This window comes from Bacteroides caecigallinarum, from assembly GCF_021531075.1.
Classification (GTDB): domain Bacteria; phylum Bacteroidota; class Bacteroidia; order Bacteroidales; family Bacteroidaceae; genus Phocaeicola; species Phocaeicola caecigallinarum_B.
This window is the reverse complement of the sequence record NZ_JADYTJ010000009.1, coordinates 1-57,671: the sequence shown is the minus strand read 5'-3', so window position 1 is coordinate 57,671 and position 57,671 is coordinate 1. Positions and strand designations below refer to the sequence as shown.

Sequence of the window (57,671 nt, the reverse complement as noted above, 5' to 3'; positions counted from 1 at the left end):
TTCATATCAACCTTTACGGTGTGTATGAAACTTGTTACAGGTACGAATACTTCTTTTGCAATAGTATCATTCTCCGTACTTTCGTCTTTATAGAATCCCAGATTGTACCTATGCGTAAGAAATGCATGATATCCGGTGTTTTTATTCCAGATATCTTCCAGATTTGTTTGTATTTCATATGAATTTAATACTCTTCCACCATCAGCCATTTCTACCGGGTGGGTTATAAATCTGTCATCAGAAATACCACCATTTTCTGTTACCTTATAATTGTTGTTCAGAAAGCTGAAATGCATTTCATAATTGTCGCCATGATAGTAAGCAAACAGATTACCGTTGAAAAGTGCAGTCGATTGGTTCAGGTATTTACCTCTGCCGTAAGTATAGTCAATATCAAATCCGAAGCCTAATCTTTTATTTACATTTACGGCAAAGTAAGCTTTAAACCTTTCTTCGGCACGCCTTCCTGAACCATGCTTATAATAAGTAAGGTTTGTAAAAGGTGATTTGGTATTGGTATATTTGACTTTGCCTGGAGTTAAATAAGTGAAGTCATAAGGATCAGTAAAAAACTCCTGTGTTGTTTCCGCCCTTTCGAAAAACACGTGCGAAATTCTAGGTGAGCCAAGGTTTCCAAGATATGTATAATGTCCTGTTGGTCCACCATTGTCGTTTGTGTTTTGAAATCCGAACTGAAGGGTATCTACAGGTATTGTGGTTTTATTTCCAAAGCGTTCGTCTATAACCCATGAACTTAGTCCCACAGGTATGGTACTTGCATCATTTACCGCTGTGGTGTCTATAGGATTTCCGTTTCTGTCGAAACGATCACTGCTAACTCCAGATGCAGAAGTTCCGTATTGACTTTGCATCATGTTTTGTGCGAATGTATTGGCACAAAATAGTATTAATATTGATATAATTAGTATCTTTCTCATAACGTGGCAAAGATAGTGTAAAACGATAGAAGTACAAAGCGAAAACATAGTTTTCGGCTTTTAATTCCTATGTGCAGCCTATCTTGTCCAAAGATACAATACAAAAACAAAAAAGGAGGATAATCTATAAGAGATTGATCCTCCTTTGTATAAAATAGAATGCTGTAACTTGTTGATTAAGCTTCTTTTATTATTTCCATTCCTATACGGATTGCTTCTTCATTCATAGGAATTAGGTGATGATGTCTTTCAGGCAAGGTCTTTCTTAATGCCTTAACTACGCTTTCTGTAGATACCACAGGCATTAGTTTCAGCAGTCCTCCCAGAACAATCATATTGAATGTTTTTGCCATGTTGCGTTCGTTGGCCTCATCCATAGCATCTATACGATACACCTTAATGTCTTTTCTTGTAGGAGGGTTTATTATTCCATAACCGTCGTATATCAGGATTCCACCCGGTTTTACTTTATCCTCAAATTTTGCCAAGGATGGCTGGTTCAATATGATGGCACAGTCATATTTGCTCAATATTGGCGAGGATATTCTTTCGTCGCTAACAATTACAGTTACGTTAGCAGTTCCACCTCTTTGTTCAGGTCCGTATGCCGGCATCCAGGTCACTTCCTTGTTTTCCATCAATCCTGAGTAAGCAAGGATTTTACCCATTGACAATACTCCTTGTCCTCCGAATCCGGCTATAATTATTTCATGTTTCATTTTTTTCGAATAATTAATGTTGATTGAACTTTTATAAAGTAGTGTCCTTCAAGTCGCCAAGCTGATAGAATGGGAACATGTTTTCTTCCATCCATTTGTTAGCTTTCTCTGGCGACATTTTCCATCCGGAGTTGCAGGTTGATACTATTTCCACCAGATTCGAGCCTTTACCCTGCATAGAGTTTTCAAAGGCCTTTCGTATTGCTTTTTTAGCCTTACGTATTGCTGCTACAGTGTGTACAGACTGTCTTGTAACATAACAAGTTCCTTCAAGAGTTGCAGCTATTTCTGTCATCTTAAGCGGATATCCATGTATTTCTGGAATACGTCCGTAAGGGCAAGTGGCAGTTTTCATTCCCAGCAAAGTAGTAGGAGCCATCTGTCCTCCTGTCATACCGTAAATGGCATTGTTTATAAAGATGATTGTAATGTTTTCGCCTCTGTTCAGTGCATGGATTGTTTCGGCTGTACCAATACAAGCCAAGTCTCCGTCGCCCTGATATGTAAAAACGAGTCTGTCCGGCCATAATCTTTTTATGGCAGTGGCCAATGCAGGTGCACGGCCGTGTGCAGCTTCCTGACAGTCTATGTCAAGATAGTTGTACATAAATACGGCACATCCCACAGGACTGACGCCGACAGCTTTTTCGCTCATTCCCATTTCTTCTATTACTTCGGCAATAAGCTTGTGTACTACTCCGTGACTGCATCCCGGGCAGTAGTGCATTGGATTATCATTTAATAGTTTCGGCTTCTGGTAAACCAGATTTTCCGGCTTCATTATTTCTTCTTTTGTCATATTATTATCCTCCGGTTATTGTCATAGTAAGAAACGGAACACGAATTCCATCATTTTCAGAAATAGTGAAGCTCCGCATACATAGAAAAATATGGTTTTGTCTTCGCCTATAGTGAAATATAATATTACGGATACCAGTGCTCCAATCATGAACAAAATGTTCAGTATGGTTCTTATTCTGTCGATGTTCATTATAGTTTCTTACATGGTTATTTAATGAGTTTTTCTTTCAGCGCATCCACTACTTCGTCAGGATCCGGAACTATACCTCCCAGTCTTCCAAAGTGATGTACCGGTATATTGCATTCTACGGCCAGTTTCACATCTTCTATCATCTGTCCGCTGTTTAGTTCTACTACCAATATACCTTTTACCTGTTTGGCTCTTTTTGCAATTTCCGGAGTTGGGAACGGCCATAATGTAATAGGGCGGAACAGTCCTACTTTTATGCCTTCTTCGCGTGCATGTTCCATTGCTTTCTGTGCTATTCGTGCACATGAGCCGAATGCTACAATAAGATATTCAGCATCTTCGCATTCTATTTCTTCATATCTTCTTTCATTGGCTTCTATCTCTGCATATTTGTTTTGCAGATGTAAGTTTCTCTGTTCCATTACAGCAGGGTCAAGTTCCAATGATGTGATTACGTTAGGTTTACGTCCTTTACATCCTGTTGATGCCCAAGGACATTGCTCTATAATTTCTTCGTCAGTACGTCTTGGTCTAGGTTCAGGCAGTACCACTTTTTCCATCATCTGTCCGATTACTCCGTCTGCAAGAATCATAGCCGGATTGCGGTATTTGAATGCTAGTTCGAAACCAAGTTTTACGAAGTCTGCCATTTCCTGAACTGATGCAGGGGCAAGTGCTATAAGGTGATAATCGCCATGTCCTCCACCTTTCGTTGTCTGGAAATAATCGGCCTGACTTGGCTGTATTGTTCCAAGTCCCGGTCCACCGCGCATTACGTTTACAATAAGACAAGGCAATTCTGCACCAGCAATATATGAAATACCTTCCTGTTTAAGGCTGACACCAGGACTTGATGATGATGTCATTACCATTTTTCCTGTTCCCGCACCTCCATATACCATATTTATTGCGGCAACTTCACTCTCAGCCTGCAGTACCACCATTCCGGTAGTTTCCCAGGGTTTTTGTTCTGCCAGTGTTTCAAGCACTTCTGACTGTGGAGTGATAGGGTAACCGAAGTATCCGTCTACACCAATGCGGATTGCAGCATGTGCTATGGCTTCGTTACCTTTCATTAGAACTACTTCTTCTGCCATATTTTTCTTGTTTTAGCGTTTGTCAATTATTGAGTTATTCACACTTGGCTCTATATACAGTCAGACATCCGTCAGGACATACTATAGCGCATGAAGAACAACCGTTGCAAGTGTCTTCTACCACCTGCTGTACATAATTATATCCTTTCTGATTTACTTTTGGAGTAAGAGCCAATACTTTAAGAGGACAAGCCACCACACAAAGGTTGCATCCTTTGCATCGCTCGGTGTTTACTACCACCACTCCTTTCATTTTAGCCATATATATACGTATTTAGTTTTATTGATTAAACATATCTTTATTATAGAAGTTCAGTATATCCATCATCATTTCTCTGGCATCTTTTGCCGGACTGTCAGGATTGATATCTATTGCTGTTTGATAGTTGTTTAGTGCTCCCTGCCAGTCTCCAAGTTTTCTGCATGCGTTTCCGAGAAGATAATATGCTATATCCGAATGTTCTTTATTTTCTGCTATAACTCTGTTTAAGGCTGTTTTGGCTTCTTCTATTTTGCCATCCTTAATCATCGTTTTTATGTTTTCCAATATAGTGTTCATCAAAATACAAAATGTTTTAGACGCATGCAAAGATACATTTTATTTAATATCATACTCCATTTTTTTTGAATAAATAGTCATCATTTGTCCTTTTTTAGTGTGTTTTGTTGTAATTTTATGTATTTCTTTTGTAAGTATTTTTATTTGTTATACCTTTGCAAGGTTGGAACAAAAAGAATGAAAAACAGAAATATAACTAACTTTAAGAGTTTAAAATGAACAAAATTATTTCAAAAGAACATTTTTCGGAGAAAGTTTTCAAACTTGTTATTGAAGCTCCTCTGATAGCAAAATCTCGTAAAGCAGGTCATTTTGTCATCGTGCGTGTAGGCGAAAAGGGCGAGCGTATGCCTCTTACCATAGCCGAAGCAGATCCGGTGAAAGGAACCATTACTTTGGTTGTTCAGAAAGTAGGTCTGTCATCAACACGTTTATGTGAGTTAAACGAAGGCGATTATATCACAGATGTTGTGGGTCCTTTGGGAAAAGCTACGCACATAGAAAATTTCGGAACAGTGGTTTGTGCCGGAGGTGGTGTTGGGGTAGCTCCTATGCTTCCTATTGTACAGGCTCTTAAGGCTGCAGGAAACAAAGTTATAACAGTGCTTGCAGGACGTTCTAAGGAACTGATTATTCTTGAAAACGAGATGCGTGCAAGTTCTGACGAGGTAATTATTATGACTGATGATGGTTCGTACGGAAAGAAAGGTTTGGTGACAGAGGGTATCGAAGAAGTTATCAAACGTGAGAAAGTGGACAAGTGTTTTGCCATTGGTCCTGCCATCATGATGAAGTTCGTTTGTCTGCTTACAAAGAAATACGAAATTCCAACAGACGTTTCTCTTAACACTATTATGGTGGATGGTACAGGTATGTGTGGTGCATGCCGTATTACTGTAGGTGGCAAGACTAAGTTCGTCTGTGTGGATGGTCCTGAGTTTGACGGACATCAGGTAGACTTTGATGAAATGCTCAAACGTATGGGCGCATTCAAGGAAATAGAAGTAGAAGAAATACACAAACTGGATTCTAAACCAGATACATGCGAAGCCGTAAAACCGGCTGACGACCGTTCTGCACAGTGGCGTGAAGAATTGCGCAAGAGCATGAAGCCTAAGGAACGTACCCTTATCCCACGTGTACACATGAACGAATTGGATCCTGAATATCGTTCACACAGCCGTAAGGAAGAAGTTAACCTTGGCTTGAATGAAGAGCAGGCTGTTACAGAGGCTAAGCGTTGTCTTGACTGTGCAAATCCTTCATGTATGGAAGGCTGTCCTGTAGGAATCAATATACCTACTTTCATAAAGAATATTGAACGCGGTGAGTTCCTCGAAGCGGCACGCGTATTGAAAAAGACAAGTGCTCTTCCTGCAGTTTGCGGACGTGTATGTCCACAGGAAAAACAGTGCGAGTCTAAGTGTATACACCTTAAGATGGGACACGAAGCTGTGGCTATCGGTTATCTGGAACGTTTTGCAGCCGATTACGAACGTGAAAGCGGACAAATCTCTGTTCCTGAAATAGCTGAAAAGAAAGGTATTAAAGTTGCAGTCGTAGGTTCAGGTCCTGCAGGTCTTTCATTTGCCGGCGACATGGCAAAAATGGGTTACGATGTAACAGTGTTCGAGGCGTTGCACGAAATAGGTGGTGTATTGAAATATGGTATTCCAGAATTCCGTTTGCCTAACAAGATTGTTGACGTAGAAATAGACAACTTGTCAAAGATGGGTGTAGAATTCGTTAAGGACTGTATCATCGGAAAGACTGTAAGTGTGGAAGATCTTGAAAAAGAAGGTTTCAAAGGGGTATTTGTGGCTTCAGGTGCCGGTCTGCCTAACTTTATGAATATCCCGGGTGAGAACTCAATCAACATTATGTCTTCTAACGAATACCTCACTCGTGTAAATCTGATGGATGCTGCAAGTGAAGATTCAGATACTCCTGTAACATTCGGTAAGCGAGTTGCCGTAATCGGTGGTGGTAACACGGCAATGGACTCAGTGCGTACTGCACGTCGTCTTGGCGCAGAAAAGGCTATGATTATCTATCGCCGTTCGGAAGCTGAAATGCCTGCACGTCTGGAAGAAGTTAAGCATGCCAAGGAAGAAGGTGTTGAATTCCTGACATTGCATAATCCTATTGAATACATTGCTGACGAAAAAGGTCGTGTGAAACAGGTTGTTCTTCAGAAGATGGAACTTGGTGAACCCGATGCTTCAGGACGTCGCAGTCCTGTAGCGATACCGGGAGCAATCGAAACAATAGACATCGACATGGCTATCGTAAGCGTTGGTGTATCTCCAAATCCTATCGTTCCTAACTCTATTCCTGGTTTGGAACTCGGACGTAAGGGTACAATTGCAGTAAACGATGATATGCAGTCTTCTATTCCTACAATATATGCAGGTGGTGATATCGTTCGCGGTGGTGCTACTGTAATCCTTGCTATGGGCGACGGTCGTCGTGCTGCTGCAGCAATGGACAAACAGTTGAGCGGAAAATAAAAGTGTATTTTAATACCGTTTAAACAGTATTTAAATAGCGTTTAAAATATTACAAATGAACAGTCTTGACTATTCCGTAATGGTTGAGGCTGTTCTTTTTTTATTTTTATTATTATGGTTGATTGATTAAAGTGTTACTTTTGCATCCGTAATTTATTCAGAAACGATGAGTATGATAATAAGAAAGGCCGTTCCGGCAGATATTGATAGGCTGATGCGGATATTTGCCATAGCAAGGGAATTTATGAAATCTTCCGGTAATCCAAATCAGTGGATTAACGGTTATCCGCAAGAGGAACTTATAAGAAACGAAATTGCAGCCGGTCATTGTTTTGTTTGTGTAAACAGCGAAGATGGACATGTAGTTGCAACATTTTGTTTTATCGAAGGTCCGGACCCTACATACTCCTATATAGAAGATGGGGAATGGCCTGACGACGAACCTTATTATGTTATACATCGTCTTGCATCCGATGGCAGTGTGAAAGGAATTACCGGATTCTGTATTGACTGGTGTCAGCAAATATCTCCTTGTCTTCGTGCGGATACGCATCATGACAATAAGGTGATGCAACATCTTCTTGAAAAGAATGGTTTTGTAAAGTGTGGGATAATTTATGTGTCAAATGGTACCCCTCGAATAGCATATCAAAGAAGTAAATAAGTTTCTATGAAAAAGAATAAATTCCAGATAGAAGTACCAGGTGGGGCAGACAAAGTTCTGCTTCATACATGTTGTGCTCCATGTTCGTCTGCAATTATAGAATGCTTGATGCAGCATGGTGTTCGTCCTACCATATATTATTGTAACCCTAATATCTATCCTCTTGAAGAATATAATATCCGTAAGGATGAGTGTACCCGCTATGCCCAGTCTTTGGGATTGGACATAATAGATGCCGATTATGACCATCCTCAGTGGTTGGAATGCATAAAGGGTATGGAGAATGAACCGGAGAGGGGAGGACGTTGTTTACGCTGTTTCAAGATGCGTTTGCGCGATACGGCACGTTATGCTCATGAACATGGATTTACGGTTATTACTACTACTCTGGCTTCATCGCGCTGGAAAAGTCTGGAGCAGATAAACGAGGCAGGGCGTTATGCTGTAGAGCCATTTCCGGATGTCGTTTGGTGGGAGCAGAACTGGCGTAAAGGTGGTTTGAGCGAACGGCGCATAGCTATAATCAAGGAGTATAATTTTTACAATCAGCAGTATTGCGGGTGCGAGTTCAGTATGCGTAAACCCTCGGATGACTGATTATACTGAAAACGCCTACTCTTAATTACCGTCACTCGTTCGTGTTACACGCGTTACACGAACGTGTAACGAAAGTCACACGAAGGTGTAACTATAGTGACACGTACGTGTGACGCTAATTTGTACGACTCATTTCTTTTCTTTCTCTTCTTCTTTCATCTCTTTTTTCTCAATAGGCTTAGAATTCTCCTTATAAGCCGAGAATCCTTTTACAATCACCCTTTCCTTCTTGGTCTCTTCGTCATCTTCCGAAATTGCGGAACCCAGCTTGTCAATACTTTCCTTTATGGCATTACGTGTGTCGAAAAAACTGTCAAGAATAAGTTTCAGATGTTCTTCCGGTTCAAGTCCCTCTTCTGTGAAAAACGTATGGCAGTGTGAGTGTATACCAATCTCTTTGTCGCCTTCATTCTCTGCCATGAAAACAGTGGTAATGAAAGAACTGATGTTTACGGCATTGATTACTTCTTTAAGATACGGCAACACAGGATTGTCGGCGTTTATTGTTCCCCACCACGGATACCATATCATTACGAAAGGGACTTCGTCCTGGAGTGACAAGTAGAAATCATCGCCTTGATACATGAAACCTATATTACCATCTTCATTCTTTTCAGGGTTGCATCCCATTTTCTTTAGTGTAGACACTATAAGTTCTTCTGTAGAAATCTTTTTAGGAGGTACCGCAGGAAATTCGTTTTTGATACTGCATATAATCTTTTTTTCCCTTCGCCATGAAAGGTAAACTATTATTGCCGGCCATAATGCAAGTGCCAGGACTGCAATCATGATTGTGATGTCTGAAATGTTGTTCATAATTTAAGGCTTTAAAATGTTTGCTATGCATTAAAGATAATAAAAAAGATATAATATGTAAAGGAAGTATGAAAAATAACCGGACTTGTAAACGTTATTTTATCTTTATAATGAAAATAAACGGAGATTTTTAGTTAAGTTTGCATCCAGAATATACATTTATCGTTAATGAAAGAATTTGTAATATCCGAAGCACAGACCGAGAAGGCTGTATTGGTGGGTTTGATTACCCAAAATCAGAATGAAAGAAAGACTAACGAATATCTTGATGAATTGGCTTTTCTGGCAGAAACTGCCGGAGCTGAGGTGGTGAAGCGTTTCACTCAAAAACTGGATACTCCAAACTCCGTAACCTATGTGGGTAAGGGAAAACTGCAGGAAATAAAGGACTATTTACTGCAGATGAATGAAGATGAGGAGACAGAGATTGGTATGGTGATATTCGATGACGAACTTTCTGCCAAACAGCTCAGAAATATAGAGAACGAACTGAAGGTGAAAATTCTTGACCGTACTTCGCTTATTCTTGACATTTTTGCCATGAGGGCACAGACTGCCAATGCAAAGACTCAGGTGGAACTGGCACAATATAAATATATGCTTCCACGATTGCAGCGCCTCTGGACTCACCTTGAACGTCAGGGTGGTGGCTCCGGTGCCGGAGGTGGTAAAGGTTCGGTGGGACTTCGTGGTCCGGGTGAAACACAGCTGGAAATGGACCGCCGTATAATTCTGAACCGTATGTCGCTGCTTAAACAAAGATTGGCTGAAATAGACACTCAGAAATCAACCCAGAGAAAGAATCGCGGACGCATGATACGTGTGGCACTGGTAGGATATACCAACGTAGGAAAATCCACTATAATGAACCTTCTTGCGAAGAGTGAAGTGTTTGCTGAAAACAAACTGTTTGCTACGCTTGACACTACTGTGAGAAAAGTTATCATTGAAAATCTTCCGTTCCTGCTTTCCGATACTGTAGGTTTCATACGTAAGTTGCCTACTGACCTGGTAGAGTCCTTCAAATCTACTTTGGACGAAGTGCGTGAGGCAGACCTTCTGGTACACGTAGTAGATATTTCACATCCCGATTTCGAGGAACAGATACAGGTGGTGGAGAAAACCATATCAGATATAGGTGCCGGTGGAAAGCAGAGCATGATAGTTTTCAATAAGATTGATGCCTATAGCTATGTGGAAAAGGCTGAAGACGACCTCACGCCGAAGACAAAGGAAAATATTACCCTGGAAGAGTTGATGCATACATGGATGGCTAAGATGGACGATAATTGTATCTTTATCTCTGCCAAAGATAAGTCTAACCTGGAGGATTTCAGGAATATGCTTTATAAGAAAGTACGCGAGCTGCATGTTCAGAAATATCCTTATAATGACTTCCTATATCAGACGTACGATTTAGGTGACGATGCTTAAGTTACAAGTTTACGAGGCCTCCATCCGCATGGTTGCCTTGTCAACTCGTCAACGTGTCAACTCGTCAACTGCAATAAGAAGCATACTAATAACTTAAAACTCAATAACTCTAAAACTCAAAAGAATATGGCAACACCAGAATTTAAGTATCAGCCAATGTTCGAACACGGACATGACAATACAGAGTATTATCTGCTTACTAAAGACTATGTATCAGTAAGCGAGTTTGAAGGCAAACCAATCCTTAAAATCGAAAAGGAAGGTTTGACTGCTATGGCTAATGCGGCTTTCCGCGATGTATCTTTTATGCTTCGTCGTTCGCACAACGAACAGGTTGCAAAGATACTTACTGACCCGGAAGCCAGCGACAACGATAAATACGTAGCTTTGACTTTCCTGCGTAATGCTGAAGTTGCTGCTAAGGGTGTTCTTCCTTTCTGCCAGGATACAGGTACTGCAATTATCCACGGTGAAAAAGGACAGCAGGTATGGACAGGATATTGTGATGAAGAAGCTCTTTCTCTTGGTGTTTATAAAACATATACTGAAGAAAATCTCCGTTATTCACAGAACGCTCCTCTTACAATGTACGAAGAGGTGAATACACGTTGCAACCTTCCTGCACAGATTGACATCGAAGCTACTCAGGGTATGGAATATGAATTCCTTTGCGTAACTAAGGGTGGTGGCTCTGCCAACAAGACTTACCTCTATCAGGAAACTAAGGCTATCCTTAACCCTGCTACTCTTGTTCCTTTCCTTGTAGAAAAGATGAAGACTCTGGGTACAGCAGCTTGTCCTCCATATCATATTGCTTTCGTAATCGGTGGTACTTCTGCTGAAAAGAACTTACTGACAGTGAAACTTGCTTCTACTCGTTTCTATGATAATCTGCCTACTACTGGTAATGAATACGGACGTGCTTTCCGCGATGTAGAACTTGAAAAACAGGTTTTGGAAGAAGCACACCGTATCGGTCTTGGTGCACAGTTCGGAGGTAAATACTATGCACACGATGTACGTATTATCCGTCTGCCACGCCACGGAGCATCTTGTCCTGTAGGTCTAGGTGTTTCTTGCTCGGCTGACCGTAATATCCGTTGTAAGATTAACAAAGACGGTATCTGGATTGAAAAACTTGATTCAAACCCAGGCGAACTGATACCGGAAGAATTGCGTCAGGCAGGCGAAGGAAATGCAGTGAAGATTGACCTCAACCGTCCTATGAATGAAATCCTTGCTGAACTTGACAAGTATCCAGTGGCTACTCGTCTTTCTTTGAACGGTACTATCATCGTAGGTCGCGATATCGCACACGCTAAACTGAAAGAACGTCTTGACCGTGGTGAAGATCTTCCACAGTATATCAAGGATCATCCTATCTATTACGCTGGTCCTGCCAAGACTCCTGCCGGTATGGCTTGTGGTTCTATGGGACCTACAACTGCCGGACGTATGGACCCATACGTTGATTTGTTCCAGAGCCACGGCGGTAGCATGATTATGCTTGCAAAAGGTAACCGTAGCCAGGCTGTTACAGATGCATGTAAGAAGCACGGTGGTTTCTATCTTGGTTCTATCGGTGGTCCTGCAGCTATCCTTGCTCAGAACAATATCAAGAGTATTGAATGTGTGGAATATCCTGAGCTTGGAATGGAAGCTATCTGGAAGATTGAAGTAGAAGATTTCCCAGCATTTATCCTTGTTGATAACAAAGGAAACGATTTCTTCAAGCAGATTAAGCCTCGCTGTGCAGGTAACTGCAAATAATATTAAGTTGACGAGTTAACGGATTGACGAGTTGACAAGATTTCGCCGGATTGTAAATCCGGCGTTTCTTTTTATCAATAAGCTGGGAATAAGTTTTTTGAGTTGGTATAAATAAACTCATTAACAAATAAACTCACAAACTGTATGAATATCATTCGATTTATAAAGAACTGGACACTCCCTATAGCTATGGCTCTTGGAGTGATTCTATATTTTGTTTATGTGAATATCCCGTTTCTGGAGCCTACAAAACCATACGTGGAGCATGCTGTAGCTGTAGTTCAGCCTATGCTTATTTTCATGATGCTTTTTCTCACTTTCTGCAAGCTTGACATAAGCGAGCTGAAACCATGTAAGTGGCATATTGTATTACTCCTAATCCAGAGCCTTTCGTTTGTTCTCCTTGCCGGAGTCCTGTATGTATTTCCGGAACTGCATTCCAGAATATTGTTAGAGGGAGCTATGCTTTGTCTTATCTGTCCTACTGCTACTGCTGCTGCCGTAGTGACTGGAAAATTGGGAGGTAGTGCAGCGCATCTCACTTCGTATACCATTCTTATAAACTTGGTAACAGCCTTTCTTGTTCCACTTGTAGTCCCTGTTATACATCCGCAGGATGGGGTAGGATTTATAGCTTCGTTTTTAATGATTTTGGGTAAGGTGTTCCCATTGCTGCTGTGTCCGTTCATTCTGGCAGTTTTGTTACGCTATCTATCGCCAAAGCTTCATGCCTTTATAGGAAAATATCACGGATTGTCGTTCTACCTATGGGCGGTTGCACTTACTTTGGCAATAGCCGTTACAGTAAAAAGTATTGTTCACAGCGATGTTTCAATATGGTATCAGATAGGTTTGGCTATAGTGTCGTGTGTAGCTTGCTTCCTTCAGTTTTATATAGGGAAGAAAGTGGGACGTAGATACGATGATACTATAAGTGCAGGCCAGGCACTGGGACAGAAAAATACAGTGCTGGCTATTTGGATGGGCTATACGTTCTTTACTCCTGTTACGGCTGTAGCTGCAGGTTTCTACAGTGTATGGCATAATGTTTTCAATTCGTATCAGCTTTATTTGAAACGCAAGGAGGAAGAAATGTCTAATATCTAATATTCTTTTAGTCTGAACAGAAAAAAATAACGGCTGCATCGGGAATTCACTGATGCAGCCGTTTGTGGTTAATTGTGTGTTTATCAGCTTATGCTTTACTGTCCATTATACCCATTTGTGGAATTTCCTGAGGTACATAGTCACCCTGGAAGAATCGGCTTGCGCGGAGCAAGTGTCTCCATACACTAACCAACTCCTGAGTTTCCTGCAGAATATTCAGATACACCATTGATGCCTTAAGACTTCTGTTGTCTGCTTCCTGCATGTGATTCATCTGATTTTTGCGCAGAGCAGAAATCTTGTTTTTCAGTTCATCGCCTTTCTTAAGAATGTCGTCTGCCTCAGAATAATTGTTATTGATGATGGCGTTACGCGTACGGTCCATAAGTTCGCACAACTCTTCTCTGATAGGAAGGAATTCAGCTACATCGTCTTTTCTTACAGGGTTAAAGTTATTGTCTACGTGTTCCTTACAAGGCTCGCAAATACGCTTCAAGCAGTATAGCATTTCTTCGCAACTGTTTGTTCCAAGGTGGAACCAAGTGTTCTTTTCTATTGCTATAGTGATAGGAATACGTCTCAGACCAAGAATCTCTTTACGGCGACGTTTTTTCAGAAGCTTGCGCTGTTCGTCTGTTTCGTTTAAAGATTTCTTCAGCATTCTCAAATCTTCGTTTATGAAACCGTCAGTCATTTTTACGTATGCATCTTTACTGAATTCAATGTAGTTGGTAAGTGTTTCCTTAACATGTTCGCGGAGTAATGCAAGAGTTTCGTTTTTGTCCTTGCTAGCCATCATACGTTTGAACAGGTCGTCTTGTTTTTCAGCTTTTTCTTTCTTGCTGTACATAATATTACTGCGAACAAGAAGGAATACAGCCAACGCAATAAACGCCACCATGCCGACGATATTCGTATAGAACATTATTACTGTTACAAGGGCACAAGCTGTAAAGGCTACGAATGCAGTGATAAACCATCCACCGATAACAGAAAGCATACCGGTGATGCGGTAGACTGCACTTTCACGTCCCCATGCGCGGTCGGACAGTGATGTACCCATAGCGACTATAAATGTGACGTATGTAGTAGAAAGAGGAAGTTTCATTGTAGTACCCATAATGATGAGCAGACCTGAAAGAACCAGGTTTACGGCTGCACGTATAAGGTCGAATGCCGCACCGTTTTCAAGTATGACTTCGTCTTTATTGAATCGGCTGTTTATCCAGTTTCTTACGTTGGCAGGGATAACTCTTACCAAAAAATCGTTAATGCTTGTAGCACGGCGTACTATTGTACGTGCAAGACCTGACGAGCCGAACATTTCGTCACCCTCTTCCTGGCGTGCCAAATCTACTGAAGTCTTGATTACGTTTTTAGCCTTTTTTGATGTTGCCAAAGCATATACCATTACAATACCCGAGGCTATAAGGAAGATAAGTGGAGTCTTGGCAGACGACATAAGTGATTCCATCATAAATCCGTCTACACCCACGCCATTTGAGTTGGCTACATAGTCTGTATATGCAGAATAACCGGCCAAAGGAACACCGATAAAGTTTACAAGGTCATTACCTGCAAATGCGAGAGCCAACGAGAATGTACCGAGGAGAACGATTATTTTCAAGACATTCACCTTGCACCAGTGCAGGATTTGCATGAATAAAGTGAAGAATACGAAACATCCTGTCACTAATATTGTAGTGTTTGAGTCAACCCAAGCCATTACTTCTGGAGTAATGAAAGGAGCAGTCTTGAGTCCTTTTATAAGAATAAAGTATGAAAGAGATGTTACAGCTATACCACCGAATATACCGATAGTCCAGGAAAGATGCTTTTTATAGTTAAAGCTGAATATAAGACGGGAAATATATTGTACTATTGTACCGGCAATGAATGCTATTGCAACAGAAAGGAATATACCTAATATTACAGACAATGCCTTTTCTGTATTTAGCAAATCGCCAAGTGTAAGTCCGCTTTCATCGGAAACAAGTTTTAAAAGTGCAAGAACCAAGGTACCTCCCAATAATTCGAATACCATTGATACTGTAGTAGAAGTAGGAAGCCCCAGAGTGTTGAATACATCCAGTAGCACTACGTCTGTTACCATAACGGCAAGTAGGATGCACATTATTTCGTAGAATGAGAAATTGTTTGGTTGGAATATGCCGTGGCGGGCTATATCCATCATACCATTACTTAGCACTGCTCCTGCAAATACGCCTATTGCAGCTACGATAATGATTGTCTTGAATTTTGCTACTTTAGCTCCAACAGCGGAGTTCATGAAGTTCACAGCATCGTTACTGACTCCAACCATCAGGTCGAATACGGCCAGCATGAAGAGGAATATTACAATTCCCAAATAAATAGTTTCCATAAAAAATAATTAAGCTTTGATTTTTCGATGCAAAGGTCGTAATTTAATTCTAAATACATATTGCAAAAATGTTACAAACCTGTTACAAACCTGTTACTAAATAGTGAATATTGCATATGTTCCCAATAATTATACTTCTGGAGATATCTTATATTCTATTAGGAAACATCTTTCACATGAATCGGTATATTTATTTATACGCCTTGACGTTTTTAAGTAAAACGCTTTGTCGTTTTGACCAAAACGTCAAGGCATTTTGGTAAAGTGTTTTTATTCGCTGTGAATTTATATATCGTACACTGCCGGAATATTTATTACTATAGTATAATTTACTGGAGAAAAACTAACAGGATAGGTTCTAAGAATAGCTTTTCGCCACAATATACGCACTTTAAAGTCTTTATTTTTATTAATACGCTTATAAATCAAGATTTTTTGTGTAAGTTTGTAGTCGAATTTAAAAATTACAATAGCAATGTCAGAGTCAAAGAAAATTAAGACCGCACTTATTTCGGTTTATCACAAGGACGGTTTGGATGCGATTATTGCCAAACTTCATGAAGAAGGTGTACAGTTCCTTAGTACAGGTGGAACACGTCAGTTTATAGAATCATTAGGCTATCCATGTTTGGCCGTAGAAGATATCACTACTTATCCATCAATCTTGGGTGGAAGAGTAAAAACTCTTCATCCAAAAATTTTTGGAGGTATTCTTTGCCGCAGAGAACTTGAAGGCGACCGCAAGCAGGTAGAACAGTATGAAATTCCTGAAATAGATTTGGTAATTGTAGACCTCTATCCGTTTGAAGCTACTGTTGCATCTGGAGCAAGCGAACAGGATATAATCGAAAAAATAGATATAGGTGGTATCTCGCTTATACGTGCCGCTGCTAAGAACTTTAATGATGTAGTTATTGTGGCTAGCAAAGAGCAGTATCCTACATTGCAGAACATATTGAACGAAAGAGGTGCTGTTACTACTCGTGATGAAAGAAAGGCTCTTGCACGCGAAGCGTTCGGAGTTTCTTCGCATTATGATACTGCAATACACGCTTATTTTGCAGAAAATACTAAATAATATATCATATTAATTTTATAGCAGAAGGGTTAGCACGTCGTGTCTATGAGGTGCTAATCCTTATGCCATATTAATAAACAACAACCTAAAAGATGGGTTTATTCTCTTTTACACAAGAAATAGCGATGGACCTTGGCACAGCCAATACCATCATTATAAGTAATAATAAAATAGTTGTGGACGAGCCTTCTGTTGTGGCTCTGGACAGACGTACGGAGAAGATGATTGCGGTGGGAGAACGCGCTAAGTTGATGTATGAAAAGGAAAATCCTAACATCCGTACTGTACGTCCGCTTCGTGATGGTGTGATTGCAGACTTTAATGCCTGCGAACAGATGATGCGTGGACTTATCAAGAAGGTAAATCCAGGAAAAAGACTTTTTACGCCTTCGCTTAGAATGGTTATTGGTGTGCCTTCAGGCTCTACAGAAGTAGAACTTCGTGCTGTTCGCGATAGTGCTGAACATGCTGGCGGACGTGACGTGTATCTGCTTTTCGAACCTATGGCTGCTGCTATTGGTATTGGTTTGGATGTTGAGGCTCCTGAAGGTAATATGATTGTGGATATAGGTGGTGGTTCTACTGAAATTGCAGTTATCTCTCTGGGTGGTATCGTGTCGAATAACTCAATACGTATTGCCGGTGATGACTTGACTGCAGATATACAGGAATATATGAGCCGTCAGCATAATGTGAAAGTCAGTGAACGTATGGCCGAACGTATAAAAATACATGTAGGTTCAGCTCTTACGGATCTTGGCGATGAAGCTCCTGAAGATTATATAGTTCGTGGTCCAAACAGAATTACTGCGCTTCCTATGGAAGTACCTGTATGCTATCAGGAAATAGCTCACTGTCTTGAAAAGAGTATTGCAAAGATTGAAACGGCTATTTTGAGTGCTCTTGAAAATACACCGCCAGAACTATATGCCGATATAGTAAATAATGGTATTTATCTGGCCGGCGGAGGTGCTTTATTAAGAGGACTGTCCAAACGTCTGACCGATAAAATCAATATTCAGTTCCATGTAGCGGAAGACCCGTTGCTTAGTGTAGCAAAGGGAACAGGTATTGCGCTTAAGAATGTTGACCGTTTCTCATTCCTTATGCGCTGATTTTTAGCTTGTTTTCGCTTTTACGAATTTAAATAATATTGCGTGCGTAATATATTAGACTTTTTAATCAAATATTCCCATTGGGCTCTGTTTATATTGCTTCAATTGATTGCTGCAATCTTATTGTTCAGGTTCAATAGCTTTCAGGGAAGTGTATGGTTTACCTCTGCGTCCGAAGTGACTGCTTCTGTTACTAAGGTTGCTGCAGAGGTAACACGCTATTTTGGCCTTAAGCAGATGAATCGTGACCTTACGGAACGTAATATTTACCTTATGCAGCAACTGGAATATTATAAGGAACTCGTAGGCGAAAATGAGCATGGAAATGATAGCCTGATAGTAATTCAGGGAATGCAAAAAATAGTAAGGACAGATTCGTCTGTAGTTGTAATGAAGAAACCGCCAACTTTGATGGATCGTTCTTTTGTGGTATGTCCTGCAAGAGTCGTGAATATCAGTGTCAGACGATTTGATAATTATCTGGCTATAGATAAAGGTGAGTCTAATGGAGTACGTACCGGTATGGGAGTCATAAGCGGAATGGGTGTCGTGGGAATTGTATGTCGTACGTCTGATAACTATTCATTGGTGCTTCCTGTTATAAATTCAGGAAGTAGTATAAGTTGCAAAATAGCACGTACGGACTATTTTGGTTTTCTCAAGTGGGAGGGAGGTGACCCTCTTACAGCTTTTATGACTGATGTTCCGCGACATGCTGAATACGAGATAGGAGATACAGTTGTAACCAGTGGGCATAGTACAGTATTTATAGAGGGAATACCGGTTGGAAAGGTTATATCTAAGGATGAAAGTGACGATGAAATGTCGTTTACATTAGAGATAAGCCTGTTTACTGATTTTGGACGACTTAATGATGTATATGTAATGGCATTGCCACCGCGTGAAGAATTAACGGAACTTGAAAAAGATATAAAATATTGAAATGACAGCTACATGGGTAGATAAAATAAAATGGTTTGTCATACTTGTTCTTATTCAGGGTGTGATTATTAGCCAGATACAGGTATCGCGTTATGCAGTACCATTGCTTTATGTAGTGTTTATTCTTAAACTTTCTTCTGACACAGGACGAAAGGCTCTGTTGCTTTATTCTTTCCTAATAGGACTATGCGTAGATCTTTTTGCCAATACTCCCGGACTTAATGCTACGGCATCTATATGGCTGGCTATGGCAAGACCATTATTGCTAAGATGGCAGACTTCGCGTGATGCCTCAGATTCTTTTATTCCAGGTATAAAGTCAATGCGCTTATGGCCTTACATCAGGTATGTATTGCCTTGTGTGTTATTACATTCTGCTGTCTTGAATACTATTGATGCTTTCTCTATTGCCAAAATTTCGGATGTAGCAATAGCAACCATAGCCGATACTCTTGTCACTGTAGCATTTATTATTATTATAGAATTTGTAGGGAGGAAAAAATAGTGAAACGTGATTATAAACTTGAAAAAAGGAAATATACTATTGGAGGAGTAGTAATCCTTATCGTTCTGGTTTTTATTATACGGCTTTTTTCTCTGCAGATAATGAGTGACGACTACAAACGCAATGCCGACAGTAATGCTCTTCTGCAAAGAGTAAAATATCCTCCTCGCGGACTGATATACGACAGGCAGGGGAGACTGCTGGTTTTCAATCAGCCTGCATATGATATTACTGTTGTAATGAAGGAAGTAGAGAAGTTTGATACTCTTGAATTGGCTACTACATTGGGCGTTTCAAAGGATTTTCTTGTTAAGCGTTTCAAGGATATACGTAACCGAAACATTAACCCAGGATATTCAAGATATACCCATCAGGTTCTCCTTACTCAACTTTCTTCAGAGGATTGTGCTGTTTTTCGTGAAAAGCTTTTTAATTATCCCGGATTTTATATACAGGCCAGAACTGTGAGACAGTATGGATATGATTGTGGTGCTCATATCCTAGGCGATATTGCAGAGGTTTCGAAAAGCGAGATAGAAGAAGATCCTTATTATAAAAGAGGAGATTTTATCGGTAAGCTGGGAGTGGAACGTTCGTATGAAACACAGTTGCGAGGCGAGAAGGGAGTAGAGATATTGCTCCGTGATGCTCATGGAAGAATTCAGGGGAATTATATGAATGGTAGCCTCGACAAGGCTCCGGTAGCAGGAAAGAATCTTAAGTTAAGTCTGGATATTGAACTTCAGGCCTTGGGAGAAAGACTTTTGGAAGGCAAGATAGGTAGTATTGTTGCCATAGAACCGTCAACTGGTGAGGTCCTATGTCTGGTGTCGTCTCCCTCATATAATCCACACCTGATGGCAGGAAGACATAGAGGGGAAAATCATTTGAAACTCTCTGTTGATCCTTGGAAACCATTGCTAAATCGTGCAATTATGGGTACTTATCCGCCGGGATCCACATTCAAGACCTCGCAGGCGCTTACTTTCTTTCAGGAAGGTATAATCAATACCGATACTCAATATCCTTGTTCTCATGGTTTCAACTTTAGGGGATTGCATGTGGGGTGTCATGCTCATGGCTCTCCTTTGTCAGTTATTCCGGCTTTGGCTACTTCATGTAATGCATACTTTTGTTGGGGATTATATTATATGATTGGCGCTCGCAGTAAATATGGTTCTGTTCAGAATGCCATGAATACATGGCGTGACTATATGGTATCAATGGGATTTGGATATACTTTAGGTATAGATCTTCCCGGCGAGAAACGTGGGATGATTCCTAATGCAGCTTTTTACGACAAGGCTTATCGTGGGTCATGGAATGGACTGACAATCATAAGTATATCGATAGGTCAGGGTGAGGTTACTCTTACACCATTGCAGATTGCCAATCTTGGTGCTACAATAGCAAATAGAGGATACTATATAACTCCACATGTAGTGAAGGAAGTTGAAGGAGACCAGCTTGACAAAAAGTATTCTGAAAAACATTTTACCAAAGTAGACCGTACACATTATGATGAAGTTGTGCAAGGAATGCGTGCCGCTGTCCTGGGTGGAACTTGTAGAGGCGCAAATCTTCCGGATATAGAGGTCTGTGGTAAAACAGGAACGGCCCAAAACAAAGGTAAAGACCATTCTGCCTTTATGGGATTTGCACCTATGGATAATCCTAAAATAGCAATTGCTGTGTATGTGGAAAATGGAGGTTTCGGTGCTGTTTACGGAGTTCCGATAGGAAAACTGATGATAGAAAAATATTTGAAGGGTGAACTTTCGCCACAAAGTCAGTTACAGGCTGATGAGATACAGAAACGAAGAATTAATTATGGCTTACAAGAAAGATAGTATATTTAAGAATGTTGACTGGTGGACTGTACTGTTGTATATCTTGCTGGTTATTTGCGGATGGTTTAGTATTTGTGGAGCTAGCTATGATTATGGTGATGCGAATTTTCTGGACTTTGGTTTGCGTTCCGGAAAGCAGTTGGTTTGGATAGCTTGTTCGTTAGGTTTGGCTTCTGTCATACTTTCACTTGATCATCGTTTTTTCGATACATATGCATTCCTTATATTTGGAATTCTGCTTTTGCTTCTTTTTGCCACTATCTTTAATCCGCATGAAATAAAAGGTTCTAAATCATGGATCGTACTAGGACCTGTAAGCATACAGCCTGCCGAATTTGCAAAATTCGGTACGGCATTGGCTTTGGCAAAGTTTATGGGTGAATATACTTATTCATTATCTAATAGAAAGCATTTTATAGCTACTATTGCTATTATATTGATACCGATGTTTCTTATTATTATGCAGAAGGAAACGGGCTCGGCACTGGTATATCTTTCTTTTTTCCTTATGTTGTATAGGGAAGGAATGCCTGGGGCAATATTATTTACTGGTGTATGTGCTGTAGTTTACTTTATTGTAGGTATCAGGTTTTCTATAGTTCCAATGGCGGACGGAATAACTCCTTGGGGAGAGTTTGCTGTATTATCACTTATTATAATTCTTACGTCAGGGCTTATATGGGTATATTGCAGGCAGGCACAGAAATTAGCTATGATAATCCTTGCTGTAGGTATTACTTGTATTATTTTGGGAGTGTTATTCTCCTTTTATGTAATACCCTTTAATATGGTATATATGCTATTAATAGTTAATGGGGTTTTATCTATTGCTATGATTGTTTTTTTCTTGCGTGAAAGGATATACAGTTATTTATATATATCGGTTTTTGTTATAGGTTCGGTTGTATTCCTGTTCTCTACAGATTATGTTTTTGCGAATGTTCTTGAACCTCACCAGAAAGTAAGGATTGAAGTATTGCTTGGAATGAAAGATGATCCTTCCGGAGCCGGATATAATGTGAATCAGAGTAAAATAGCAATAGGTTCAGGTGGTTTTGCAGGTAAAGGTTTTCTGAATGGTACTCAGACAAAACTTAAGTATGTGCCAGAACAGGATACTGACTTTATATTCTGTACGGTGGGCGAGGAGCAGGGCTTTATAGGGTCTTCGGTGGTTCTCCTTGTTTATCTTTCGCTGATATTGCGCCTTATATATTTGTCAGAGCGACAGCCTACGAGGTTTGCCCGTGTTTACGGTTATTGTGTAATGAGTATTTTCTTCTTTCATCTTTTTATCAATGTTGGAATGGTTTTAGGACTTACTCCTGTTATTGGTATTCCACTTCCGTTCTTCAGTTATGGAGGCTCTTCGTTATGGGGATTTACCATTCTGTTGTTCGTGTTTCTAAGAATTGATGCGGCACGACACGGAAATACAAAAGGATAATATTATTGTTTTGATATTTTGATGCCTATATCGGTTATTGAAAGCAGTGTTTCTTCTTTCATTATATGCCATACTTTTATAATAGAGTCAGCTTGGCTTGTGTATTTGAATATAGGCGCTTCTGATTCATATTGGTAATAACCGCTCGCTGTTCCGTTTCCATTCCAGTTTCCGCGTTCGTTTGCTATAAAAAGATGAATAGTGTCTGGAGAAATTTTGTCGTGCATCAGTATAGATAGCCATAAATCTCTATATGGATAGTCTATGGTATGTCTGATACCGATTTGAGTGTTATAATCGCCTATTTCTAGGCTATCGTTTAGTATAAAGAATATTGTGTCTGACCTTTTCCAACCATCGTTTGATATGGGATTGTAATGATGATATACAGTATTCGATGTGCAGTATGTAAATGTACTGCATAATGAAATTAATATCAGTTTGTATATATAGGCAGACATATTGGGATATTTGTGTTGGATTCTTTAATATATAGATATACAGGCAGAGGGTTTTCCTCTGCCTGTTTTATATGTTTGTTTTATTGTGGCATATTATCAGTATTGACTTTGCCTTCCGGCTGCTGTTGCTGATTGTTTGTTTTCGGTTTTTGTTCGCCTTGATTTCCGTTATTTTGTCTTCTGTTAGGATTATTTCCTCTATTTTTGTTTCGTTGGTTTCTAGGTCTGTTGTCTGTTTGCTTTTCAGAATCATTATTTTCTTTAACTTTTTCCTGTGGCTTTTGTCCTTTGTTTTGATTCTTTTCTGCTACAGGCTTTTCTACAGATGCTTGTTCAGTTTCTGAAGGTAAGTTGTTTGGTGCTCCTTTATTTTTCTTCTTTTTATTTTTGGAGTTTTTGTTCTTGTCAAATCTTGTCAAGCTTTCCTGTTCCAGCAAGTCTTTTGATTTACGTTCTTCCTTTGCATTCTCGCTACTTTCCAGTTTTTCAGGTTTTTCGCCACGACGATTCATGTTTATAACCTCAAATGCTCTGCGGGCACTGATGGTACATTCGTTGGCAAGAAAACTTTTATCAGTGCTATAAGTTATAGTTCCTGCTAAAATATCAGCTTTGAAATAGTAGTATGTAGAATCGATTGTTTCCAATTCAATTTCTTTGCTTGGAAGTCTTTTCTGGCATTCCACGTATGCGTCTACTTCGTAGTTCAGGCAGCATTTTAGCTTGGCACATTGTCCTGCAAGCTTTTGAGGATTTAGTGAAATGTCCTGATATCTGGCTGCACTGGTAGAAACGGAGATAAAACTTGTCATCCATGTGGCACAACACAATTCTCTTCCACACGGTCCGATACCACCTATTCTTCCTGCTTCCTGACGTGCACCAATCTGTTTCATCTCAATTCGAACTTTGAAAGCGTCAGCCAACACTTTTATTAGCTGTCTGAAGTCCACACGTTCATCTGCTATATAGTAGAAAATAGCTTTATTTCCGTCGCCCTGATATTCCACGTCACCTATTTTCATTTTCAGTCCAAGGTCTTCTGCTATCTTTCTTGAACGTATCATGGTTTGATGTTCGCGCGACTTTGCTTCTTCGTATTTTTCCATGTCCACAGGTTTAGCTTTGCGATAAACCCTTTTAATTTCTACATCCTGACGAATGTTTGCCTTTTTCATTTGCAAAGGAACAAGACGTCCGGTAAGTGTAACTGTTCCTATATCGTGTCCAGGACTTGCTTCTACAGCTACTATATCGCCTTTCATAAGTGGAAGACGATTACTGTTTTTATAATATCCCTTTCTGGTGTTCTTGAATTGAACTTCCACCATATCTTGCTCTTCTGAATTTCCGGGGATATCCGCCATCCAGTCGTATGTATTCAGCTTGTTGTCTTGTCGTCCACAGCCTGTGCAAGCTAGACAACCGCTACCATTTTTCAATTTATATTCGTTGTTCATATGATATATATTTAAGTACCGTAAAAAATACGGTTTATATTATCTGTTTTTTATTAAGACTATCATTCTTACTGCCAGATCGAAGAATACCATTTTGGGATTTACGTTTTGTTCTATGTGTGTTATGGCTTCTTCGATTAATTCTTCTATTCCATAAACATTCCGTTCGTTAATAAATGGTGCGAAACGTACCGCGAAAGCGGCTTCCTCGCTGTTCATGTAATTTATGTCAGGAGTTCTGAAATTTGCCATGAAGTTCTCACGGTTCATTCTAGCTGCATACCTGAGAAATATTTTATGCCTTTCTCTTCCCCACGATGCCATTTGTTCACTCCAGTCTTTAAGTGAACGTATGTCGCGACGCCAAGCCTGGCGCATTAGTGTGGTGAAACTGTCAAAGCATGCTTTCTCTTCATCGCTTAGGCTTATGTTTTGAATAGCCTGTAATACGCTTCCTTCCGATAATCTGGCTATATCTTTTGCTTCGGTTTCTGTGAGTCCGAATTTTTCAATAAGATAGTCTTTTAAGATATCTTGCTCTATTGGAATAAGATTAACTCTTTGCGTTCTTCCCGCCAGTGTAGGTAATACGTATTCGGGTTCCTCGCTCACCATGATGAACAGAGTCTTTTCCGGAGGTTCTTCTACCAGCTTCAGTAATTTATTTGCACACTCGGCGTTCATCTTCTCTGGTAGCCAGATTATTGCTACCTTATATCCCCCCATTGCAGATTTAAGTGAAAGCTTACGTTGTATTTCATTGCTTTCGGAAGTATATATAAGTGGCTGTTTATTGGGGTCGCCCATTTCTCTGCACCAATCAGCAAGTGAGAAATACGGTGACTGTCTTAACCTTTGTCTCCATTCGCTAATCCAGTCGTCGGATACTACTGCTGATCCGTCTTTTTTTCTTATTACAGGAAATACGAAATGAATGTCCGGGTGTTCCTGTTTATCTATCAGACGGCATGAGATACACTCTCCACAAGAATCGCTTTCAGAAGGATTTGTACAGCATACATATTTGGCCAGAGCTAAGGCAAAAGAGAGTTTCCCGCATCCGGATGGTCCGCAAACCATGATGGCATGCGGCAATCTTCCGGCACGCATGGCCTGTGTTACCATACTTGCGGCTTCCTGTTGCCCTATTACAGAGGCAAATCCTCCTTTGGTTATTGTATGTATGCTATTCATTTTTTGTTTTTATATTAGTAAATAGCTTTTGCTATTTTGGCAATCGAATCTACTGCTCCTACCGAATAGAAGTGTATGCTAGGAACACCATGCGACATTAATTCCTTACATTGGTTAATAGTCCATTCACATCCAAGGCTTGCAACTTCTTCATCTGTTTTGCATTTTCTTACTTCCGAAGCCAATGTCTCAGGAAGGTCTATTTTGAATGTTCTTGGCAGGACGTTCAGCTGGTTTAGCTTTTTCAATGGTTTGATACCGGGTATTATCGGTATGTTTATTCCTTCTTTGCGTGCTTTGTCGACAAAATCAAAGTATTTTTCATTATCGAAAAACATTTGTGTAACGGCATATTGCGCTCCTGCCTCAACTTTTTGTTTGAGCCAGTATAAATCTCTTTCAGCGTTTGGCGATTCCTCATGTTTTTCCGGATAACATGCCACACCATAGCAGAATTGCGGCGGAAGTTTATCCATTTCCTTACCATCGAAGAAGAATCCTTGATTGTATTTGTTTATCTGGTGCTGAAGGTCGATGGCATGTGCGTGTCCTCCATTTTCCGGAGTGAAACTTTTTTGGTGAGGTGCCTTGTCGCCCCTTAGAACCAGCAGGTCTGTTATACCTAGAAATTGAAGGTCTATCAGTGTATATTCTGTTTCTTCTGGTGTATATCCGCTACACAGCATGTGAGGTACTACAGTCACTCCATATTTGGCTTTAATTGCAGCAGCTACAGCTACAGTACCCGGGCGTCTTCTTGTAAGTTTACGACAATACATACCATTCGGTTCAGGCATATATACGTACTCACTACGGTGTGTAGTGATGTTAATGTATTTAGGGTTATATGGAAGAAGGGTTTCAATATCTGACATCAGTTTGTCTATTCCTGCACCTTTCAGCGGAGGAAGAATTTCGAATGAGAATGCAGTGGTTTTCTCGGCATTTATCAAATCTATTACGCTCATTTTTATTCTATATTTGTATGTATTGTTTACAATGGAGACAAATTTAGAAAAAAAAACGGACATAAACGTACACAAAGTTTTTTATTTTGCTTGTAATATGGTCAGCAAGCTATAGTGTTATTAAATGACTGGTGTCAAAAGATGTGCGAACCACCCTACAAAGTTTCTCCAGACTCCTCTTTTTCTGTAGTATTCTTTTGTCATCCTTTCGCTGTCTGCCTTATCCTTATTGTATATTTTGTCCAGTTCGTATGTGGTTCCCAAGTCTAAAATAAATGCATTTATTTCATAATCATATTTCAGGCTTCTGCTGTTTAGGTTTGTACTTCCTACAGTACAGAACCTGTCGTCTACAGTCATAACTTTTGTATGGTGAAATCCGCCTTTGTACAGGTATATATGTGCTCCTGCTTTTCTGAATTTATTGGCATAATAAAAACCACCGTCAGGAGTGAATGATATATCGCATTTTTCAGAAAGCATAATTTCTACTTTGATACCTCTTTTAAGTGCTCTGTATATTGCTTTCCTTACACTCCTTGTGGGAGTGAAGTATGGCGTAACTATACGAATATGATGCTCTGCTGCATCCATAGCCTCTATATAAGCTCTTCTTACCGCATCAGGCGATTTGTGTGGGACTCTTTGCACTATAGCCACCTGTTTGCCAAGCTGTTTTGGAGTATAAGTAGAATCTTTTCCGTAAGGGAAATAAGTGTCTCCGTCTATGTTTTGTTTGGTCTCTTGATTCCACACATATAGGAACGCCTTTTGCAAACCGGTTACAGCCGGACCTTCTATACATATATGCATATCTCTCCACGGACCTATTTCCGGTAGCCCGTTTATATAGTAGTCGGCAATATTCATACCACCTGTAAAACCTGTCTTTCCGTCTATTATAACTATTTTCTGATGGTCTCTGCTGAATGCATGATTTATGTATGGAAATTTCATCGGGTCAAATCTTATGATTTCTATCCCTCTGTCATTCAGCATCTTGAGATGCTCCTTGCGGAGGGGCCTGTTATTTGACAGGTTTCCGAAATCATCGAACATGGCTCTGACTTTTACCCCTTCTTTAGCTTTCTCTGCTAATAAAGTGAAAATTTCTTTGGCTATAGAATCGCTTCTGAAATTGAAATACTCCAGGTGAATATGCTTTTGTGCTTTTCTGATAGCCTCGAACAAACTTTCAAATTTGATTCTTCCGTTGGGTAATAGCTCTATTTCATTGTTGTTGTATATCGGAATATTTCTTGATTTAAGATAATTAGCAAAGATGGAGTCAGAAGGTAAATATTCTTCATGGTAATATTCATTGCTGGTTTGGGCGTAAATATTTACGCCTCTGTAAAAGAGGAATGATATGATAAATATAATAAAGTATTTAAACCTCATATTTTCTGTATTCTATATGGAAGGTACAAAAATACTAATTATGTAATATATAACAAAATAGAACGTGTTTTAGACTACAAAATAAAAGAAACAGGCTATTGTTTATCTGGAAAGCTTTAATAATAAACCAATAAAAGTGTAAGGCAAATTCAGTTATAGTCAAAAATACTTGTGCTGAATTACCGTAACACGTTTGTGTAACGCTCGTAACACGTTCGTGTGACTTAAGTCACACCCTCGTGTAACTATAGTGACACGTACGTGTGACGATAAAAATGTTCTGTTTTCACGATTTATTTGTTTCTGATGAATCTTTTCATCCCTTTTGTGTAGAACACTTTGGTTGAATCGTTTTCGTCAGAATAAATAAAATAAGCATCAATCTCTGGGTGAGCATTGCAGATGGCAACAGCAGAGTCAAGTCCTAAAACCATAAAAGCAGTGGCATAAGCATCGGCTGTAGCACAGTTTTTTGCCACTACCGTAGACGACAGTATGTTGTGCTGCACAGGATATCCTGTACGCGGATTTATGGTATGTGCATATTTCTTGCCGTCCTTGTAATAAAAGTTGCGGTAATTGCCCGATGTGGCAAGTCCGGCATTTGTGATTTCCATTACAGTCTGCAATTCCTGATTTACTGAAAGAGAATCGTCTATAGGCTTGTTTATTCCTATGCGCCACGGATTCATTCTTGGATTTTTGCCTTTCAGTACAAGCTCGCCACCTATGTCTATCATATAGTTTTCCACTCCCTTGCTGTCAAGAAGTCGTGCCACGTGGTCCACTCCGTAGCCTTTGGCTATTGCGCTACAGTCAAGCATGGTTCTGCTGTCCTGCTTTATTATTTCCCCGTCCTTGAGAGATATCTTATCGAAACCAACAAACTGGCGTAGCGAGTCTATAGTCTCGCGGCTTACGTTTGTGGAACTGTCGAATCCGAACCCCCATGCATTGACGAGTGGCGCCACTGTTATGTCGAAGGCTCCGTCTGTTTCTTCTGATATACTTTTTGCAAGCATAAATACGTCGGTCAGAAGACTGTCGGCAGTCATGTCGGTATTATTGTTTATGCGTGTGATGACCGAATTCTTGTTGAAAGGCGAAAGTGAATTGTCCACCTCTTTCAGGGCTGCCTCAATTTCCGGTTTGAGGTTTTCGGCATGCTGATATGTTATCTTGTACATTGTGCCGAACACCAGTCCCTGGTCTGTGTGGAAAGGTGGCTGTTTTTTCAGAATGAAAAATGTTCCTACTATGAGCAGAATCAGGAATGGTATCTGCCACTTCAATGATTTATTGTTCATGTTTCTGTATGTTTTTTATGATAAATGTTCTATTAGAATTTTCACTCCTATGCCTATAAGTACCAGTCCTCCGAATATCTCCATCTTTAGGTTAAACCGCTTTCCGAAGAAAACCCCGATAAGGCTTCCTATTATTGAGATTACGAATGATGCAACTCCGATGGCTATAAGCGGATGTGCAAGTGAAGCAAGTGTCTTGAATCCGGTGAATGCGAATGATATGCCTACAGCCAGTGCATCAATACTTGTGGCTACAGCCAGTGTGAGTATGACTTTCAGTTTGTGTGGGTCGAAACTGCATGACTCATCGTCGCTGAAGTATTCCTTTATCATCCTTATGCCAAGGAATGTAAGCAGTCCGAAAGCTATCCAGTGATCGTATGCTTCTATATAGTGATGGAAGTTCTTTGCTCCTGCCCATCCCAAAAACGGCATCATGGCCTGGAACAGTCCGAAGAAGAAGCCCATCTTCAGAAATATTTTCCACTCTATTTTATGAAGAATAATACCGCTTGCCACTGAAACGGTAAAACAGTCGATGGCCAGGCTTACGGCCAGCAGCCAAATTTCAATTACACTCATATGTTAAAATGGAAGATTGTACATCAGATGATATGACAGGGTGAAACCTGTTCCTGCATTCTCGCCATAGCCGGGTATGTACCAAGGTTCTGTATTGGCATGTTTGGTGTAGCTGAGACGCTTTTTATATTTTACGCTCCAACCCATACAGAAACCTTTGTAGATTTTTACTTTCATTCCGCCTACTATCTCCAGCCAATGAGCAGTAGTATTTACACCGTGGTATGAGAATGGAACGTGTATCTGTCCTCCGTAATTGGTGTCTGTCATGTCTGGACCGTCTACATCATATGTGAATGATGAAAAGCCATACCTGATACCTCCGAACAGGAATCCCGGCAAATGAGGCTTGTCGTGGAAGAAGTTATAGTCGGCTCCTATTTTGAAGAACGGTGCGGCTGTCTTGTAATGTATGTCGGTGGCATCACTCAGTGTATTTACTTTGCCGTATCCTACTTCAACTACAGGCAGGAAACGGTTCAGAAAGTTTGCCTGCAACATTACTTCGCTGCTCAATATATCGCTGCCCAGCACATAATTCCCAAGGCCTGCTATTTCTACACCAATGGTGGTTCCCTGATACAGCTTTACATTTTCTGTCTTTTCTTTTTCCTTGTCCTTCTTGTCTTGTGCGAAAGCATACATCGGACATATCAGCAGACTACTGAGTATCAGCAATTGTAAAATATATCCTGAAGTTTTCTTTCTCATAATTGTCAATGTTTGGATTTACTATTACTACAGAGTCTATCCCGTAACTGTGTGTCACTTCTGTCGCTTCGTGGAACATCATAGTGCCACAATCTACACTCATGAAATATGGGATATTGCGGTGCTTGATTGTTATATAATCCTGCTGTTCGCCATCGTAGCTTATGATGAATGTAGTTTCGTCGGAATAGCTTAGTGGAACCTTGAATGTGCTCATATTGCTTTCCTTATTTATCAGTGTGTCGCTGATAATGGAGTCTTCAACTATTCTTTCTACTATTTCACCATTGTCCAGAGTGTCGAATACAGTAACATCGGCTGTCATTTGTCCTATGATGCTTGTTGGTACTGTGGGTGCTACAGCTGTTCCGTGTTGGCTCACCAGGGTGAATTTTGCATATGCCATTGCATTGGGTGGACATACTTCACCTTCGCAACCGTTAAGCATTAATGTTGCGACCAGTGTGAATATTATGAAAATCAGGGGTAGTCTCTTCATTGTATACGTTATAGTTCTTTTTCTATTTGGTATTTGTTCCTCTCTGTAGAGTTTCGGGCAATGAGTTCGCCAAGGAATCCGGCCAGAAACAGTTGCGTACCTAGTATCATTGTTGTCAGTGCAAGGAAGAAATAAGGATTGTCTGTCACCAGGCTGTACGGATTGCCTGCGTGCATATTGTAAATCTTCATTGCTCCAACGGCTATCAGTGCCAGAAATCCAAGGAAAAACATAATGGAACCAAGGAATCCGAAAATGTGCATAGGTTTCACTCCGAATTTAGAGAGGAACCATAATGTGATAAGGTCAAGATAACCGTTTACGAATCTGTTTATACCGAATTTTGTCTTTCCATATTTGCGTGCCTGATGATGAACCACTTTTTCGCCTATTTTGCTGAAACCGGCATTCTTTGCCAGATATGGTATGTAGCGGTGCATTTCGCCATACACTTCTATGTTTTTTATTACTTCGCGACGGTATGCTTTCAGTCCGCAGTTGAAATCATGCAGATTCTTTATTCCTGAAACTTTTCTTGCTGTGGCATTAAACAGCTTGGTAGGAATAGTCTTCGAAAGAGGATCGTATCTTTTCTGTTTCCATCCCGACACCAGATCGTATCCGTCTTCTGTAATCATTCTGTACAGTTCCGGAATTTCATCAGGGCTGTCCTGTAAGTCGGCATCCATTGTTATGACTACATCTCCTTCTGCCTTTTCGAATCCGCAGAACAGGGCAGGGGACTTCCCGTAGTTGCGGCGGAATTTTATTCCTTTTATATTGTCATGCTTCTTGCTTAGGTCTTCTATCACGTTCCATGAATGGTCTGTGCTGCCATCGTTGACGAAGATTATTTCGTAGCTGAAGCCATGCTCGTGCATTACTTTTTCTATCCACGCCTGAAGTTCCGGCAATGATTCTTCTTCGTTATATAGAGGTATTACTACTGATATGTCCATTTGAGTTTTTTTATGTTATTGTTGGTTTATGATTTTCTTCTTCCTTCGCATAGCCAGTAGTGCAGTAGGCAATGACAGTATGGCTCCGTAGAATATGTTCTGGAATATTAATTGCATGGTGAGCTGCAGTGCCGACATTGATGCTATTGTGTCAAGATTCTGTATCAGTTGGTCTATCGATGCCTCAAGGTCGCCCGTAAGTGTAGATTTAAGACTTTCCAGCTGTTCCATATATGTACCGGTAAGATATCCGTTGTCTATGAACTGGAAATAAATATAATGTGCAGCAGCTGTTAGAAGCGATGCGAAGAAATACATATATAATGAAAATATCCATCCGCGGGCAAATGACAACTCTCCGTTGCAGTAGCGTTCTCTGTACTTACGGATGTATATGTATCCTAGTATGGGGACAAACATAGTCATAAAAATGAATAGAAGTTGCAGCAGTGGTATTTTGAAACCTATAGGCAGAAACGAGAATTTGATTATCCAGAAAATTCCCATCATAGTGCCGAAACGCATTGCATGTTCCTGTAGAGTTTTTGGTTTGTCTTGCATGTCCTTTTGTTATAATATAATTATAGTGCAAAAGTAAGTTTTTTCGGCATAGAAAGTATACAAAAGAGCGAAAAAACATCTTTTTAAGGGTAAAACTTTATTTTTTTATTCAATAATAGTTGTGTAATTGAAAAAAATACCTACCTTTGCACCCGCAATCAGGAAATACTGAAAAGACATTAATTGATTGCGATACATAACATGGGTAAGTCCCATACGGCCAGCTCCCTTCGAATCCTCCAGGGCTTGATCGCAGCAAAGGTAGTTGGTTGTAGCGGCGCGATATGGTAAGCTTACCCACCTGCCTCTTTAGCTCAGTTGGCCAGAGCACGTGATTTGTAATCTCGGGGTCGTTGGTTCGAATCCGACAAGAGGCTCGAAATAAAACATATTGGAATATATTTCCCTGCCTCTTTAGCTCAGTTGGCCAGAGCACGTGATTTGTAATCTCGGGGTCGTTGGTTCGAATCCGACAAGAGGCTCGAAATAAAAACATATTGAAATATATTCTTTGCCTCTTTAGCTCAGTTGGCCAGAGCACGTGATTTGTAATCTCGGGGTCGTTGGTTCGAATCCGACAAGAGGCTCGAAGGAAATCAGATTGAATATTCAATCTGATTTTTTTGTTTATATGGGTATAAAATAAAAGGCTAACCTATAAAGTTAGCCCTTTATTGTGAGTGTGATTTTATTGAATGTATTTTGTCTTGCTAAAATTTATTTTATCTTACCTGTATAACCAGATATCTTGAGATACTCCAGAAATCATCTGCTTTTGTTATTTCCAGAACGTACTGTCCTTTGTCGTCTTTCTCAAGTTTATATGAGCCTTGTGGGTGTGATGTCAAAAGTTCTGCACGTTTTGAATACAGTTTTATTGTCTTGGTCTTTCTGATATCTATTTCAGTGAAATATTCTTTGTTGAAATCATTTTCTTTAAGAACGTCACCGCCTTTTAGTATTTTCTGGTCTTTTAGTTCGCTTTTTGTACCGAATACATACCATGCAGTGTTAAGTGCTTTGTCTTGAGCTTCTACAGTTTTGCTCTTTTCTTCGTTTTCAGCAGACAACTGATCTACGTTTTTGGTCAGCGACACTACAGCTTCGTCCAGTTCGGCTATTCTGATATTCTTTGAAGCCAGTTCTGTCTGCAATGTTTCTATCTGTTGTTGTTTAGCAGCCAGTTCTGCAGTCAGATTTTCCAGTGCTCGTTTCAGCTGTTGGCTTTTATAATTGCTGTTTTTCAGTTGTTGTTCTAGTTTTGCTATCAGTTCTCTGTTGTCTTTTAGCTTTTTGCTGATGAATTTTATGTCATCTTTGATTTTATTTGCAGTAGACTGATTTTCTATTGCACCACCATTCAAGTCAACTCTGTTTTCTGCTTCATTGATTTCGCGGAATCCTTCCTGGATTTCATTAAAAGCTCCCATTATTTCATCCAATTCTACATTTCTGTTGGACAATTCAGTAATCAATGAATCATTCTGTGCCTTAAGGTCATCATTCTTTTTGTTCATGTTGTTACATGACGATGCCATTAATGCGGCAATACATACCGAAAATAATACTACTTTTTTCATGATTGTTATTATTTATAGTTTCTGTTTATTCTTGGTTTCCTTGGAGAATGATAACAATTTCTCCTTTAGGTTCTGTCTGTGTAAAATGTTCTACAACTTCTTTAATAGTTCCGCGTACGCATTCTTCATGAATCTTTGAGATTTCCCTGCATACTGCAACAAGTCGTTCTTCGCCAAATATTTCGGAAAATTGAGTCAGTGTCTTTACCAGACGATATGGCGATTCATAGAAAATCATGGTTCTCGTTTCGGATACCAGCGAGTTGAGCCTTGTCATTCTTCCTTTCTTCTGAGGCAAAAAGCCTTCAAAGCAGAAACGTTCGTTGGGAAGACCTGATGAAACTATTGCAGGAACAAAAGCTGTGGCTCCCGGCAGACATTGTACTTCTACTCCGTTGCGTACGCATTCTCTTACTACTAGAAATCCCGGATCCGAAATTCCTGGAGTACCTGCATCTGAAACCAACGCAATATTCTCTCCGGATTTAATGCGTGAAACTACTGATTCTACAGTTTGATGCTCGTTGAATTTGTGGTGTGAAAGCATCGGCTTCTTTATTTCAAAATGCTTTAAAAGAATTCCTGTTGTCCTTGTATCTTCAGCTAATATTAAATCAACTTCCTTCAGGACTCTTATAGCTCGTAAAGTCATATCTTCCAGATTTCCCACCGGAGTAGGAACTACATAAAGTTTACTCATATATGTTTGGTTTGACATCAATATAACAAAGGTAGAAAGTTTTTATTCTAAATGGTACTAATCGTGTAAAATTTAACAGATGTTGTATATTGTAATGTCTTGTATCAGCAATAATTTTAAAATCAAAAGACATATATTACGGATAAGAGTTGTATTTTTGCAACATAAGGCAACAAAAATAACCGACTTATGGAAAATCAGAGAAAAATAACATTCGACAGTTTTATCCGCGGTGCTATAGGCGGAGCTATTGTTATTGCAGTCCTATATCTTTTAAATATGCTTAGCGGAGTGCTTCTTCCGTTTTTCATTGCATGGATAATAGCATATTTGATGTATCCTATGGTGAAATTCTATCAGGAAAAACTTAAAATCAAAAATAGGGCACTTGCTATTATTGCAGTATTGATAAGTATCGTGCTTTTAATAACAGGAGGATTTTTATTGATTGTTCCTCCTATGGTAGAGGAGTATATGAAACTCAGATCGTTGATTGAAATTTATTTTACGGAAGGAGGTAAATTAAATTCTATTCCAAAAGATATTACTGAGTTTCTCCACAATAATATCAATTGGGTTTGGATTCAGGAACACATGAATACTGAAAATATAATTGATACGCTCAAAAGTTTATTGCCTAAGATGTGGTCGCTGCTATCTACATCATATAATATTATATTGACCATATTTACAGTTTTTGTAGTGATATTATATTTGTTCTTTATTCTTTTGGATTATGAGAAGATTTCAGCCGGATGGATTATGTTGTTGCCGGCGAAATACAGAGGGCCTGTAACTAAGGTAGTCGAAGATGTAAAGGATAGTATGAATAAATATTTTAGAGGTCAGGCTTTGGTTGCTTTCTGTGTGGGAATACTGTTCAGTATAGGATTTGTAATAATAGATTTTCCTTTGGCAATAGGTCTTGGACTATTTATAGGATTATTGAACATGGTTCCTTACCTGCAGATAATAGGATTTGTGCCGACAATTATTTTAGCACTTTTGAAAGCTGCTGATACGGGTGAAAGTTTTATTTTAATATTAGGTTTGGCTCTATTGGTTTTTTGTGTTGTTCAGATAATTCAGGATATGTATCTTGTCCCAAAGATTATGGGAAAGATAACAGGATTGAACCCTGCCATTATTCTTCTTTCTCTATCTATATGGGGTTATCTTATGGGAATGTTGGGTATGATTATTGCCTTACCATGTACAACTTTGTTGCTTTCGTATTATCAGAGATTCATAAAGAGTAAAGATTTGCAATATTTTCAGAAAGAAAATAATCCTGAAAATCAGTAAATTATGAATTATTGGTAACGCTACTCGATTTTTTTAGATAAAAAAGCTATGAAAAGTTTTGGAGTTTAGAAAATAATTAATACCTTTGCACTCGCAATCGGGAAATAACGATAGCAATTAGGATTGATTCGCTAGCTCAGCAGGTAGAGCACAACACTTTTAATGTTGGGGTCTTGGGTTCGAGCCCCAAGCGGATCACTCAGAAAATCAAGCGATTATCTCAAAAAGATAGTCGCTTTTTTCGTGTTTATACGTTGGTTTACCATTATAAAGTTTAATCAAGAGTTAAACCGAGAGTTAAACCAGTAAACCGTATGACAGAAACAGTAAAAGCAGTATGTTACAAGTCTAAAACTGGATCAACGTAAAAATCTGAGGGATTACCAAATTATGCATAAATATTAGCGAGCCTGAACAGGAAGAAAGCCGGAAAATCATTACTTCATGATAATCATAAAGAAAGAGGCCATCTCAAATTTATTTTGAGACAGCCTCTTTTAGTGTTTATATAATTCTCAATAACTTATTGAGTTATATAATCAAAGAATTATTCTTCGTTACTCCAGTCCATTGCAGCCATACGCTTGTAAGATGCATAGCGTTTCTTAGCCATGTCTTCGCAAGCAGCGAACAAGTCAGCAGCTTCAGTAGGATACTGTTTCATTACAGAAGCGAAACGAACTTCCCCCTTCAAGTAATCCTGGAATCCTTCCCAGTTTGGTTCTTTAGAGTCAAGTGAGAATGGGTTCTTACCTTCGTCTTCCAATGCTGGGTTGAAGCGCCACAAGTGCCAGTAACCACATTCTACAGCCTTAGCCTCTTCAGCCTGAGATTTACCCATACCAGCTTTCAAACCGTGGTTGATACATGGAGCATAAGCGATAACCAATGATGGACCTGGATAAGCTTCAGCTTCGCGGATAGCCTTCAATGTCTGAGCCTGGTCAGCACCCATTGCAATCTGTGCAACGTAAACATATCCGTAAGTTGTAGCGATCATACCAAGGTCTTTCTTACGTACTCTCTTACCAGATGCAGCAAACTTAGCGATAGCACCAAGAGGAGTAGCCTTAGATGACTGGCCACCAGTGTTAGAGTAAACTTCTGTATCAAGTACAAGGATGTTTACATCTTCGCCAGAAGCGATAACATGGTCAAGACCACCGTAACCTATATCGTAAGAAGCACCGTCACCACCGATAATCCACTGTGAGCGTTTTACCAAGTAGTCTTTGAATTCAGCGATAGTAGCGCAGTAAGAGCATTTATCTTTAGCAGCTTCTACCATAGGGATGATCTTTTCAGCAGCAGCCTTGCTCTTGTCAGCATCGTTGCGGCCGTCAATCCATTCCTGGAATGCTTCTTTATATTCAGCTGGAGTACCTTCAGCAGCAATAGCAGCCTTCATAGCTTCTTCCAGACGGTTACGGAGTTTCTTGTTAGCCAATTCCATACCAAGACCGAATTCGCAGAAGTCTTCGAACAATGAGTTAGCCCATGCTGGACCCTGACCCTTTTCGTTAGTAGTATATGGAGTTGAAGGAACTGAACCTGAATAGATAGAAGAACATCCTGTTGCGTTAGCTACCATTTCACGGTCACCGAACAACTGAGAAATCAACTTAACGTATGGAGTTTCACCACAACCAGAGCAAGCACCGGAGAACTCGAACAATGGAGTAGCGAACTGAGAGTTCTTAACGTTAGCCTTGATGTCAACCAAGTGCTGTTTGCTCTTAACGTTGTCAACGCAGTAAGTCCAGTTGGCAGCTTCAGAAAGCTGAGTTTCAAGAGGTTTCATAGTAAGAGCCTTACCACCCTTCTTAGGATTACCCGGACATACGTCAGCACAGTTGCCGCAACCCAAGCAGTCCAAAACGTCAACCTGCATACGGAATGTCATACCGTCGAACTGCTTACCAACAGCCTTCAATGAAGTGAAGTTTGCACCAGCCTGTTCGTTAGCGTCAAGAACGAATGGACGGATAGCAGCGTGAGGACAAACGTAAGCACACTTGTTACACTGGATACAGTTTTCAGCATTCCATTCTGGAACGAAAGCAGCTACACCACGTTTTTCGTATTTAGCTGTTCCCTGATGCCAAGTACCGTCTTCGATACCTTTGAATGCAGAAACTGGAAGCAAGTCACCATCCTGAGCGTTGATAGGACGAACAACTTCGTTGATGAATGCCGGGTCGTTGTTAGCGGCAGCACCTTCAACTTCGAGGTTAGCCCATGCTGGGTCAACAGTAAGCTGTTTGTATTCACCACCGCGGTCAACAGCAGCATAGTTCTTGTTTACAACGTCTTCACCCTTCTTACCGTAAGACTTAACGATGAATTTCTTCATCTGTTCTACAGCAAGTTCTACAGGGATAACGCCTGTGATACGGAAGAATGCAGACTGAAGGATTGTGTTAGTACGGTTACCAAGACCGATTTCCTGAGCAATCTTAGTTGCATTGATGTAGTAAACAGTGATATTATTTTCTGCGAAATATTTCTTAACCTTGTTAGGCAAGTTCTTAGCAAGTTCTTCACCTTCCCAGATAGTGTTAAGAAGGAAAGTACCGTTCTTACGCAAACCGCGAGTTACATCGTACATGTGCAAGTAAGCCTGTACGTGGCAAGCTACGAAGTTAGGAGTAGTTACCAAGTATGTAGAGCGGATTGGGTGGTCACCGAAACGCAAGTGAGAGCAAGTGAAACCACCAGACTTCTTAGAGTCGTATGAGAAGTATGCCTGGCAATATTTGTTAGTGTTGTCACCAATGATTTTTACAGAGTTCTTGTTAGCACCTACAGTACCGTCAGCACCAAGTCCGTAGAACTTAGCTTCGAACATACCTTCACCGCCAAGAGCGATTTCTTCTTTCTTAGGAAGAGAAGTGAATGTAACGTCGTCAACTATACCGATTGTGAAGTGGTCTTTAGGAGTAGGCAATGCCAAGTTTTCGTAAACAGAAAGAATCTGAGCAGGAGTAGTATCCTTAGAACCAAGACCATAGCGTCCACCAACGATAACTGGGGCATTTTCCTGTCCGTAGAAGCAGTCTTTAACGTCAAGGTAAAGAGGTTCGCCGTTAGCTCCAGGTTCTTTTGTACGGTCAAGAACTGCGATACGTTTAGCAGTCTTAGGTACAGCAGCAAGGAAGTGTTTAGCAGAGAATGGACGATACAAGTGTACAGAAACCAAACCAACTTTTTCACCGTTAGCTACCAAGTGGTCGATAGCTTCGCGGGCAGCTTCAGTTACAGAACCCATAGCGATGATTACGCGTTCAGCATCTTCAGCACCATAGTAGTTGAACAAGCCGTAGTTACGTCCTGTAATCTTGTTGATTTCGTTCATATATTCTTCTACGATAGCAGGAACTGCTTCATAGAATGGGTTGCATGATTCTCTGTGCTGGAAGAAGTGGTCTGGGTTTTCAGCCATACCGCGCGCAACAGGTTTGTTAGGGCTAAGAGCACGTTCGCGGAATTCAGCCAATGCTTTCTGATCGATAAGAGGAGCAAGGTCTTCATTTTCCAGCATTTCAATTTTCTGTATCTCGTGTGAAGTACGGAAACCGTCGAAGAAGTTCAGGAATGGAACGCGAGACTTGATAGTTGACAAATGGGCAACACCAGCCAAATCCATAACTTCCTGTACAGAACCTTCGCAAAGCATAGCGAAACCTGTCTGACGGCAAGACATAACGTCCTGATGGTCGCCGAAGATACACAATGCGTGAGATGCAAGTGTACGTGCAGATACGTGGAATACACATGGAAGGAATTCACCTGCAATCTTATACATGTTAGGGATCATAAGAAGAAGACCCTGAGATGCAGTGTAAGTAGTAGTCAAGGCACCAGCCTGAAGAGAGCCGTGTACAGCACCTGCTGCACCGCCTTCTGACTGCATTTCCTGAACAAGAACTGTTTCGCCGAAGATGTTTTTACGTCCTGCGGCAGCCCATTCATCTACATATTCAGCCATTGTAGAAGATGGAGTGATAGGGTAGATAGCTGCTACTTCTGAGAACATATATGAAATATGTGCAGCAGCCTGGTTACCATCACAAGTGATGAATTTTTTTTGTTTAGTCATACAATTACTAAATTATAATAATTAGTTAATAAGAACTTTTATTCTCGTTTTTTCAATATAAGAACCCAAACATCCATAGCGGAATTTGGTTTCCGTGGCCCAGTTCGAGTTTGTGCATGGCATAGTAAACATTCGGGTTGGTTTTGAATTTGCATCCGTCAGCACAAATCCTGAAATGCAGGTCATTATCTACCAGGAAAGACGTACCCTTGTCTCCCTTATTGATTTTATGGTCTTTCCATAATGAATTAACGAAGAAAGTCTCAAGAACATCCTGTTCCTCCACTTTAACCGGATAAATGCTATACATCAGGCTTGTGTTGTGCATCATTATTTTTGAAGGTTTCTTCGGAAAATCCTCACCCTTTGGATAAACCATGTTTATCAGTCTTGCATCAGCCAGATACTTTATATAGTTCATTACAGTTGCTCTGGATGTTTGTATTTCCTCGGCAAGCTGGCTCACGTTTGGAGCTCCCGGTCCGTCAACCGCCAGTAAATATAGTAATTTTTTTATTTTCGAGAGATATTTCAATTCGATTTGTTTTATCAGCAGAATGTCTACTTCCACCATCATATTCATGGTTTTCAGAAGATTCTCTGAGAAATTCCTTTTCTCGAGGAAAAATGGATAGAACCCATGATGTATGTAATCCTGAAGATATTGGGTCGGATTTACATGCGGCAGTATAGTCTTTGCTATATGCTCGTGGTTGTTCAGTATCTCTTCAAGAGTGTATTTTGAGAAATTGTTTCCGGTTTGCAGGTTAAGAAATTCCCTGAATGAGAAACCTCTTAAATTGTAAGATTTTACTATTCCGTTCAGTTCCGGATTTTCTTCTTTTAATCTCATTACTGATGAACCTGTAAAAACGATTTTCAGATTAGGAAATCTGTCATAACATGTTCGTAATGATTTACTCCAGTCCGGCAGTTTGAATACCTGGTCTATAAGAAGCACTTTACCTCCGCGTTTGATAAAATCTGAAGCAAAATCAACCAGGTTTACTTGCGAGAAGTAAAAGTTATTCATGTTGACATACAAACAAGAACGGTCAAAACCAAACTTCTCTTTTGCATATTGTAAAAGGAAAGTTGTTTTTCCAACTCCTCTCGTTCCTTTAATACCAATCAGGCGTGCGCTCCAGTCTATTTCATCCATCAGATCTCTGCGTACGGGTACATTGGTATGTTCAACCAAATAAGAATGTGTTCTGTAAAAAGCCTCCATGAATATATTCTTTACTTGGGTGCAAATATACGAATTGTTCATAATATTGCAAACTAGAGATAGCAAAAATTATTTTTTTAGTATATCTTTGTAGAAATTCAGTGTATACATATAATGAAAAAACAATTGTATATTTTCAATCCGTGGCATGACATGGCTCTTGCCAATTTTACTCCATATTATAAAATCCCTTCCGAGATACTCAGAATGACTAATGATCTGGCTTTCTTGCCGCTCTGGTATGCTCCGGACGACACATTGATAAAAATCCCCGATACTGAATCTGCCGAATGTTTCTGTAGTCAGGTTTCCGTACTGAATAAAGATTTTCATGAAAGATTTACTGCCGATATTATATCAGGTGAAATATCTCCGTGGGGGTGGAGTCCAGCTTTAGTTCATATGTTGGCAAATGGAGGAGTAGAGTCGGGATTTCTCCCCGATGTAAAGCAATTGGACCAAATTCGTTATCTTTCCGGACGTCAAAGGTGTGTAGATGTGTTAACACATTTTTCGTCTGTTGATGGAACGTGCGGAGAAACTTTTTGTTGTCATGATATGGACGAAGTGAAGATTCATCTTTCCTCGTATGATAAAATAATACTTAAAGCTCCTTGGTCGGGGAGCGGCAGAGGGCTGTGTAGAGTCTCTTCTGAAAACTGGACTTCGAATGTCGAAGGTTGGGCTTCCAGAATATTGCGTACTCAGGGATGCATTATGGCTGAACCCCTATATAATAAGGTGTGCGATTTTGCAATGGAGTTTTATTCATCACCGGACGGTGAAGTCACTTTTGCAGGTTATTCGTTATTCGAGACTGACGATTTCGGCAATTATAAACAGAATATTCTGATGTCGGATTCTCGAATAGAATACCGCTTGTTGGAATATGGTATACGGCCGGAAACATTGTATGAAGTCAGAAATAAACTACTTGAGATTTTCAATCAGATGATAGGTGGAATTTATACAGATTATTTCGGAGTAGACATGATGTTATGCAATCAGAACGGTAGAACATTGTTGCATCCTTGTGTGGAAATAAATATGAGAATGAACATGGGAGTAGTGTCTCGCATGATTTTTGATATATATGTATCTTCTGCTTCTGCTGGTCTGTTTGTCGTAGAACATTATAATTCCGACAATGAAGCAATTGATTTTCATAAACGGATGACTGACGAATATCCTCTTGATATGGATGACGGAAACCGTATCAGAAGTGGTTATCTTACGCTTACCCCGGTACTGCCTACTACGCGTTATCAGGCATATATTATTGTATCGGTGTAGTACATATGATGTATGTCAAAGTTATAAAATAACAGAATATATAAGTGTCAGATTATACAGGCCTGGATGTTTAAAAAATATGCCTTGACGTTTTGGTTAAAACGACAGCTCGTTTTGTCTAAAACGTCAAGGCGTATTCTAAAGAATTTTTATTTACATTGGAATGGTTTTTAGTAGTCTGTTTATGTCAGTAATATAGAATGCAATATAATATATTGAATTGCATATAAAAACTTTGGCAAGGTTTTTGTACATCAATTCATTGATTAATAATTATAAAATAGAAAATATATGGTATTTAGTTGGATTATTTTTATTGGAATCGCTATAGTGAGTTTTATAGTGCAGTCCAGTTTGAAAAGCAAGTTTGATAAGTATTCAAAGGTTCCTCTCTACAACGGGATGACAGGGCGCGAGGTGGCAGAAAAGATGTTGCGTGACAACGGTATATACGATGTAAGGGTAATCAGTACTCCTGGAATGCTTACAGACCATTTTAACCCAACCAATAAAACAGTGAACCTGAGTGAAGGTGTTTACTCGTCATGTAGTGTAGCTGCGGCTGCCGTTGCTGCCCACGAATGCGGTCATGCAGTACAGCATGCCCGTGCGTACGCTCCTCTGCAGATGCGTTCTGCTCTGGTGCCGGTGGTACAGTTCTCATCGTCTATAATGTCGTGGATATTGCTTGCAGGTATATTGCTTATCAATTCTTTTCCTCAGCTGTTGCTGATAGGTATCTGTCTTTTCGCAATGACAACACTTTTCAGTTTTATAACTCTGCCTGTTGAGATTGATGCCAGCCGTCGTGCTTTGGTATGGCTGAACAGTGCGGGTATCACAAATGCCTCAAATCATGGTATGGCAAAAGATGCGCTTAAGTCGGCTGCATATACTTACGTGGTTGCTGCTCTTGGTTCGCTAGCCACTTTGGTATATTATATAATGATATACATGGGACGCCGCGAAGAGTAATTTTCACGATTATTTCCTTCTTATAAAATAATTGTCTACTTTTGTAAGCAAAATAATTAAATCAGAAACAATATGGCTACAAAACCGGGAATACCGAAAGGAACAAGAGATTTTTCGCCTGTTGAAATGGCGAAACGAAACTATATATTCGATACTATACGCGAAGTTTTCCACCTCTACGGATATAGTCAGATAGAAACACCTTCAATGGAGAACCTTTCTACTCTGATGGGAAAATACGGAGAGGAAGGAGATAAACTTCTTTTCAAGATTCAGAACTCAGGCGACTACTTCTCAGGTATTACTGACGAGGAACTGTTGAGCCGCAATGCCGTGAAACTGGCAAGCAAGTTCTGCGAGAAGGGACTTCGTTATGACCTTACTGTACCTTTCGCCCGTTATGTGGTGATGCATCGTGATGAAATTACTTTCCCTTTCAAACGTTTCCAGATTCAGCCTGTATGGCGTGCTGACCGCCCTCAGAAAGGACGCTATCGTGAATTCTATCAGTGTGATGCTGACGTGGTGGGAAGCAACTCTCTTATCAACGAGGTGGAACTGGTGCAGATGATTGATTCTGTATTCAATAAATTCGGAATACGTGTTTCCATCAAGATAAACAACCGCAAGATTCTTACCGGAATAGCAGAAATCATCGGTGAGGCAGACAAGATAGTAGATATCACAGTAGCTATTGACAAACTAGACAAGATTGGCCTGGACAATGTGAATGCAGAACTTGCATCGAAGGGTATTTCTCAGGAAGCTATTGACAAGTTACAACCTATCATTCTGTTGAGTGGCTCGAACGAAGAGAAACTTGAAACCCTGAAAACTGTTCTGGCTGCAAGCGAAACAGGACTTAAGGGTGTGGAAGAAAGTGAATTTATCCTGAAGCATGTGGCTCAGCTTGGTGTTAAATCGGAAGTGGAACTTGACCTTACTTTGGCTCGCGGATTGAATTATTATACCGGTGCCATATTCGAAGTGAAGGCTCTTGATGTTCAGATAGGAAGTATCAGCGGTGGTGGACGTTATGACAATTTGACAGGTGTATTCGGAATGGATGGCATGTCAGGTGTGGGTATCTCTTTCGGTGCCGACCGTATCTACGACGTATTGAATCAGTTGGACCTTTATCCAAAGGAAGCGGTGAACGGAACTCAGCTGTTGTTTGTTAACTTCGGAGAGAAGGAAACAGAATATTCTCTTCCTATTTTGTTCAAGGCTCGTGCAGCAGGCATACGTGCTGAAATCTATCCGGATAGCGCAAAAATGAAAAAGCAGATGAGTTATGCCAATGCCAAGCAGATTCCTTTTGTAGCTATAGTGGGAGAAAATGAAATGAACGAAGGAAAGGTAACTTTGAAGAATATGACAACTGGCGAACAGTCTCTTCTTACATCGGAAGAACTGATTCAGGCTATTAAGGTTGATAAGATTGAAGTATTATTATATAAAAAATAGCATGTGGAAACATTAGTGTTCCACATGCTATTTTTTTTAATAGTTAAAGCTGCTGCCACCAAGGAATTCCCTTAGTAATGATGTTGGTGGAAGTTCTGTGTCCTGTATGGAAACAAAATAACTCAGAAAGTGTAACAGACGATGCGCTTCGGAATATTCCGGACAGTTGTTTGGTACTTTTCTAAGTATCGGTTCTATATGGTCTTTTATTACTGCCAGTTCAAAAAGTAGTGCTGAATTGAACATAGCATCTGCATTTTCCTGATAAGGGAAAATCCATTTTTCTTCACCAGCTCTTACACTTGACCAACGTGCAATAGTTGCCTCGGCAGAACTTCCTCGGTATTTCGAGTCGCGTATAATGCGACGCAAAAGTCTGTTGTCTGTTGTTGGAATATAGTTATGTTTGTCAAGTAATATCGTTGTAAGTGCAGAAACATAAATCTTATACTTATTGTCGGAAGGAATATTAGGTGTAAGTTCCGGGTTTAATGCATGTATACCTTCCAAAATAAGAATCATATTGTCTTCAAGCTTGAATTTTGTACCACTCTTTTCTCTTGTTCCGGTGGCGAAATTGAACTTTGGAAGTTCCACTTCTCCACCTTCTAGTATTGTGTCGAGTTGTTTCTTGAAGAAAGGCAAATCTACAGCGTAAAGAGATTCGTAATCATGATTACCGTTTTCGTCAAGAGGTGTATTTTTTCTGTTCACGAAATAATCGTCAAGTGATATTGGGTACGGTTTCAGTCCGTTGGTCATCAACTGAATGCTTAATCTCTTGCTGAATGTGGTTTTTCCTGACGATGAAGGTCCCGAAATCAATATCAGTTTTATTCTGTCTTGTCCTTCCTGTCTTGCCGAAATCTCATCTGCTATTTTTACAATTTTTCTCTCTTGAAGTGCTTCCGATACGTTTATCAAATCAATTGCATGTCCTTCATTACAGGCTATGTTGAAATCTCCTACAGTGCTTATACCTAATATCTCATTCCATCTGTGGTGCTCTTGAAAAACTTCAAGCATCTTTTCCTGTTTGATAAGTTCTTCTATTTTTTCAGGATTATTTTTATTTGGTATTTGCAGCAGCAGACCGTCGTAATATTTCACAATGTCGAATTTCTTTATATATCCTGTGCTTGGTACCAGGCTACTGTAATAGCAGTCTATTGTATCGCCAAGTTTATAGTAGAAAGAATATAGTTTTCCTGAAGTAGATAAAAGTTTTACTTTATCCATCATTCCTCTTTCACGGAATATCTTTATTACATCTTCAGTTCTTTGTTCGTATCTTGTTATCGGTAAATCTTCATTTATTATTTCAAGCATCCTTTTCTTTATACGCGACACATCGTCTAAGCCAATGCCTCTGTCGATATGTAATTTACAGAAATAGCCTTTTGATACAGGATGTTCCAAAGAAATGGTACCACAAGGGTAAAGATCGTCTACTGCTTTTACAAGAATGAAGCACAGCGAACGTACGTATGTTCTCATACCCGATGCACTGGTAATATCAAGGAATTCCACATCCTTGTTGTAGTATACCCTGAAGTCCAGATTTTCTACTTTGTTGTTTACTTTTGCACTGACAGGACCGTATGGCATGTTCAGTTTAAAATCATTATAAATGTCTATAAGGGAAGTTCCTTCTGGAAAATCTCTTGTTTCTTTGTTATTTTTGCAATATATTTGTAACATAATTGTAATATGTATTACTAATTGGATGAACTGGCAGTTAATTTACTCAATATTATTTATATTGCCTATACCTTACCTAAATAATATCAGATGGAATATTCATTTTATGATTTTTTAAAGTTGCTTGGCTCTTTGGCTTTGTTCCTTTATGGAATGAAGATTATGAGCGAAGGTTTACAGAAATTTGCAGGTGACCGCTTGCGAAGTATTTTAACGGCGATGACAACCAATCGTGTAACAGGAGTTTTGACCGGTATGCTTATAACAGCATTGATACAGTCTTCCTCGGCTACTACGGTAATGGTTGTCAGTTTTGTTAATGCAGGTCTTCTTGAACTGGCACAGTCTATAAGTGTCATTATGGGTGCCAATATCGGTACCACAGTTACTGCGTGGATTATATCTGCTTTGGGCTTTAAGGTTGATATATCTGCTTTTTCGCTTCCTTTGTTGGCCTTTGGTATTCCTTTGCTGTTTTCTCAGAAAAGCTCACGCAAGTCTGTAGGAGAATTTATTTTTGGCTTTGCCTTCCTTTTTATGGGACTTAATCTGCTGAAGACTAATGCTCCAGACTTGAGTCATAATCCGGATATGTTAGCTTTCGTACAGAACTACACAGACATGGGCTTTATATCTGTATTGCTGTTTGTACTGATTGGTACTGTCCTTACAATGATAGTCCAGGCATCGGCAGCAACTATGGCAATTACATTAATTATGTGTGCTAATGGATGGATAAGTTTTGAACTTGGTGCAGCACTTGTATTGGGGGAAAATATTGGAACTACCATAACAGCAAACCTTGCTGCTCTGACAGCTAATACACAGGCCAGACGGGCTGCTATGGCTCATCTCATGTTCAATATTTTCGGAGTTGTTTGGGTGCTTATACTGTTCAGACCATTCCTTTCTATGGTGGAATGGATTGTTTCCGACTTTATGAATATCTCTGATGCAGGAGGTGTGGCGGTGTCATTCAAACTTTCTGCCTTCCATACTTGTTTCAATATCTGTAATGTGCTGATTCTAATATGGTTTGTCAAGTTTATAGAGAAAACAGTGTGTAGTATTATCCCTCAGAAGGAGCAGGAAGAAGAATATCGTCTTCAGTTTATTTCAGGTGGTATGTTGTCAACTGCCGAACTTTCTATTCTTCAGGCAAGAAAGGAAATTAATCTTTTTGCAGAACGTATACAGAGAATGTTCGGTATGGTTCGTGACTTGCTTCATGTTAAGAATGAGTCTGAATTCAATAAACTTTTCAGCCGAATAGAGAAATATGAGAATATCAGTGACAATATGGAGCTGGAGATAGCTAAATATCTTAATCAGGTATCAGAAGGAAGATTGAGTTCCGAAAGTAAGGTTCAGATACGGGGAATGCTTCGAGAGGTTACGGAAATAGAGAGCATTGGAGATAGTTGCTATAATATAGCCCGTACCATTAATCGCAAGAATAGAGGAAACGATGATTTTACCAATGCACAATACGATCATATACATCAGATGATGCAGCTGACAGATGAAGCTTTGTCCCAAATGATAAAGTTGGTTGAAGATACTCATCATACTGTTGATGTGAATTGTTCATTCAACTTGGAAAATGAAATAAATAATTACAGAAATAGGCTTAAAGGTCAGAATGTTGTTGATGTAAATAATAAGGAGTATGATTATCAGATGGGGGTTCACTACATGGATATTATTGCCGAGTGTGAAAAACTTGGTGACTATGTGGTGAATGTCGTTGAGGCTCACACTGATATAAAAGAAAAGAAGTAAAAGGATATAAAAAATCCGGTAGAATTGATTTTCTACCGGATTTTTTTATATCCTTTGTGAAATAATTATTTCTCAATGCTGATAAGTTCAACTTCGAAAATCAAAGTAGAGAAAGGTTTGATTTTACCAGCTTCGCGAGAACCGTAACCGAGTTCTTGTGGAATATAAAGTTCCCATTTAGAACCTACAGGCATCATAGTAAGAGCCTCAGTCCAACCTTTGATAACCTGATCTGCACGGAATGTAGTAGGTTCTTTACGTTCGTATGAGCTGTCGAACTCAGTACCATCAATCATAGTACCTTTGTAGTGTACTTTTACTCTAGAATCTTTAGTTGGGATAGCACCTTTACCTTCTTTGATGATTCTGTACTGAAGTCCGCTTTCAGTAACCTTGATACCATCTTTGCTCTTGTTATTTACAAGGAACTCTTCGTTTTCCTTCTTATATTCGCCATATTTAGCTTCAAGAGCTTTAGTCTTGATTTCTTCAGATTTAGTACGTACGTATACAGAAGCAGAGTCTGGAGTAACAAGGCTGTTTTCTTCTACTGCAGCGATGAATCCTGCCAGGAAGTTTTCTTTGCTCATTGTTGTTGTAGAGTCACCTGCAAATAACTGGTTGTTGATGGCATCGTACATATCGCCACTAACTTGCTGACCAATCTGCATACCTGCCATATAAGCCTTTTCCTTTGCAGAAGTACTCTTCATACCTTCTTTGATACCTTTGATGAAGTCTGCCATGTAAGTAGTGTCAACACCAAGACGACCTACAACATAATCTTTTAAACCTTGAGAATTGCTAACTCCCACCATATATGAAAGTGTGTCAACGTCACTTTTCATGTTTGCTTTAGGAGCACCGCTTTGACCGCATGAAGCAAGTCCGGCTGCAGCAGCCAATACCATAAGAGCTGTACCTTTTTTCATTTTTGTTTCTAGTAATTTTAAGATATTAATATTTTAGTTGTTTGTTCTCGATATCAAAGAACTTCTATAAGTTCCACTTCGAATATTAGTGTGCTGTGAGGAGGAATCATTTCTCCAGCTCCATGTGCACCGTAACCAAGTTCAGAAGGTATGTAAAGTTTCCATTTCGCTCCTTCTGACATTAGCTGTAATGCTTCTACCCATCCCGGAATAACCTGATTAACACCGAACACAGCAGGTTCACCGCGTTTTATTGAACTGTCGAACATTGTACCATCGATAAGTGTTCCTTCGTAGTGGCAACGTACACGGTCTGTAGCTTTAGGCTTTTTACCGTTTCCTTCAGTAATGACTTCATACTGAAGTCCGCTTGGCAATGTAATGATATTTTCTTTCTTCTTGTTCTCTTCAAGGAAAGCCTTGCCTTTTTCTATATTTTCTGAATTTACTTTTTCTTCAAGTTCAGTAAAAAACTTGTTTACTATTTCGCGGGCTTCATCGTGAGTGATAGCGGTCTTGTTACCTTCAAGTACATCCTTGATAGCTTGTGCGAAATCTTCTACCTGAATGTTGCGGGCACCCATGCTCCACAAGTTTTGACCTATTCCAAGGCCAATGGCATAACTGAATTTATCCATGAATTTAATTGTAAATATTATATTAATTGTTCGGATGGCAAAGGTATCTTTTTTCTTTGAAAGTGAGGTGTTTTGAGTGATAATTTTTCTTATTTTTGTGTTCGAAATGTATAAAAGTACAGACAGATATGAAAAAAATAGTAGTATTGACAGGTGCAGGCATGAGTGCGGAGAGTGGAATCAGTACTTTTCGTGATTCTGGTGGACTGTGGGAGAAATATCCTGTTGAACAAGTTGCTACACCTGAGGGATATGCTGCAAATCCCAAACTGGTATTGGATTTTTATAACGACAGGAGAAAACAGCTTTTGAAAGTTGAGCCAAACCTTGGACATAGAATTCTGGCTGAACTGGAAAAAGATTTTGATGTTACTGTTATTACACAAAATGTGGATAACCTGCATGAGCGTGCTGGAAGTAAAAATGTAATTCATTTGCATGGCGAACTCACCAAGGTTACATCAAGTCGTCAGCCTAACGAACCAAAATATATTAAGGAATTGCTACCGGAAAATTTTGAAGTCAAGATAGGTGATTTGGCTGATGATGGTTCACAGCTTCGCCCTTTCATCGTGTGGTTTGGCGAGGCAGTTCCTATGATAGAGACTGCAATAGATTATGTTGAAAAGGCTGACATATTTGTTATTATAGGAACATCCTTAAATGTGTATCCAGCCGCAGGATTACTTAACTATGTAGGTTATGATATTCCTGTTTTTCTTATAGATCCTAATCCGGTAAATATTTCATCAGGCAGGAAGGTTCAAGTAATATCAAAAGGGGCATCTTCCGGAATGGAAGATTTGAGAAAAATATTGTACGATATGTTATGATGTGAACATTTTTATATTTACATTTGTTCTGTAATTAAGATTGAAACAATAGACTAACATTTATTTAAAAATTAGAAAGCGTTATGAAAAAGTACATTTGCACAGTATGTGATTGGGTTTATGATCCTGCAACAGGTGATCAGGATAGCGGAATAGCTCCAGGTACAGCATTCGAGGATATTCCAGAAGATTGGGTATGTCCTGTTTGCGGTGTTGGTAAGGAAGATTTCCAGCCAGTAGAAGAATAAAAACATATAAACCTGAAATAAAATGAATCTCCATACCGATGATGTCGGTGTGGAGATTTTTTTTGTTAGAATCCAATCTTTTCTTAACTTTACAGCCGCTAAACAAAAAAGTAATTTTTGAAAAGGTCAATACACATATCAATTATCCTGTTTTTGGGGCTTTTGCTCTCTATTATTACGTCATGCACTAGTGTGTATGATGACAGTGTATGTGTACACGCCGAAAGCGTAGAAGGAAATAATACGGAATATTTTGATGTGCGTAAATATCTGTTATCCAACAATAATGACAATCGCACGGAAATGTTGGCAGCAGATGTAAGTCAGTTGGGAAGTCTTGCGGTAAATCTACGTGTGATGGTGAAGCTAACTGCAAGACAAATTTATAAAACCTCTGTTTTATGGGCAAAATATGCTGTCCGTATGATAGCAGAATATATGCAGCATCAGAGTTTTATATCAGAATGTTTAAACTCCAGTAAATTTCGTGTAGGCATGACCGGTAACCATGTAAGGTATCTTTACCAGTTATGTCGAGTTGTTATTTAGTCCATTTATTTGTCATTTTTTTATTGCGGGGAGTAATTATGATATTCCCTAAGGTAGCTTATACCTTTTTTTGATTTAATCTATCATTAATATTAATCTAAAGAAAAAAGACAAATTTTAAATTATGGACACAAATTCATTATTTACAAACGTTCATGAACATGTTGCACGCCGTACAGATATACGTTCAATCATTTTCTCGGTTATTTTGATTCTCGTTGGTGGGTTGGCATTTTATTTTTCTATAATAGAAGAGAATGAATCTTCTTCACTGAGTATGCTTATAATGACATTGGGGGCTGCATGCCTTCTTGTAGGTGTGTTCCGTTTGTTCTGGAAAAGCCACAGTTGGTTCTATACTCCTACAGATAGTCGTATTTCTGTGAAGAGTGAGTTTTACGAAGCTGCAGATTTCCGCAGTCTTAAATCTGTTTTGGACGGTTGTTGTTTCTCTGGTGAAAAGACAGTTAAAAGTGGAAATACAGGCGGTATACGAATGGATTACATGTATTCTAAAGACAGAAAGTTTGCTGCTGTTCAGTTGTTTCAATTTTCATCTTACATTTATCAGCCTGTTACAGAAGTATATTATTATAGAGATATGACTGCAGATGAATTTATCTGTTGTGCAGAAAAGAGAATGTTCTGATACTTTTAATTTCTAAATTTCTTAATCATTATATATAAATTTCCCCGCCATACCGTGATGGTACAGACGGGGAAATTGTTTTATATAAAAGTGCTTATTTCACTTTTTCCATAGCCTGAGACAAATCTGCTATAATATCGTCTACATTTTCTATACCTACAGACAGACGTATCAGGTCAGGAGCTACACCGGCTTCTATAAGCTGCTCGTCGCTTAGCTGACGGTGAGTATGACTTGCAGGGTGGAGTACACATGTACGTGCGTCTGCTACGTGAGTGACGATACAAATCATTTTCAGATTGTCCATGAATTCTATAGCTTCTTCACGGCTTCCATTCAGTCCGAAGGCTATTACTCCGCAAGAGCCGTTAGGCATATATTTCTGGCCTAATTCGTAATATTTGCTGCTTTTCAGTCCGCAGTAGTTTACCCATTTTACTTTTGGATTAGCTTCAAGCCACTCTGCTATTTTCTGTGCATTTTCGCAGTGGCGTGGCATACGCAGATGAAGGGTTTCTAGTCCCAGATTCAATAAGAAAGCATTTTCAGGTGACTGTATTGAACCTAAATCACGCATAAGCTGAACTGTAGCCTTGGTGATATAAGCCATTTTTCCGAATGCCTTTGTATAAATCAGTCCGTGATATGATTCATCTGGTTGGGTTAGTCCTGGGAATTTGTCGGCGTGTGCTTCCCAGTCGAAGTTACCACTGTCTACTACAGCGCCACCCACACATGTGGCATGTCCGTCCATATATTTAGTAGTGGAGTGAGTAACTATGTCGGCTCCCCATTCGAATGGGCGGCAGTTGATAGGAGTTGCAAAAGTATTATCAACAATCAAAGGTACACCATGATTGTGTGCTATACGTGCAAATTTTTCAATATCCAGAACATTGATACTAGGGTTTGAGATAGTTTCGCCAAACAGACACTTTGTGTTTGGACGGAAAGCCTTTGAGATTTCTTCTTCGCTAGCGTCAGCATCTACGAAAGTACATTCTATTCCTAGTTTCTTCATTGTTACGGCAAACAGATTGAAAGTTCCGCCATAGATAGTGGAAGAACAGACAAAATGGTCGCCTGCCTCGCAGATATTAAATACAGCATAGAAGTTAGCTGCCTGTCCCGATGATGTAAGCATTGCACCTACACCACCTTCCAATGCAGCTATTTTTGAAGCCACGGCATCGTTTGTAGGATTCTGAAGTCTGGTATAGAAATATCCTGATTCTTCAAGGTCGAAAAGGCGTGCCATCTGCTCACTTGTTTCGTACTTGAATGTTGTCGACTGATATATAGGCAATACTCTCGGTTCACCTTTTTTAGGTTGCCATCCGGCCTGTACGCACAGAGTTTCTCTACTGAATTTATTTCCCATAATGTTTTATTTTTATTGAATATTTATTTTATTGACGGCAAAATTACTAATATTTCCGTCAATTAGTTGACGAATGACAAAAAAAAGAATTATATTTGAACAATATAACCAAATAAGAATGTTAGCATGGAAGATGAAATCCTTTTTAAACACGTAATCCCGGCTCAAATTCGCTTCAGTGATGTCGACCAGTTCGGGCACATGAACAACTCTGTGTATTTCTCTTTGTACGATTTGGCGAAGACAACTTATTTTAAGGATGTTTTCGGCGATTTGCACGATTGGAATAAATTTGGTGTTGTCGTAGCAAATATAAATGCCGATTTCATGGCACCTGTGTTTTTCTCGGATGAACTTATAATCGAGACTACAGTGGTTCATCTTGGCAATAAAAGTCTTACATTACTACAACGTGCAGTGAACAAGGCTAGTGGTGTAATGAAATGTCAGTGCCGTACGGTGCTTGTTGGTTATGATGTGGCAACTAAAGAACCGGTTCCTATTCCAATGATATATAAGAAAGCAATTTGCGAATATGAGGGTAAAACTCTAGAGGAACTTTCGCAGAAATAAAAATATGACCGTTATAGTCTGATTTGAGATTATAACGGTCAGTTATTTGTAAAATATATTGATTGTCATTTCTTAACCTTCACTTCATACAAGTCATTTCGCCTGTCTTTCAGATTTCTCACACTTCCGTAGGTATGTAGTTCGTTCAGAAGGTCAAGGTCTACATCAGAAACTAAAATCATTTCTGTATTAGGAGTAGCTTCAGCTCGTTTCCCATCTGTTGGGAAGGTAAAATCGCATGGGGTGAATACCCCTGATTGTGCATATTGTATGTCCATATTATGCACACGTGGCAGATTTCCTACACTTCCGGCAATAACAACGAAACATTCATTTTCTATGGCTCTGGCATGTGCACATACTTTCACGCGGCTATATGCATTTTGTGTATCTGTCATAAATGGAACGAATAGAATCTGCATGCCTTGGTCTGCCATAATACGCGACAATTCAGGGAATTCCACATCGTAACATATCAGTACACCTATTTTGGCACAGTCCGTATCAAATGTCTTTATGGAACGTCCGCCGTTTAATCCCCAACTCTTGGTCTCATCCGGAGTAACATGGATTTTCTCATACATTTCTGTAGTACCATCTCGTCTGCATAAGAAGCCTACGTTGTACAGTCGTCCGTCTTCCTTTATCAATGGCATACTACCTGTGATGATATTGATATTATAACTGATAGCTAATTTAGTAAAGCGTTCGCGTATTTCGTCTGTATATGTTGCCAGTCCACGTATTGCTTCCGATTCAGCTTCGTTATTAAAGTGAGCCATGAGTGGAGCATTGAAATATTCCGGGAATAGGATGAAATCGCTTTTGTAGTCGGATACTGCATCAACGAAGAATTCCACCTGCTCGAACAGATCATCAAGTGTGTTGTACGAACGCATTTGCCACTGTACCAGCCCTACGCGTACAGATGTTTTTGGGCTGATGTATTCCTGTGTAGGTGGCTGATAATAGATATTATCCCATTGCAGCAGACATGCATAATGTCTTGATTCTTCATCGTTGGGAAGATAGTTGCGCATAACTTTGCGAACGTGGAAGTCGTTTGACAGTTGGAATGTCAGTACAGGGTCATAAATTTCTTTTTGTCTAACTTTGTCTATATATTCCTTAGGACGCATCTTGTCGGCATATTTGTGGTAGTTTGGTATTCTGCCGCCAAACATGATTGCTTTCAGGTTCAATTCCTCGCATAACTCTTTACGGTATTCATACATGCGTCGTGCCAGACGTAGTCCTCTGTACTGAGGATGTATGAATACCTCTATACCGTAAAGTATGTTTCCCTTAGGATTGTGGGTATTGAATGTTTCCTTTCCTGTTACCTGGGCATAAGTATGGTCATTTTTTACATCGTCATAGTTTACTATTATTGATAGAGCGCATCCCACAATCTTTTCGTCCACTACAGTTACTATCTGTCCTTCTGGAAAGATTTTGATAAGTTTTTCTATTTGCTTGTGTGTCCAGAATACATCGCTTCCATCTGAGTATACACGTGTGAACGATTGTGCCAGTTGGTCATAATCTTCGATTTGCAGATTTCTGATTTGTACCTTGTTTATTTTTAGTGAGTCCATTGTTTTATGTTATGATGTATCTTTTTTTCCTATAATGAAAATATCTCCAATACCTGTTATGGAATTGGAGATATTATAAAAGTTTTTATTTGTATGATTTTTTATAGATTTCCAGAACTTCTTCGTCTGTAAGCGGACGTACATCGAAGCGGTAGAATCCGCCTGCTATGTCTCTGGCATTGCTAACCATTTCCGGCAGATCTTCAGGTTTCATCCCCCAGTCGCTCAGTTTCAGATTGTCCATACCGCATTCTTTTTTCATCAGTGCAAGTGCTTCAAGGAAGTCACTAGGTCTGTTGCTCTTTTTCTGTGTCATTACTTCAGCCATCTTCATGTAGCGTTTCATGCAGTCGTTCTTGAATGTTTCGAAGTAAGCATCACTCAGTGCTATAAGTCCTGCTCCGTGTGGAAGTTCAGGATATTTTGCACTCATGGCATGTTCTAATGCATGTTGTGACACACATCTGGATGTTGCTTCCACCAATCCTGCGAGGGTACTTCCCCAAGCCACTTTTGCTCTAGCTTTGAGATTACGTCCGTCTTTTACAGCAACTGGCAGGTATTTATAAAGAAGTCTCACTGCTTCCAGTGCATAGAGGTCGCTGATAGGTGTTGCACAGTTGGCAATGAATCCTTCAGAGGCATGGAAAAATGCATCGAAACCTTGATATGCAGTCAGTTGTGGTGGAACGGAAAGCATCATTTCCGGGTCAACTATAGATAGAGTTGGGAAAGTGTACTGACATCCGAAACCTATCTTTTCAGTCTTTTCTGTATTTGTTATTACTGTCCAAGGGTCAACTTCTGTTCCTGTTCCTGCAGTGGTAGGTATTGCTATGATAGGCAATGCTCCTTTTACCGGACGTCCTTTGCCGGAACCGCTCTGAATATAATCCCAATAATCGCCGTCATTGCATGCCATAACAGCAATGGATTTTGCAGAGTCGATGGAACTTCCGCCTCCTAGTCCTACAAGCATGTCGCATTTCATTTCGCGGCAGATGGCTGCACCTTCCATTACATGGTCTTTTATTGGGTTTGGAAGTATCTTGTCGTATACTATTGAATCCACATCATTTTCCTTGAGCAGTTCTATCACTTTGTCCAAATAGCCGTATTTGCGCATAGATGAACCTGCAGAGATAACAATCATGGCTTTTTTCCCAGGGAGTTGCTCTGTGGCAAGATTTTTAATCTCGCCACATCCGAACATCAATTTTGTAGGGATGTTCAGACTGAAAACAGGATTTGTATTCATAATGTCTATAGTTTTAAAGTTCGTATTCTCAAAATTAAGTAATTCCGTTGATATAAGGTCACTAGTAAAGTTAAAAAATACTATTTTATTTTGATGCTGTTTATTGTGAGATTAATTGTTTATACATGTATCTCATTTTTTTGATGTCTATTGTTTGAATAAATATGAATTACAAACGCAACAATTATTATTTTTTTTACAGCTTAGTAGTTTATTTTTACCACTTGGTTACACAATTCTGCAATATAGTACGA

Annotated in this window: 51 protein-coding genes, 4 tRNA genes and 1 pseudogene (1 of these 56 running past the window's edge); 26 read left to right on the top strand and 30 right to left on the bottom strand. The window is 39.7% G+C overall.

The annotated features are described in order from the left end of the window. From I6E11_RS04380 to I6E11_RS04350, 7 genes are all read right to left on the bottom strand, one after another. Window positions 1-938, bottom strand: partial view of a putative porin gene (locus I6E11_RS04380; RefSeq protein ID WP_235336599.1) — the 5' portion only. It extends 1,144 nt beyond the left edge of the window; only the first 938 of its 2,082 coding nucleotides appear in the window; its start codon is at window positions 936-938; its stop codon lies off the left edge, out of view. A 176-nt stretch (window positions 939-1,114) separates the two neighbouring features. After that, window positions 1,115-1,657: a 2-oxoacid:ferredoxin oxidoreductase subunit gamma family protein gene (locus tag I6E11_RS04375; RefSeq protein WP_235336597.1), complete on the bottom strand. Its 543-nt coding sequence runs from the start codon at window positions 1,655-1,657 to the stop codon at window positions 1,115-1,117. Between the two features lie 31 nt (window positions 1,658-1,688). Then, entirely contained in the window at window positions 1,689-2,456 is a 768-nt protein-coding gene (locus I6E11_RS04370) for a thiamine pyrophosphate-dependent enzyme (protein ID WP_235336595.1), read from the bottom strand. Window positions 2,457-2,477: 21 nt separating this feature from the next. Next, complete coding sequence (locus tag I6E11_RS04365) at window positions 2,478-2,648, bottom strand: hypothetical protein (protein WP_235336593.1); 171 nt, start codon at window positions 2,646-2,648, stop codon at window positions 2,478-2,480. Window positions 2,649-2,665: 17 nt separating this feature from the next. Beyond that, complete coding sequence (locus tag I6E11_RS04360) at window positions 2,666-3,745, bottom strand: 3-methyl-2-oxobutanoate dehydrogenase subunit VorB (RefSeq protein ID WP_235336592.1); 1,080 nt, start codon at window positions 3,743-3,745, stop codon at window positions 2,666-2,668. Window positions 3,746-3,779: 34 nt separating this feature from the next. Then, on the bottom strand, window positions 3,780-4,007 hold the full coding sequence (locus tag I6E11_RS04355; protein WP_154044972.1) for a 4Fe-4S binding protein: 228 nt from the start codon (window positions 4,005-4,007) through the stop codon (window positions 3,780-3,782). A gap of 18 nt (window positions 4,008-4,025) precedes the next feature. Then, complete coding sequence (locus I6E11_RS04350; RefSeq protein WP_235336591.1) at window positions 4,026-4,304, bottom strand: tetratricopeptide repeat protein; 279 nt, start codon at window positions 4,302-4,304, stop codon at window positions 4,026-4,028. Between the two features lie 215 nt (window positions 4,305-4,519). Between I6E11_RS04350 and I6E11_RS04345 the strand changes: the two genes are divergently transcribed. The 3 genes from I6E11_RS04345 to I6E11_RS04335 all read left to right on the top strand — a co-directional run bounded on the left by I6E11_RS04345 (window position 4,520) and on the right by I6E11_RS04335 (window position 8,075). Beyond that, a complete protein-coding gene (locus I6E11_RS04345) occupies window positions 4,520-6,814 on the top strand; it encodes a bifunctional dihydroorotate dehydrogenase B NAD binding subunit/NADPH-dependent glutamate synthase (RefSeq protein ID WP_235336590.1) in 2,295 nt (764 codons plus the stop codon). 166 nt (window positions 6,815-6,980) lie between these two features. Beyond that, window positions 6,981-7,478: a GNAT family N-acetyltransferase gene (locus tag I6E11_RS04340; RefSeq protein ID WP_235336589.1), complete on the top strand. Its 498-nt coding sequence runs from the start codon at window positions 6,981-6,983 to the stop codon at window positions 7,476-7,478. A gap of 6 nt (window positions 7,479-7,484) precedes the next feature. Beyond that, complete coding sequence (locus tag I6E11_RS04335; RefSeq protein ID WP_235336588.1) at window positions 7,485-8,075, top strand: epoxyqueuosine reductase QueH; 591 nt, start codon at window positions 7,485-7,487, stop codon at window positions 8,073-8,075. A 129-nt stretch (window positions 8,076-8,204) separates the two neighbouring features. Here the strand turns inward: I6E11_RS04335 and I6E11_RS04330 are convergent, their stop codons facing one another. Then, window positions 8,205-8,891, bottom strand: coding sequence for a hypothetical protein (locus I6E11_RS04330; RefSeq protein ID WP_262911661.1), 687 nt, complete (start codon window positions 8,889-8,891; stop codon window positions 8,205-8,207). A gap of 168 nt (window positions 8,892-9,059) precedes the next feature. Here I6E11_RS04330 and hflX point away from each other — a divergent pair, with 168 nt between their 5' ends. The 3 genes from hflX (at window position 9,060) to I6E11_RS04315 (ending at window position 13,202) form a co-directional block, all read left to right on the top strand. Continuing rightward, complete coding sequence (hflX, locus tag I6E11_RS04325; RefSeq protein WP_235336587.1) at window positions 9,060-10,325, top strand: GTPase HflX; 1,266 nt, start codon at window positions 9,060-9,062, stop codon at window positions 10,323-10,325. A 126-nt stretch (window positions 10,326-10,451) separates the two neighbouring features. Further along, window positions 10,452-12,095 (top strand): fumarate hydratase, encoded by a 1,644-nt coding sequence (locus I6E11_RS04320; RefSeq protein WP_235336586.1) that lies wholly within the window; start codon window positions 10,452-10,454, stop codon window positions 12,093-12,095. Between the two features lie 144 nt (window positions 12,096-12,239). Continuing rightward, entirely contained in the window at window positions 12,240-13,202 is a 963-nt protein-coding gene (locus tag I6E11_RS04315) for a bile acid:sodium symporter family protein (protein ID WP_235336585.1), read from the top strand. An 88-nt stretch (window positions 13,203-13,290) separates the two neighbouring features. On the opposite strand, the gene I6E11_RS04310 is transcribed toward I6E11_RS04315, so the two are convergent. Continuing rightward, window positions 13,291-15,585 (bottom strand): inorganic phosphate transporter, encoded by a 2,295-nt coding sequence (locus I6E11_RS04310; protein ID WP_235336584.1) that lies wholly within the window; start codon window positions 15,583-15,585, stop codon window positions 13,291-13,293. 475 nt (window positions 15,586-16,060) lie between these two features. On the opposite strand from I6E11_RS04310, the pseudogene I6E11_RS04305 reads away from it, so the two are divergent. The 6 genes and pseudogenes from I6E11_RS04305 to rodA form a co-directional block, all read left to right on the top strand. Continuing rightward, window positions 16,061-16,645 (top strand): annotated as a pseudogene (locus tag I6E11_RS04305) (IMP cyclohydrolase); the annotation flags it as partial. Between the two features lie 110 nt (window positions 16,646-16,755). Then, window positions 16,756-17,778, top strand: coding sequence for a rod shape-determining protein (locus tag I6E11_RS04300; RefSeq protein ID WP_235336583.1), 1,023 nt, complete (start codon window positions 16,756-16,758; stop codon window positions 17,776-17,778). Window positions 17,779-17,820: 42 nt separating this feature from the next. Next, entirely contained in the window at window positions 17,821-18,720 is a 900-nt protein-coding gene (mreC, locus tag I6E11_RS04295) for a rod shape-determining protein MreC (protein ID WP_235336582.1), read from the top strand. Between the two features lies 1 nt (window position 18,721). Further along, a complete protein-coding gene (locus I6E11_RS04290; RefSeq protein ID WP_235336581.1) occupies window positions 18,722-19,225 on the top strand; it encodes a rod shape-determining protein MreD in 504 nt (167 codons plus the stop codon). Then, window positions 19,225-21,075 (top strand): penicillin-binding protein 2, encoded by a 1,851-nt coding sequence (gene mrdA, locus I6E11_RS04285; RefSeq protein WP_235336580.1) that lies wholly within the window; start codon window positions 19,225-19,227, stop codon window positions 21,073-21,075. The genes I6E11_RS04290 and mrdA overlap by 1 nt, the downstream gene beginning before the upstream one ends. Then, the gene (gene rodA, locus I6E11_RS04280; protein WP_235336625.1) at window positions 21,056-22,522 is read left to right on the top strand and encodes a rod shape-determining protein RodA; all 1,467 of its coding nucleotides are present in this window, start codon (window positions 21,056-21,058) and stop codon (window positions 22,520-22,522) included. The genes mrdA and rodA overlap by 20 nt, the downstream gene beginning before the upstream one ends. Before the next feature lie 2 nt (window positions 22,523-22,524). Here the strand turns inward: rodA and I6E11_RS04275 are convergent, their stop codons facing one another. The 11 genes from I6E11_RS04275 to I6E11_RS04225 all read right to left on the bottom strand — a co-directional run bounded on the left by I6E11_RS04275 (window position 22,525) and on the right by I6E11_RS04225 (window position 32,625). Then, the gene (locus tag I6E11_RS04275; protein WP_235336579.1) at window positions 22,525-22,983 is read right to left on the bottom strand and encodes a gliding motility lipoprotein GldH; all 459 of its coding nucleotides are present in this window, start codon (window positions 22,981-22,983) and stop codon (window positions 22,525-22,527) included. Between the two features lie 80 nt (window positions 22,984-23,063). Then, the gene (gene ricT / locus I6E11_RS04270) at window positions 23,064-24,443 is read right to left on the bottom strand and encodes a PSP1 domain-containing protein (protein WP_235336578.1); all 1,380 of its coding nucleotides are present in this window, start codon (window positions 24,441-24,443) and stop codon (window positions 23,064-23,066) included. A gap of 39 nt (window positions 24,444-24,482) precedes the next feature. After that, window positions 24,483-25,637, bottom strand: coding sequence for a DNA polymerase III subunit (locus tag I6E11_RS04265; protein WP_235336577.1), 1,155 nt, complete (start codon window positions 25,635-25,637; stop codon window positions 24,483-24,485). 14 nt (window positions 25,638-25,651) lie between these two features. Further along, window positions 25,652-26,605: a methylenetetrahydrofolate reductase [NAD(P)H] gene (gene metF / locus I6E11_RS04260; protein WP_235336576.1), complete on the bottom strand. Its 954-nt coding sequence runs from the start codon at window positions 26,603-26,605 to the stop codon at window positions 25,652-25,654. A 120-nt stretch (window positions 26,606-26,725) separates the two neighbouring features. Continuing rightward, complete coding sequence (locus I6E11_RS04255) at window positions 26,726-28,006, bottom strand: phospholipase D-like domain-containing protein (protein ID WP_235336575.1); 1,281 nt, start codon at window positions 28,004-28,006, stop codon at window positions 26,726-26,728. Between the two features lie 293 nt (window positions 28,007-28,299). After that, entirely contained in the window at window positions 28,300-29,313 is a 1,014-nt protein-coding gene (locus tag I6E11_RS04250) for an FAD:protein FMN transferase (RefSeq protein ID WP_235336574.1), read from the bottom strand. Window positions 29,314-29,328: 15 nt separating this feature from the next. Next, window positions 29,329-29,895: a manganese efflux pump MntP gene (locus I6E11_RS04245; protein ID WP_235336573.1), complete on the bottom strand. Its 567-nt coding sequence runs from the start codon at window positions 29,893-29,895 to the stop codon at window positions 29,329-29,331. A 3-nt stretch (window positions 29,896-29,898) separates the two neighbouring features. Beyond that, entirely contained in the window at window positions 29,899-30,606 is a 708-nt protein-coding gene (locus I6E11_RS04240; protein WP_235336572.1) for a DUF6048 family protein, read from the bottom strand. Then, window positions 30,557-31,105, bottom strand: a complete 549-nt coding sequence (locus tag I6E11_RS04235) for a DUF6452 family protein (RefSeq protein ID WP_235336571.1) — start codon at window positions 31,103-31,105, stop codon at window positions 30,557-30,559. The genes I6E11_RS04240 and I6E11_RS04235 overlap by 50 nt, the downstream gene beginning before the upstream one ends. Window positions 31,106-31,113: 8 nt before the next feature. Next, entirely contained in the window at window positions 31,114-32,064 is a 951-nt protein-coding gene (locus I6E11_RS04230) for a glycosyltransferase (protein ID WP_235336570.1), read from the bottom strand. A 15-nt stretch (window positions 32,065-32,079) separates the two neighbouring features. Beyond that, window positions 32,080-32,625, bottom strand: coding sequence for a DUF4199 domain-containing protein (locus I6E11_RS04225; protein WP_235336569.1), 546 nt, complete (start codon window positions 32,623-32,625; stop codon window positions 32,080-32,082). Window positions 32,626-32,928: 303 nt separating this feature from the next. On the opposite strand from I6E11_RS04225, the gene I6E11_RS04220 reads away from it, so the two are divergent. From I6E11_RS04220 to I6E11_RS04210, 3 genes are all read left to right on the top strand, one after another. Further along, window positions 32,929-33,002 (top strand) — tRNA-Thr (locus tag I6E11_RS04220). Window positions 33,003-33,033: 31 nt separating this feature from the next. Continuing rightward, window positions 33,034-33,107: transfer RNA gene (locus tag I6E11_RS04215), tRNA-Thr, on the top strand. A 31-nt stretch (window positions 33,108-33,138) separates the two neighbouring features. Further along, window positions 33,139-33,212: transfer RNA gene (locus I6E11_RS04210), tRNA-Thr, on the top strand. Between the two features lie 135 nt (window positions 33,213-33,347). On the opposite strand, the gene I6E11_RS04205 is transcribed toward I6E11_RS04210, so the two are convergent. Together I6E11_RS04205 and rsmI are read right to left on the bottom strand one after the other, a co-directional pair. Continuing rightward, complete coding sequence (locus I6E11_RS04205; RefSeq protein WP_235336568.1) at window positions 33,348-34,205, bottom strand: Cbp1 family collagen-binding glycoprotein adhesin; 858 nt, start codon at window positions 34,203-34,205, stop codon at window positions 33,348-33,350. A gap of 25 nt (window positions 34,206-34,230) precedes the next feature. Continuing rightward, a complete protein-coding gene (rsmI, locus tag I6E11_RS04200; RefSeq protein WP_235336567.1) occupies window positions 34,231-34,905 on the bottom strand; it encodes a 16S rRNA (cytidine(1402)-2'-O)-methyltransferase in 675 nt (224 codons plus the stop codon). 189 nt (window positions 34,906-35,094) lie between these two features. Between rsmI and I6E11_RS04195 the strand changes: the two genes are divergently transcribed. Beyond that, window positions 35,095-36,210 carry an AI-2E family transporter gene (locus tag I6E11_RS04195; RefSeq protein WP_235336566.1) on the top strand — a complete coding sequence of 372 codons (1,116 nt, stop codon included), beginning with the start codon at window positions 35,095-35,097 and terminating at the stop codon, window positions 36,208-36,210. 125 nt (window positions 36,211-36,335) lie between these two features. Then, window positions 36,336-36,408 (top strand) — tRNA-Lys (locus tag I6E11_RS04190). A gap of 349 nt (window positions 36,409-36,757) precedes the next feature. Here the strand turns inward: I6E11_RS04190 and nifJ are convergent. After that, window positions 36,758-40,309 carry a pyruvate:ferredoxin (flavodoxin) oxidoreductase gene (gene nifJ, locus I6E11_RS04185; RefSeq protein ID WP_235336565.1) on the bottom strand — a complete coding sequence of 1,184 codons (3,552 nt, stop codon included), beginning with the start codon at window positions 40,307-40,309 and terminating at the stop codon, window positions 36,758-36,760. Window positions 40,310-40,361: 52 nt separating this feature from the next. Further along, entirely contained in the window at window positions 40,362-41,540 is a 1,179-nt protein-coding gene (locus tag I6E11_RS04180; protein WP_235336624.1) for an ATP-binding protein, read from the bottom strand. Between the two features lie 114 nt (window positions 41,541-41,654). Between I6E11_RS04180 and I6E11_RS04175 the strand changes: the two genes are divergently transcribed. From I6E11_RS04175 to hisS, 3 genes are all read left to right on the top strand, one after another. Then, window positions 41,655-42,833, top strand: a complete 1,179-nt coding sequence (locus I6E11_RS04175; RefSeq protein ID WP_235336564.1) for a hypothetical protein — start codon at window positions 41,655-41,657, stop codon at window positions 42,831-42,833. Window positions 42,834-43,124: 291 nt separating this feature from the next. Next, window positions 43,125-43,808, top strand: a complete 684-nt coding sequence (locus I6E11_RS04170; RefSeq protein WP_235336563.1) for a zinc metallopeptidase — start codon at window positions 43,125-43,127, stop codon at window positions 43,806-43,808. Between the two features lie 72 nt (window positions 43,809-43,880). Continuing rightward, window positions 43,881-45,275: a histidine--tRNA ligase gene (hisS, locus tag I6E11_RS04165; protein ID WP_235336562.1), complete on the top strand. Its 1,395-nt coding sequence runs from the start codon at window positions 43,881-43,883 to the stop codon at window positions 45,273-45,275. Window positions 45,276-45,311: 36 nt separating this feature from the next. On the opposite strand, the gene I6E11_RS04160 is transcribed toward hisS, so the two are convergent. Further along, window positions 45,312-46,985: a nucleoside kinase gene (locus I6E11_RS04160; RefSeq protein WP_235336623.1), complete on the bottom strand. Its 1,674-nt coding sequence runs from the start codon at window positions 46,983-46,985 to the stop codon at window positions 45,312-45,314. Between the two features lie 81 nt (window positions 46,986-47,066). Between I6E11_RS04160 and I6E11_RS04155 the strand changes: the two genes are divergently transcribed. After that, the gene (locus I6E11_RS04155) at window positions 47,067-48,758 is read left to right on the top strand and encodes a Na/Pi cotransporter family protein (protein WP_235336561.1); all 1,692 of its coding nucleotides are present in this window, start codon (window positions 47,067-47,069) and stop codon (window positions 48,756-48,758) included. 65 nt (window positions 48,759-48,823) lie between these two features. Here the strand turns inward: I6E11_RS04155 and I6E11_RS04150 are convergent, their stop codons facing one another. Both I6E11_RS04150 and I6E11_RS04145 read right to left on the bottom strand, forming a co-directional pair. Continuing rightward, window positions 48,824-49,690 (bottom strand): BamJ family beta-barrel-assembly machinery protein, encoded by an 867-nt coding sequence (locus tag I6E11_RS04150; protein WP_235336560.1) that lies wholly within the window; start codon window positions 49,688-49,690, stop codon window positions 48,824-48,826. Between the two features lie 53 nt (window positions 49,691-49,743). Then, a complete protein-coding gene (locus I6E11_RS04145; protein ID WP_235336559.1) occupies window positions 49,744-50,328 on the bottom strand; it encodes a BamJ family beta-barrel-assembly machinery protein in 585 nt (194 codons plus the stop codon). A 128-nt stretch (window positions 50,329-50,456) separates the two neighbouring features. On the opposite strand from I6E11_RS04145, the gene I6E11_RS04140 reads away from it, so the two are divergent. The 4 genes from I6E11_RS04140 to I6E11_RS04125 all read left to right on the top strand — a co-directional run bounded on the left by I6E11_RS04140 (window position 50,457) and on the right by I6E11_RS04125 (window position 52,607). Then, window positions 50,457-51,161, top strand: coding sequence for an SIR2 family NAD-dependent protein deacylase (locus tag I6E11_RS04140; protein WP_235336558.1), 705 nt, complete (start codon window positions 50,457-50,459; stop codon window positions 51,159-51,161). Between the two features lie 83 nt (window positions 51,162-51,244). After that, complete coding sequence (gene rd / locus I6E11_RS04135) at window positions 51,245-51,409, top strand: rubredoxin (RefSeq protein ID WP_235336557.1); 165 nt, start codon at window positions 51,245-51,247, stop codon at window positions 51,407-51,409. Between the two features lie 117 nt (window positions 51,410-51,526). Next, window positions 51,527-51,958, top strand: coding sequence for a hypothetical protein (locus I6E11_RS04130; protein ID WP_235336556.1), 432 nt, complete (start codon window positions 51,527-51,529; stop codon window positions 51,956-51,958). A gap of 124 nt (window positions 51,959-52,082) precedes the next feature. After that, window positions 52,083-52,607, top strand: coding sequence for a DUF8460 domain-containing protein (locus tag I6E11_RS04125; protein ID WP_235336555.1), 525 nt, complete (start codon window positions 52,083-52,085; stop codon window positions 52,605-52,607). Between the two features lie 94 nt (window positions 52,608-52,701). Here I6E11_RS04125 and I6E11_RS04120 read toward each other — a convergent pair whose 3' ends face one another. Further along, window positions 52,702-53,988 (bottom strand): O-acetylhomoserine aminocarboxypropyltransferase/cysteine synthase family protein, encoded by a 1,287-nt coding sequence (locus I6E11_RS04120; RefSeq protein ID WP_235336554.1) that lies wholly within the window; start codon window positions 53,986-53,988, stop codon window positions 52,702-52,704. Window positions 53,989-54,114: 126 nt separating this feature from the next. Between I6E11_RS04120 and I6E11_RS04115 the strand changes: the two genes are divergently transcribed. After that, the gene (locus I6E11_RS04115) at window positions 54,115-54,561 is read left to right on the top strand and encodes an acyl-CoA thioesterase (RefSeq protein WP_235336553.1); all 447 of its coding nucleotides are present in this window, start codon (window positions 54,115-54,117) and stop codon (window positions 54,559-54,561) included. 65 nt (window positions 54,562-54,626) lie between these two features. Here the strand turns inward: I6E11_RS04115 and I6E11_RS04110 are convergent, their stop codons facing one another. Continuing rightward, complete coding sequence (locus tag I6E11_RS04110; protein WP_235336552.1) at window positions 54,627-56,159, bottom strand: carbon-nitrogen hydrolase family protein; 1,533 nt, start codon at window positions 56,157-56,159, stop codon at window positions 54,627-54,629. 85 nt (window positions 56,160-56,244) lie between these two features. Then, complete coding sequence (locus I6E11_RS04105) at window positions 56,245-57,417, bottom strand: iron-containing alcohol dehydrogenase (protein ID WP_235336551.1); 1,173 nt, start codon at window positions 57,415-57,417, stop codon at window positions 56,245-56,247. Between the last annotated feature and the right edge of the window lie 254 nt (window positions 57,418-57,671).

Coding starts and splice junctions, on each gene's coding strand:
- I6E11_RS04250 (WP_235336574.1), bottom strand. CDS start 29,313: ATGAACAATAAATCATTGAAGTGGCAGATACCATTCCTGATTCTGCTC.
- I6E11_RS04245 (WP_235336573.1), bottom strand. CDS start 29,895: ATGAGTGTAATTGAAATTTGGCTGCTGGCCGTAAGCCTGGCCATCGAC.
- I6E11_RS04235 (WP_235336571.1), bottom strand. CDS start 31,105: ATGAAGAGACTACCCCTGATTTTCATAATATTCACACTGGTCGCAACA.
- I6E11_RS04195 (WP_235336566.1), top strand. CDS start 35,095: ATGGAAAATCAGAGAAAAATAACATTCGACAGTTTTATCCGCGGTGCT.
- metF (WP_235336576.1), bottom strand. CDS start 26,605: ATGAGCGTAATAGATTTGATAAATGCCGAGAAAACCACTGCATTCTCA.
- rodA (WP_235336625.1), top strand. CDS start 21,056: ATGGCTTACAAGAAAGATAGTATATTTAAGAATGTTGACTGGTGGACT.
- I6E11_RS04175 (WP_235336564.1), top strand. CDS start 41,655: ATGAAAAAACAATTGTATATTTTCAATCCGTGGCATGACATGGCTCTT.
- I6E11_RS04255 (WP_235336575.1), bottom strand. CDS start 28,006: ATGAGGTTTAAATACTTTATTATATTTATCATATCATTCCTCTTTTAC.
- I6E11_RS04370 (WP_235336595.1), bottom strand. CDS start 2,456: ATGACAAAAGAAGAAATAATGAAGCCGGAAAATCTGGTTTACCAGAAG.
- I6E11_RS04205 (WP_235336568.1), bottom strand. CDS start 34,205: ATGAAAAAAGTAGTATTATTTTCGGTATGTATTGCCGCATTAATGGCA.
- I6E11_RS04360 (WP_235336592.1), bottom strand. CDS start 3,745: ATGGCAGAAGAAGTAGTTCTAATGAAAGGTAACGAAGCCATAGCACAT.
- I6E11_RS04225 (WP_235336569.1), bottom strand. CDS start 32,625: ATGCAAGACAAACCAAAAACTCTACAGGAACATGCAATGCGTTTCGGC.
- I6E11_RS04315 (WP_235336585.1), top strand. CDS start 12,240: ATGAATATCATTCGATTTATAAAGAACTGGACACTCCCTATAGCTATG.
- I6E11_RS04330 (WP_262911661.1), bottom strand. CDS start 8,891: ATGAACAACATTTCAGACATCACAATCATGATTGCAGTCCTGGCACTT.
- rd (WP_235336557.1), top strand. CDS start 51,245: ATGAAAAAGTACATTTGCACAGTATGTGATTGGGTTTATGATCCTGCA.
- I6E11_RS04335 (WP_235336588.1), top strand. CDS start 7,485: ATGAAAAAGAATAAATTCCAGATAGAAGTACCAGGTGGGGCAGACAAA.
- I6E11_RS04365 (WP_235336593.1), bottom strand. CDS start 2,648: ATGAACATCGACAGAATAAGAACCATACTGAACATTTTGTTCATGATT.
- I6E11_RS04290 (WP_235336581.1), top strand. CDS start 18,722: ATGACAGCTACATGGGTAGATAAAATAAAATGGTTTGTCATACTTGTT.
- I6E11_RS04320 (WP_235336586.1), top strand. CDS start 10,452: ATGGCAACACCAGAATTTAAGTATCAGCCAATGTTCGAACACGGACAT.
- I6E11_RS04350 (WP_235336591.1), bottom strand. CDS start 4,304: ATGAACACTATATTGGAAAACATAAAAACGATGATTAAGGATGGCAAA.
- I6E11_RS04300 (WP_235336583.1), top strand. CDS start 16,756: ATGGGTTTATTCTCTTTTACACAAGAAATAGCGATGGACCTTGGCACA.
- I6E11_RS04340 (WP_235336589.1), top strand. CDS start 6,981: ATGAGTATGATAATAAGAAAGGCCGTTCCGGCAGATATTGATAGGCTG.
- nifJ (WP_235336565.1), bottom strand. CDS start 40,309: ATGACTAAACAAAAAAAATTCATCACTTGTGATGGTAACCAGGCTGCT.
- I6E11_RS04110 (WP_235336552.1), bottom strand. CDS start 56,159: ATGGACTCACTAAAAATAAACAAGGTACAAATCAGAAATCTGCAAATC.
- I6E11_RS04310 (WP_235336584.1), bottom strand. CDS start 15,585: ATGGAAACTATTTATTTGGGAATTGTAATATTCCTCTTCATGCTGGCC.
- I6E11_RS04230 (WP_235336570.1), bottom strand. CDS start 32,064: ATGGACATATCAGTAGTAATACCTCTATATAACGAAGAAGAATCATTG.
- I6E11_RS04145 (WP_235336559.1), bottom strand. CDS start 50,328: ATGGATAAATTCAGTTATGCCATTGGCCTTGGAATAGGTCAAAACTTG.
- I6E11_RS04155 (WP_235336561.1), top strand. CDS start 47,067: ATGGAATATTCATTTTATGATTTTTTAAAGTTGCTTGGCTCTTTGGCT.
- I6E11_RS04115 (WP_235336553.1), top strand. CDS start 54,115: ATGGAAGATGAAATCCTTTTTAAACACGTAATCCCGGCTCAAATTCGC.
- I6E11_RS04120 (WP_235336554.1), bottom strand. CDS start 53,988: ATGGGAAATAAATTCAGTAGAGAAACTCTGTGCGTACAGGCCGGATGG.
- I6E11_RS04355 (WP_154044972.1), bottom strand. CDS start 4,007: ATGGCTAAAATGAAAGGAGTGGTGGTAGTAAACACCGAGCGATGCAAA.
- I6E11_RS04240 (WP_235336572.1), bottom strand. CDS start 30,606: ATGAGAAAGAAAACTTCAGGATATATTTTACAATTGCTGATACTCAGT.
- I6E11_RS04275 (WP_235336579.1), bottom strand. CDS start 22,983: ATGTCTGCCTATATATACAAACTGATATTAATTTCATTATGCAGTACA.
- I6E11_RS04140 (WP_235336558.1), top strand. CDS start 50,457: ATGAAAAAAATAGTAGTATTGACAGGTGCAGGCATGAGTGCGGAGAGT.
- I6E11_RS04180 (WP_235336624.1), bottom strand. CDS start 41,540: ATGGAGGCTTTTTACAGAACACATTCTTATTTGGTTGAACATACCAAT.
- I6E11_RS04345 (WP_235336590.1), top strand. CDS start 4,520: ATGAACAAAATTATTTCAAAAGAACATTTTTCGGAGAAAGTTTTCAAA.
- I6E11_RS04170 (WP_235336563.1), top strand. CDS start 43,125: ATGGTATTTAGTTGGATTATTTTTATTGGAATCGCTATAGTGAGTTTT.
- hflX (WP_235336587.1), top strand. CDS start 9,060: ATGAAAGAATTTGTAATATCCGAAGCACAGACCGAGAAGGCTGTATTG.
- I6E11_RS04375 (WP_235336597.1), bottom strand. CDS start 1,657: ATGAAACATGAAATAATTATAGCCGGATTCGGAGGACAAGGAGTATTG.
- I6E11_RS04105 (WP_235336551.1), bottom strand. CDS start 57,417: ATGAATACAAATCCTGTTTTCAGTCTGAACATCCCTACAAAATTGATG.
- ricT (WP_235336578.1), bottom strand. CDS start 24,443: ATGAACAACGAATATAAATTGAAAAATGGTAGCGGTTGTCTAGCTTGC.
- I6E11_RS04150 (WP_235336560.1), bottom strand. CDS start 49,690: ATGAAAAAAGGTACAGCTCTTATGGTATTGGCTGCTGCAGCCGGACTT.
- I6E11_RS04125 (WP_235336555.1), top strand. CDS start 52,083: ATGGACACAAATTCATTATTTACAAACGTTCATGAACATGTTGCACGC.
- hisS (WP_235336562.1), top strand. CDS start 43,881: ATGGCTACAAAACCGGGAATACCGAAAGGAACAAGAGATTTTTCGCCT.
- rsmI (WP_235336567.1), bottom strand. CDS start 34,905: ATGAGTAAACTTTATGTAGTTCCTACTCCGGTGGGAAATCTGGAAGAT.
- I6E11_RS04265 (WP_235336577.1), bottom strand. CDS start 25,637: ATGAATAGCATACATACAATAACCAAAGGAGGATTTGCCTCTGTAATA.